Below are 43,033 nucleotides of genomic sequence, written 5' to 3'. Positions count from 1 at the left end.
AGGTGGCGCCGCAGAGCCGGTCGGCGGGTCGCACCAGCGTGGCCCGAGCCGACCTGGACTCGGCCGGAGCGGCGACCTACACCTTCGACATCGACGCGAACCGGCCCGGGAGGACCGCGCCGCACGGGCGTGCGCAACGCGCGGGATCTCCGTTGGCGTCCAGTACCGCGATCCGGCCGGGGACGGCCGAACCGTGCGTGGTGTCAGTGGCTCACCAGGCCCAAGCAGACGCACCGTGATGTCACCCGCCGATGCGTGCATGCGCGGTGTCGACATACCCACCTCCACGTTGCCGGGTTCGCCAAAGCCTCTGACGGATCAGGGGGCTTCCACGGCTTTGATGCGGGCCGGATCTCCGCAGCGAAGATTCGACCGGCAACGACCGTGAGACGGCACTCGTACGCCTCTTGGGGGGCGCGGCCTGGAACAGGTGCGCGGTGCCGGCGATCGCCGGGTCGGCCGGCGCGGCGGGATCGACGACGCTCGCGTACACCGCCACCGACGCGCCGCCCACGACGCCCCGTACCGGACTGAAGGGCTTGTACAGCACCGGGCCCGCGACCCCGGCCGCGAACTCCTTCGCGGCGGCCGGGTCGTTCGTGATCAGCGTGCGCGGGACCTTCAGGCCGCACTCGGCCGCCGCCCGGCCTGGAGGCGGCAGCCAACGACACGGCAGAGCGGCGAGGAGCCCGCCGAAGCCCAGGCGGGCCTCGCGCTCCGCCACCCGCCGCGCCGGAGGCGACATGCCGGCCGGGAAACGCGGCCGGGTCGGACGACGGTAGTACACCGAACGCACCGCGGCGAGGTCCAGCTCACGGCGATCGTTGCGCAGACTGCCGGTCGCCGTGCCGTCGAACGACGCGGCCAGGGACAACTCGAGCGGGAACTCGGCCAGGTCCGCGCGAAAGACCGGCACTGCGCGCCGGTTCAACTCCTCCACCACCAGATCCGCCGTCGGATCGAAACGACCCGACAGGACCAGCACTTGGCCCTCGCGGCGCAGCGGTGCGGGTGGGGCCGGGGACATGGGTGGGGCCGGCGGTGGGGCGCCTGGTTCAGTCGTCACTGGTGCCGGGGTCGTCCGGCGCGTCCATCTGGCCGCGCTCAGCGCGCCGGTCCTGTTCGCGGTCTGGTCCTTCACCAGACGGGTCCACATGCTCACCGCTCCCTTGGGCCACCTCACTCGCTCCTACATCGTCTCCCGCAGCCGGGACGCCCAGTTGGCCTCGCACGCTCCCCGACGAGGATGGGAGCACACTCGAATGCGCTGGGGTTCCCACTGTCCGCAGGGTTCGGCAGACCGGCCGGCTCGAACGGCCGCGCGTCCGGCACCGGACCAGTGCAGGGGTCACGCGGACGACGGTAGGCCGGGGCCGCGGAACGTCGCCGGGTTGTCCGTTGCGACAACGGCGATCAGCGGCCGTTCGCGATCAGTCGGGCCGCCACGGCTCGGCCGTGGGCGAGCGGGTCCGTTTCCCACCCGCGCAACAGGCCGGCCATTGCGCCGTCGTACACGAGCAGTACATCCGCGGCCAGGGCGGTGGGGGCCGGGCCGCCGACCGCGTTCGCGAGCAGGGTCAGCCTGGTGCGGAGCAGCGCCGACTCCGCGGCGAGTACTGCATGGGCCGGGTGCTCCGGTGACGGGAGTTCGGTGGCCGTCGCGAGGAAGGCGCAGCCGCGTGCGGGGACGTGGCGGTTTCGGTAGGTGGCGACGGCGTCGAAGAGTGCCAGCAGCTTGCCGGTGGGGGTCTGCGCGGCGTTCACGGCCTCCTGCCAGATCCGGTCCCAGCGGTCCAGGCGGCGTTGCAGCGCGGCGGCGATCAGACCGTCCTTGCCGCCAAAGTGTGCGTAGAGCGTGCCGGGCGAGACGTGCGCCTGCTCCAGGACTCGGTCGACGCTCGTTCGAGCGATGCCGTCGCGGTAGAAGAGTTCGTCGGCGGCGTCGAGCAGTCGGGTTCTGGGGGGCGCATCGGGTTTCGGTGCGGGATCGAAGGCGGGGTCGGGCCGGGAGTCCTGTGCCATGCCTGTACCATAACGCTCGTTACACTGAAACGATCGTTACGGTGGCAGGGCGTCGATGTCGGGTCGGGTCGTCGCACCGGCCGAGGGGTGGATATGGCCGGCACCTCGGGAGCGTCAACAGGCGCGGGAGCAGGAGCCGGGTCGGGATCGGGAACGAGGAGGTCGGGGTCGGTGTCCGCTCGGCCGGGTCCGTTCGTCGGCGCCGTGTTGGTGCTCGTCAGCTGTCTGGGCGTGCAGACCTCGGCCGCGCTGTCGTCGGGGCTCTTCGGCGCGTTGAGCGTGCCGGCCGTGGCGGGACTGCGTCAGGCGACCGCCGCGCTCGTCCTGTGCGTGCTGGTGCGGCCGAGGGTGCGGCGGCGTGGTCGGGGCGAATGGGCGGGGATCCTCGCGTACGGATCGGCGATGGCCGGCATGAATGTGGCGTTCTACGGTGCGGTGGACCGGCTGCCGCTCGGCGTCGCGGCCGCCTTGTTGTTCCTGGGGCCGTTCGCGGTCGCGGTCGCGTCGGTCCGGACTCGGCGTGACGCGTTGTTTCCCCTGGTCGGCCTGGTGGGCGTCGTGCTGGTCACTCGGCCCGGCGGGGGTGTCGAGTGGCTCGGGATCGGTTTCGGGCTGCTCTCGGCACTCGCGTTGGCGCTCTACACCGTGTTCGCGCAGCGAGTCGGCCGGGCCGACACGGGATTGCACGGTCTCGGCCTGTCCGTAGCGGTTTCGGCGGTGTTGTTGTTGCCCTTCTCCGGGCCCGCTGTGCCGCGCGTGGAGGCAGGTCAGTGGGCCCTGGTCGGCCTGTCCGGCGTCCTCGGAGTGGCTCTGGCCTTCACTCTCGACTTCACCGCCGTCAGACTCGCCGGCGCCACGGTGGTGGCAGTCCTGTTCGCCCTCGATCCTGTGGCGGGGACCCTGGTGGGCGTCATAGCCCTCGGCGAGGGCCCGCCCCCGTCCGCGCTCGCCGGTATCACGTTGATCGTCGCGTCCGGTGCGGCGGTCACCTGGCGCGCGGGGACAGCGCCGTCGGCCGACGGGAACACTTGACGACGCCCTCTACAACCACCCAGTCCGCCGCATGGCGAGCGCCGCGACGTCGGGTCAGCGGTCTGTGGCGGGTCTGCACTGCGCCGGTCGGGTGCGGAGGGTTTCGGCGAACTCCTCGGCGCGGCCGAGTTGTGCGTCGAGCTTGTCGACCTGTGCGGTGGTGGCCTGCTCGTAGGTGCGTGCGCTGATGGCAGGTCTCCTCGCGCCGAGAGGGCGACTCGATCGCAAACACCGGCGGCGACAGCTGCCGCTCGGTGCCGCTCACGCAGACCAACGGCAGGCGCCACCAAGCCGATGGTGGTCGTGAGGGGCTGTCTGAGGAGCCCGTCGTACGCCACCTCGCCGGTGTCTCGGTGCGCCGCCCCGACCCGGACGAGACCGTGTTGCGGTTCCACGACCTGTGGCGCGCCGAACGCGACGCACCCCCGAGGGCCGGGTCCGGGTCGGTGGGGTCGGTGTCGGCAGGAGTGGGCGTGCCGCGGGGAGCGGTGGGGGCCGCCGCGGCGCGCAGGGCGTCCACCACGTCGGGATCGAGGCGGTGTCGGGCGGCCTCCTCGTCGGTGGGCGCCCAGCCGGCCGGTCTCTTGTGCCAGGGCACGCGCACGTTGACCTTCGCCCATGCCCGGCGCAGCCGTTCCTCGTGGTCCTCGGCGGCGATGCGTGCCCGGAACTCCTCGAGGAACCGGTGGTGTTCGGCGCTGCGGCGCCTCTCCTCGGCGCGGAACGCCGTGGCGCGGCGTGTGGCCTCCTCGCCGCCGAGCAGGGGTGGTGCCCGCGTACGGAGTCGCATACAGAGGCAGGAACAGGGTCACGTGCAGGCGTCGGCGCGAGCGAGGCCGTTTCCTTCATAACATTGGTTCGCTGGTCGTCGGCGAGTGCCCAGCGGGTGATCACCGAGCGACAGGTGATCGATCGGGACAGCCGGACCTGGCACCTGCCTTCTCCTGTTGTCAGCCCTGTCGGCGATCATGCCGTGGTGCCTCTGCCTCCCGATCTGCATCCGGTCCGTCTGTTCGTTCGTGAGCCTGGTCCCTACGCGCATCGTCCGCAGTTGCTTGAGGATGAGCTGTTCTGGTGGGGGCATCTGAGTGCGTGTCTGCAGGAAGGGGCGCCTCGGTCCTGGCTCGGGAAGCACGATCCCGCCGCCGAGCGGGAGTTCGGCCGCCGTCTGTGGGATGCGGGCGACCGGCCGGTGTTCACTGTGCCGTTGTCCGGCGGTGTGCGCCTGCACGTGGTCTACGAGAACGCCTACGAGGACGCGAGCGTGGACTACGTGGCCCACCACCCCGCCTGGGAGGAGGCCGAGTTCCTCGCCCGCGATTCCGGACACTGGCGAGGTCCGGGCCTGTCCTGGTCCGAGTTGACCGAAGCGGCCGACAACGCTCTGCCCGGCGGAACGACCACTGACCCCGACACCCGGCTTCTTCTGCTGCTGCCCGCACTGGGCGATGCCGACCTGCCCCAGGAGGCGGGGAAACGGCTGGCCGCGGTGCTGCGGGACCGTCTCGGCGCCGCGCAGCCCGGCCGACTTGCCGCCTTGATTCTCCGCCGCCAGGGGATGACGGGCCCTGCGCGATGGAGCACCGGCGCGGGCGGGGTGCGGGTCAACGATGGCCAGTATTCCTTCCGCAATCCGGACAACCGTGACGCGTTGCCCGACTGCCGCCTGGCTCAACTGTCTGGCGCCCTGAATCCGGCCGGCACTGGCGCGCCCGCTGGGTTGTGTGTCACCGACGGCCCGTCGGACGGCTGCCGGGCGGAGCCCCGTTCCGTCTCGGCCTGCCCTCGTCGGGACGAGTACACGAGATGGCTCGAGGCTCTGATGTCGGAATCCTCGCCCCCGTTCTGATCAAGGATGCCGTCGGTCGAGTGCGGCTCCGTGCACAGGACTTGCGGTTGGCGGCCCGGCCGGCCGGTTGCGGAATCACGGCCCTGCTCCCGCGTCGGCGGTGTCCGTCTCGGATCGCGTGGTCGGCTTGTCATGACGAGCACGCGGTGGTGGCGGCATGCGGCGGCCCGGGGCCGAACGCGGGTTAACGTGATGTGCCACTTGCTGCTGCGTCCGACCGTCATGGGCGGGGCAATCGCGATCACCCAGTGGCCTCCCCTGCGATCGCGATCAGCCGGTTCTTGAGCCGGTGGCTGGGGCCTACTCCTCGGCCAAGAACGTCACCGAGATGCGGTCGCGCACCGACAATGCGGACCTGTCCGTCCCCGCCGGATGCAGCGGCGCCGCCTACACCGTCGACCACCAACTCAAGATCGTCCGCGAGGACGGCACCGCCATCGGCGGCGAGGCCGGCGGCATGGGCTTCACCCCCTACCAGAGCCACTACTACGTCCAACACCCCAAACCCTCGTCCCCGTCCGGCGCGGACGACGTCGCCGCCCTGTCCCGGGCCGCCACAGACAAACTCCGCCTGGAGGAACTGGCCGCCCAATTCCACCGCCCCGTCCCGGTCAACGCCCCCTGGCCCGACGAAGCACCCCTGCACGACGGGCTCGCGACACCGTCCCCGCCCGGGATCGCGAGCCCTCGGCACACCAAAAAACAACCGGCCCGACGCCGTCGCGACGTTCGGCGCCCGGCCACGGGCACCGCCGTCGCCGAAACCGGCGGAGACGTCCTCGCGGGCGGCGCTCACGCGGCGAGTTCCTTGGCGAGTTCACGCATGACGACGGCGTGTTCGCAGGTGGGCGCGTAGTCGAGGAGGGCGGCCTCCTTGGGTTCCTTCACGGTCGGAGCCGACCCTTGTCGGTTGCCCGCCCGGGTTCGTGCCCCCGACCCGCTGTGGAGCCGGTACACGGAACGAATGCGGTGGCTCCGGACGGACACCCGGATCGGCCGACGGGACCCCGGACCACGCCGCGTGCACCGCTCGTGTCGCGCGGCAGGCCGCCGATCGGGTGGCCCGACCCGGCAATCGGGGCGGAGCACGGGCCGGTTCGGCGCCGAGGGACACATCGGCCGCCACACTGGCCGTGGGACCGTCACCGACCGAGCGGAGAACCGCGATGACCACCACCGACGCCACACCGACCGATCCCTCGCGCACCCCGCCCCGGGCGGCCCGGGCCGCCGCCGACGGGGACGCGAAGACGATCTCCGCCGCCCTCACCACGGGTCGGTGAAACTCCGAGGATCGCCGTCCGTGCGTCCCAGGCCCCGTCTCGGGGGCACCCGCCGGTCGTTGCGAGCCGGGCGCCGCCGCGGGCCGCAGGAGAGGTGGTGTCGTGCCGGAACGGTTGAGCCGCGAGGAGCGTGAGCGATTCCTGGCCGAGCCGCACGTCGCGACGCTGTCCGTGGAGGCGGGCGATCGGGGGCCGTTGGGTGTGCCGGTCTGGTACTTGTACGAACCCGGCGGAACGGTACGGGTGTTGATGAGCCCGCGCTCGCGCAAGGCCGGACTGATTCGCGCGGCGGGTCGCTTTTCCCTGCTGGTGCAACGCATGGAACCCACCCCCCGCTACGTCGGCGTCGAAGGCCCCGTCACCCACAGCGCAACTGCGGATCCGGAACACTTCCGCGACCTCGCGTCCCGCTATCTGCCCCCGGAACTCGTCGACGCCTGTGTGCGCATGAGCTACGCCCACGATCCCGGGCCGCGCGTCGTCTTCCACCTGACACCCAGACGCTGGGTGGGCGCCGACCTCGGCGGGATCCCACAGGTCTCGGAAGACGACGCGGACAGTGGCCCCGCGTCGAGACCGACCCGCCCCAGGTACCCGGACCATGCGGCCGACGGGTGAGGCCCCAAGCGCCGCAACGCCCGTCGAATATCGCGTCGGACAACCCCCTTCTCCTCCCGCCCGGACTCCCGGTTCGCGGGGGGGCGTCCGGCCGTGTGGCAGCCGGGCACCCCCGTTCGGGCACACCCGCGTCTCGTTCGGGGAACCTTGCACACCCGGGGCCGGATGGTGCCACCGCGGGCGGGTGTCGTCTCGGTCGCCGGTCCCACATCCACCGCGCGGCGGGTCGTGCGGGCCGTGCGTTCCCTGTTGGGGCTGCCGGTCGCCGGCTTCGTCGGGTCGTTGTGGGGGCAGGAGTCGGATGCCGCGTGTGTCGCTCCCGCGCGTTCGGTGACCGCGTGTGCCACTTCGCGAACGGGTACAGGTTCGCGGTCTCGGCGAGTTTGCGCATCGTGCGGTGCATCCCCACCCGCGCGTTCGCGATCACCGCAGCGCGGATATGGGGGCGCCAGGTGGGGCGTTCCAAGAACCCCGACGAACTCACGACACCTGGTTGGGCGACTTCACCAGCCGAGGCCGTATAGAGCGGATGGCCGAAAACGCCGAGGGCAACGACTCAACCTGCCCGCGACGTACGGTGCAGACGTGGCGCGTCCCAGCCCGAGTTGTCAGAACGGTGGTTCGGTGGAATGGGCGCCGTTCCAGGCGGGTGTGGTCGGTTTGCTGATCGGCTGCTGGAGGACTCGTACAGCGTCTTCGATGCGGCCGAGGTCGATGAGGCGCTCGGCACGGAGAGAGCCGTTGAGTTTCGGGTGCTGTTCGAGGACTGCGGCGGCTTCCTCGGTGCGGCCGGCTTCGGCGAGCACGTAGGACAGGGCCGCGGCCGCGTAGCAGGTGTCGCCCTCGGGGTGCGCCCGTGCCTGCTCGATCGCTTCATCGAGCAGGCCGCAGTCGGCCATGAGCGGAAGCCGCATTTGGAAGAGGTCCCAGTCCTCCCTGCCGCCGCTTCGCGCCTTGAGGGCATCCAGGAGGGCCAGGCCGTCCCGGGGCCGGCCGTGGTCGGCGTACAGGGTGCAAAGAGTGTGGACGATCCAGTCCTCCGTGCCGTGTTCGGTGAGCGCGCGCATCACCTCGATCGCCTCGTCACTCCGTCCGTGCCGGAGCAGGAGTTCGGACAGCGGTAGAGCCACACGCCACGCGGCGGACGGCGTGGCACCGAACGTGCGGTAGGCGGCGATCGCGCCTTCCACGTCGCCGCGTTCCTCCAGCACTTCGGCAAGGCGCTGCGCGGCGTGCCCGTGGTACTCGGACGCCGCGTACGCACGCAGTTCCGTCATCCGGTCGTGCCCGGCCAGCAGGTCGGCCAGCTGGTCACGGCCGTTGACCGAGGTGGTCTCGCTGATGTGCAGCAGGGTGATCGCCTCCTCGATCCGGCCCTGGCGTTCCCTGATCGTGGCGAGCAGGCCGACTGCGTTGGACGGTTCCATCCGGAGGTTGTTGCAGTCGGGTTCGTCGCAACGGGGGACCGCCCCTTCCACCCGGGCCTCCAAGAGGGCCGCCGCTTCATCGTCCATGCCCGCCGTCCCGGCGACCTCGACCAGGCACTCGGCGACGAACCGGTCCCGGATTCCGGCGCGCAGCAGCATGAATGCCTCGCGGCCGCGGTCGTGGCGGGCCAGCAGGCGCGCGAAGAAGACCAACGCCGTCCGGTCACCGGCCTCCGCGTACGGGCGGGACAACGCGATCGCCTCCTCCACCCGGCCCCAGCCCTCCAGCAGCTCCGCCCGGGCTCGGGCCGCCGGCCACCAGTTCGTAGCGATGTACGGAGCGAGCACCTCCAACGCCTGCGCGCGCCGGCCCCGATGCCCGAGCAGCCGTGCCCACTCCAGCGCGCAGAACCACTCCCCGCGGCCGGCTTGGAACTCCACTTCCCGCTCATGACCGAGTTCGAGAAGCCGCGCCACCAGCAGCGGAGGAATACAGCCCGTCAACGTTCGGGCCCGGTAGTCAAGATCGGCAGCGTCCACGACAGCGCACCGTAGCCCTCACCACCGACACGGCTCGCACGTCGGAGCCATCGCACGTGATCCGGGGCCATGACCACCCCCGCGGCAGCCGGCCGGGACGCCGCCATCCGCCGACACGTCCTCCGCATGCCCTACCCGTCGTCGCCGACGCGCTCGGCTGCCCCACAAGACCACCACGCGCCTGGCCTCCGAAACCGGCACCCCAAAGGGCGCGCGGCGGGTGAAGACGTGGTGTTCGGCGCGGGCGTCGAGGGCTGCGGCAGGCTCGTCCAGGACGAGGAGGGCGCCGTCACGTGGACGGCTTACCGCATTTGCGGTCGTCCCCTGCTTCTCTTGGCGCGGCCTGCTCCGACGACAAGAAGGAGGACACAGGCGCCAAGTCGTCGAGCGCTGGCGGCACCTCCGTCGGGACCGGCGCGGAGTCGGGCACGGGCGGCACGCCGGAGCATCCGGGACGCCAGGCGATTCCGGCGGATCTGGGGCTACGGGTGCCGCAGGGCAGACGGGGTCTCCCGGTTCGCCCCGACCTGGCGGTTCGAAGTCCTTCAAGGCCGGGCCGGGGACAGCACCGGTCCGGTGCTGACCTCTACGGTCGCCAAGAGCCAGGAGGTGGACCTCGGCGACGACAACGCCACATTCGTCGTCTCTTCCGACCTCGGCTTCACCGTGCGACCGACGGCTGCCCCCACCGGCGCAGTGATCGTGCGAGGCATGGCCCTGGGCAGTGACAAGGCGATACCGGAAGCGGCGGTCAAGGCCCAGGTAGACAAGGCAAGGGCGGCTCAGCGGCGCTGCCCCGCCCACACGGCGGTCGACGCCGGTCGATGGGCTTCATGGGGCGGTCATGGCGGCGGCGCTTTCAAGGAGTTCGTGCGTCGTGCCGGGGAAGTCCGGCAGCAACTTCACCGCGGCGACCCACGCGTCGGTGTGTTCGCCGAGGTGGCGGGCGGTCGGCTCGGTGAGTGCGGCGGACGCTTCCGCGCACAGGACTGGTCCGCCGGTCAGCAGCGTGGCCAGGGCGTACGCGGCGGGGGCGCCATGGGCGACGTAGTCTGCGGCCGGAAGGAGGCCGGCTCTGAGGGCGTCGAGCACGCGGGGTGCGGACGCCGAGGAGGTGCGCATCAGTTCGTCCAGCCCTGCCCGGTCGGCGGGGTCCGCAGGCTCGGCACGGCCGGACGTCGGCTTGCGGTCGCGCCGATCCACGGGGAGCAACTGCGGTGGACAACCGGGTTCCCGGGCGAAGAGAAACGCGAAGTGCCGTCGGGCGGACGGGGGAAGCCCTTCGGACAGGATGTCCCAGTCGAGTTCGTCGTCGCGGGGAGCGATCAGGAGCGAGTGCGCGTCTGTACTGGAGAGGTCCGCGTTCGCCAGTTGGTCCGCCAGGTACTCGGTGCTGCCCAGCCGGGCGAGCGCGTGGGCGAGGCGCCCTGGATCGGTGGGGTTCTCGAACGCCGAGTGCACTTCGGGCGGGACGTTTTCGCGCGGCGGCCGCAGTTGCAGGTCCGGGCGGATGCCCGCGATGTCGCGTACCGCATCCGGGCCGGACAGCCGCAGCAACTGCTGGTAGCCGCGGAGTATCGCCGCGAGCGCGCCTGGCGACCGGGTGTACGGCGCCAAGTACGTCAGTGCGGCCACGACTGTCCCGCAGTCGTCGGACTCGACCAACGGGTAGAGCCGGTACTCGATTCGCCCGCCCTGCCAACCGGCGAGCTCCTGCGGGCCGGGGAGCAGACTTGCGGGCGGCAGCATCGTCCGTACGCGGCGCTGGAGGCCGCGCGTCGTGGAATGGGACCGGTAGACGGCTGCCGTGAGTTCGGGATCGCCTTGGTCGAGGAACCGCTCGCGGATGCCGGTGCCGACCGAGGGATTGGCAACGATCGCCAGGTGTTGCCGGTGCGTCCCGTGCGCGACGACGCGGGCGACGAACGGGGCCGTGAGCGGTGACCGGCTGAGCAGCGTGTCCATGGCGTCCGAGGCGAGCCGGGACAGGACGTCCGCCGCGACGGCCGGTGACAGCTGCTCGAGCAGGAGGACCGCACCCGGAGGGATCACACACGCAACGCAAGCAGACCACGCGTCGACCTGTCCAGCCCGACCCGACCAGCTCAGCCCCGCCCGGTCCAGCCTCCCCGATCAGCCCACGGAGGCCCGCGGGGTGGTGACGGCCGCGGCGGTCGCCAGGAGTTTGAGCGTCGTGCCGGCGAAGCCGGGCAGCCGCCGCAGGCTGCGCAGGTCTTTGGAACGCAGCTCGGGCGGGCAGCCAGGCTCCCGAACGAGCACCGCCGCGTAGTTGTGCCGCGTGGTCGAACCTCGCCGGCTCGTTGAACAACCTGTCGGTCGATTACGGGGTGTTGGGTCGCCGGGACGAAGGCCTGGCCGCAATCGAAGACCGTCGAGGTCTACCGCCGCCTGGCCGCAGCCGATCCCGCCGCCCACGAACCGGACCTCGCCATGTCGGTGCACAACCTGTCGATCCGACTCGGGGAAGTGGGTCGGCAGGACGAGGGCCTGGCCGCGATCGAAGAAGCCATCGAGGTCTATCGCCCCATGGCCGTGGCGATACCCGAGGTGTTCGCCGGGCGTCTGCGGACCGCACAGGCGACTCGGGCGAGCCTTCGGTGAGACTCGTCGAGTGCCCACGCCCGACCCGCGCCGCTGATCCGCTCGGCCCTGCCGCGCGATCGGCGCGATATCGAAAATCGAATGGTGCGAAAGGAACAGGGCCACTAACGTCCGCATGTGGATCTTGAACCTGGAAAGACCGTGCCCACTGCTCCCGTTCCCCTCGACCCCGAACTTCGGGTCGCCTACGACGCCTACCTGGCGGAGGAACCGGACTCGGCGCCGATGAGCCTCGAAAAGCTCTCGGTCATCCGCGCGGAGGCCGACGCCGAAGTGGCGGCGCTCGAAGACCTCGGCCACGGCAGGCGCTTCACCGTCTCCCAGCCCTCGGCGCCCGGCCTGGACGGCGCTCCCGAGATCCCGCTGCTGGTGTGCACACCCCCCGGCGCGCCCGCATCGCGGCCGGCACTCTACTTCATACACGGCGGCGGCTTCTACGGTGGCGATCACCGCACCGGACTCGACCAAATACTCGAGACCGCCGAGCGGTTCGGGGCCACGCTGATCTCGGTCGGCTACCGGCTCGCGCCCGAACACCCCTACCCCGCCCAGATCAACGACGCCTACGCGGGTCTGCTGTGGGTCGCCGACCACGCAGACGAGCTCGGCATCGATTCGGAGCGCATCGTCGTCACGGGCTTCAGCGCCGGCGGCGGCCTCGGCGCCGCGCTCGCCTTGACCGTGCGCGACAAGGGCGGTCCCCGCCTCCTCGGCCAGCTGCTGACCGCCCCCCTGCTCGACGACCGCAACGACAGCGCCTCGGCCCTGCAGATGGACGATGTCGAACTCTACGACCGCAGCCGTAACGGATTCGCCTGGAGCTCGCTGCTCGGCGACGCCCAGGGCGGAGCGGACGTGCCGCAGTACGCTGCGCCCGCCCGCGCCACCGACCTGGCCGGCCTGCCGCCCACATTCCTGGACGTCGGCTCCGCCGAGTGTCTGCGCGACGAGATCCTCGCCTACGCCGACCGGATCTGGCAGGCCGGCGGCCAAGCCGAGCTGCACGTGTGGCCGGGCGGAATCCACGGTTTCGACCGGAAAGCCCCCGAGGCGCGGATCAGCAAGGCCGCCGTCGCGGCACGCCACAACTGGCTGGAGCACCTTCTCGCCACCAACTGACGGTCTCCTCCGGCGATGGAAACATCCCCGAATTCGACCGGCCGACGGCGGATCCGCTCCGCGCCGACCCGCTGAGCCCGGTCACGGGGCAGCGCATCGCGCTGAGCGCCCGGAACTGCGCATACCCCCACGCGCGGGCCGGGGCGCTCCCTCACAGCCCCGAGCGGGAGAAGCACCCGCGCCGCGGACGCGGGTGGCCCGCGGTGCGGGCGCCGGGTGACCCGCACCACCGCCGGACGCGGCGCCCCGGGGGACAAGCCGCTCCCCCGCGGCTCCCCCGCTTCCGGTCAGATGGTCGGGGCGATCCGGGCCCAGCACGGCCACTTCGGCCTGTCGGATGCCGCCCAGGACGCCCGCTACGGTGCACGTCACGTCCAGGCGCTCGAACGCGGCGGGGTGAGGAATCCGACCGAGTCCTTGGGCACGGCCGTCTGTATCCACCCGTCGAGGTCCTCTGTCGCCCTCACCTTGTCGCCGGGCCTTCATCCGCACCCCCATTCCGCGCACCCGCCAAACGGGCGCACCCGGATCGGGCCGGTCGGTATCGCCGGACGGTGCGACGATCACGACCGCCATACGTCACCGTACGGATACGACGGTCGTCGTCGAGGCTTCTCGCGGGCCCCTGCCGATTGGTTCGCCGCTCGTCGACGACGCGCGTTGAGAATTGCCGAAGCATTCGGTGCCGCGCGAGACGAGGGCGTCGGTCAGGAACCAGGTGAGCACGCCGACTGGAACGACCGACCGCCCCAGGGAGAGTCCGAGACGTTGGCGCCGGTCACCAGCGTGGTCGACACGAGGGCGGTCGACGCGAGCCCGGTGCGTGCCCAACGGAGCAGGCATCTGCCCGGGAGTTCGCGGTCGGTGGGTTCCTCCGGCGCCATGAGCGTCCATTCACCGTCGCCCGCATTGACGACATCCGGGGCGAACGCCCGGCGCATGTCGTCGAGGGCGCCGCCTCCTACGGCCGCGACGCCCTTCCACGCCCGCGCTCGGGCGGCGATGCCGACGCGACGCCGGCGAGTTCGGGGTCCGCGGTCGCGTCTCCGGTGCGCAAAACCCCCGGCGCCACGGCCCTTCGGCGCCACGGCCGCCCGCCGCTCGGCCGGGACGATGGCCGGGTGGGGCACGGGCGGGCGGGATGCCGTCACGGGGCTCGCCGGTGGGCGGGAGGTGGGGGCGGGGCGGCGGGCGAGGATCGCGCCCAGGTCGTCGGCGAGGTCCCAGCCCTGGTTGACCGTCAGGTCCAGATCGAGCCCGGCGAAGGTGGTGGCGTGGAACCGCACCCACCCCGGGCGCGCGGTTCGGGCCGGGGATCGCGGAAACGGTGTCGGGGGTGTGGGACATCACGGGCGGCCCGCCCTGATCCGAAACCGCCGAACCCAACGCGGACGCGGCCGAACCGGCTTACGTGTCAATGGTGTTGCGGCCCGGGTCGCCCTACGCGCACACCCCGCCCGCGCCGACGGTTCCGGCGGCTCCGGGTCGGTTGCGGATCGGCGCGCACTACGCGTGGACCGCGTCCGCCGCCACCGACTACGGCACGTTGGGGCGGACGCCGCCGGATCTGATCGACCCGCCGAAGGCGGTGGCCGCCTCGTTGGACGGGGACGACGCGCTCGCGGCCTCCGGGTTGCTCGCGCAATGCCGCACCACAGGTCAACACCCCCGCACACACGACCCCCGAAACCCCACACCGCGTCATCGACCCAACTCACAGATTCACACCACTCCCCCACACGAATTCTCAACTTGCCGCACCACAGCTCAAAGACCCCACCGACCAACGACCAACGACCCACAGCAACCCCACCGAGACGACACAACCGTCGTCGATACCGGTGCGGCCGCGTCCCGGACCCACTGATATTCGGAGAGCGTCTCCACGCGGGCGTGACCTATCGTGGAGACAAGATGGAAACGGGGTCGCGGGCAGGAAACGTCGTGGGACATTCCGGGATCGACTTCGAGGCGGTGTTCCAGGCTCTGCCGGGCGCGGTCGCGCTGCTCACCACCGAATTGAGGTTTCTCGCCGCGAACGAGACCTACCTGAGCGTTACGGGCCGTACCCGCGAGCAGGTGGTGGGTCGTTACCTGTTCGATGTTTTCCCCGACAATCCCAACGATCCCAACGCAACCGGTGCGCGCAATCTGGCGGCATCGCTGCGCCGGGTGGTCTCCACCGGGGAGCGCGACACGATGGCGCTGCAGCGCTACGACGTCGAGTACCGCGACCGGCCCGGCGAGTGGGAGGAGCGCTTCTGGAGCCCGGTCTGCAGCCCTGTGTTCGGCCCGGACGGCCGCGTGGCGTTGGTCGTGCTCAAGGTGGAGGAGATCACCGAGCTCATCCGCGCCCGCCGTCCGCAGGATCGCGGGGGTTGGGCGCAGGTGCTGGAAGCCGAGTTGTACACGCGCTCGAGGGAACTCCAGGAGGCCAACGAGCGGCTGCGGTGGGCGCACGCCCGTGACCGCGAGGTCGCCCTCGCCCTGCAAGCCGCGATGTTGCCCGCGCCCGCGGAGTTGGCCCGTCACCGCGCCGCGGTCCGCTATCGGCCCGCGGTCGGGGCGCTGAACGTGTGCGGCGACTGGTACGACCTGGCCGAGTTGCCCGGCAACCGCGTCGCCGTGGCCGTCGGCGACGTCGTGGGGCACGGGCTGCCCGCGGCCTGCGTCATGGGACAACTGCGCAGCGCGCTCAGCGCCGCGGTGCGGGCCGCCGGCGCGCCGTCGGCAGCCCTCGACGCGCTCGGCCTGTACGCCCGCTCGGTCGCCGGCGCCGAATCGAGCACCGCCGTGCAGATCGTCGTCGACTTCGACCGGCACACCCTCGCCTACAGCAGCGCCGGGCACCCGCCCGCGGCCCTGGTCCGCCCGGACGGCGCCGTCGGGTTCCTGGACGGGGCCACCGACCCGCCGCTGGGTGCCCGCCCCGAACACTTCCCGCGCCTCGAGGCCACCACCGGGTTCGTCGACGGCACCACCCTGGTCCTGTACACCGACGGACTGATCGAACGCCGCCACGAGGACATCGACGACGGCATGAAGCGGCTCGCCCGCTGCCTGACCCGTCACCGCGGCGCCGACCCCGAAGTCCTCGCCGACAACCTGCTGGCCGAACTGACCCCTTCCGGCGGGAACACCGACGACACCGCCCTGGTCGTCGTCCGCCTCTAGAGCCAGTGCTCTGACCGCATGGGTTCGCCGGGGTGGCGGCGTTGGTGTTCGGACCGGCTGGATGGGTGTGGGAAGAATTTGAGCGGTCGCGGAGCCGATCAAATTAGGCTCCCAGCATGTCTGGTCCGACGTTGGTGATCGAGTTGGCGGAGCCGCTCTCCCCGGCTGCGCTGCGGGAGTTCCGTGCGTTGATGGTGGGGCTGTCCTCCCACTTCGCCGAGAAGCGGCCCGGGTTCTTCGACGTCAATGTGCCCGCAGAGCGACTGGGCGTCGAGGACGGGCGAGAGAAGGACTGGCGAAAGCCGTTCCCGCTTCCCCTCCTCGGCAACACCATCGCGGAAGAGGAGCTCACAGCCCTGGTGGGATTCAATCCGCGGCGCGAGGACTGGCGTCGGCCCTTCCTGGTCTACTTGATGGGGCCGGGCGTCGGCGACGAGAGCACCTTCGAAGCCGAGCACGCGGACGAGCCCGAGGTGGAGGCCATCCTCGGCTTCAGACCGACCCATGCCGTCAATGTCAGCGCCTGCTGTAATCGCGAGATCGACCATGTGACCACGGCCCTGCTGACCGCCGCTGTCATGGACGTCATCGGAGGCGTGGCCAAAGCCGAACTGCTGGACGGACAGGCGTAGGTCGTCGCCGGCCTTCCGGGGGCGGTGGGGATCGCGGACGACGACTGGATGGCGCTGGGAACGTCGGAGTTCCTGCGGGCCTGGGTTGGGCACCCCGCCTTCCGGCTGGTCAAGTAGCCCGGACGGATCCGCGGGCGGAGGTCGTGCTGTGACCCGGAACATTCGCCAGGGTTGCCCGGTCATGCGGCGAGAGCGGGCCGGCCGCCCCAGCGGACGCCTTTCTCACTGCGGATACGGGCGCGTTCCCTGCGTTCGGCGACCAGGACGTCGCGGTGACGGGCGTTGATGTTGCGCCACCGGAGGTAGGCGTGCAGGGCCCGGGTCCGCACGGTGTGGTTGGGGTGTTTCGAATTGGCGATGGTGAACTGCCGCAGCGGTCCGAAGTGCGCTTCGATCGGGTTCGCCCACGAGGCGTAGGTCGGGCTGAAGCACAACTCGACCTTGTACTTCTCCGCCCAGCGACGGATGTCGGCGCCCTGGTGGGCGGACAAGTTGTCCGGGATCACGTAGATCGGGGCGCCGTCGGGCCGGGCGGCACGGATCGATTTCAACGCGGCCGGCGTGTTCACGGCTCCCTTCCTTCGCCGCTTCACACCCCACAGGCGATCGTCGCCCACCGAGTAGCAGCCGTGGAAGTACCGGACTCCGTGGGTGCGGTGGTAGGTGGCCGGCACCCGGTCGGGATGCTCCCGTTTCGCCCGGCCCGAGCCCGCGGTGGGCCGGATCCCCGGCGGGCCGAACTCGTCGAAGGCGAAGACCCGCGCCCTCGACGTTGCCGACGAGGCCATCGCCCAGCTCACGGTGCCGACGGGCTTCGACCAGGACCTCGCCGGCGAGGCTACCCGCACCAGCAACCGCATCCGCGGCCTCCTGACCCGGTTCCACCCCTCGCTCGAACGCGTCCTCGGCCCCCGCCTGGACCACCCGGCCGTCACCACCTCCTGGAGCGACACGGCTCGCCCGCCGCCCTGCGCAGGGCCGGCCGCCGCAGACTCGCGGCCCTGATACGCCCGAAGGCCCCGCGCATGGCCGAATGCCTGGTGAACGACGTCTTCGACGCGCTCGACGAACAGACCGTCGTCGTCCCCGGCACCACCACCCTCGACACGGTCGTCCCCTCCCTCGCACCTTCGCTCACCGCCGTCCAGGAGCAACGACGGAACGTGGGGGCGCAGATCGGCGAGTTCCCGGAGGCCCACCCTCTTTCCGAGGTCCTGATCCCGATGCCCGGAGTCGGCGTCAGGACCGCAGCCACCCTCCTGGTGACCATCGGCGACGCAACCTCGTTCCCCACCGCCGCCCACCCGGCCTCCTACGCGGGCCTGGCCCCCGCGACGAAATCCTCCGGGGCCTCCATCCACGGCGAGCACGCCCCCAGGACGGGCAACCGACTCCTGAAACGAGCGACGTTCCCTTCGGCGTTCGCGGTCCTGAACGACCCCGTCTCCCGCACCTACTACGACCGATGCAGAGCCCGCGGCAAGACCCGCACCCAGGCCCTCCTCCGCCTCGCACGCCGGCGCATCGGTGTCCTGTTCGCCATGCTCAGGGACGGCGCGTTCGACGAATACGCCCGGCCGAACCGGTCGCAGCACGACCCGCTCACGCTTGACGAATGACATGGAGGCACCCCCCGCGTCCGGGCGGCCGACTCGGGGGCGGCATGCGTGTGCGTCGAGTGCATCGGTCGCAACATCCGGCGGCCCTCGGGTCCCGAAGGGGACGAGGAGTCGCACCGACGGGGCTCCGGAACGACAAGAGACCAATCGCGACCGGGGGCCATTTTCGCACCCGGCGATGTCGGAAAATCTGTCATACCTGTAGTAGACATCGCGGGAGTCGGTGAGTATGTTTTCTCTCGTAGCCCAGCGAATCAGTGAGGCGCGACAGAGACGAACCGGCGCGCGTTGTTGAGGGTTCGACAGCAGAGTCCCGAGGCCGTGTGTTGTTCGGCGAAGGGTTTCGGAGGCTGGTTGTCGGGCCGAGGAGAAACTGAGGGCGGCCCACGGGGCCGCCGTGCAGGACGAGCGGTAACCCGGCAGTACCTGCAGTTCGGTTGTACCCGCAGTGGCAGTAGACGTTGCACAAGGCAGGAAAGGAAGGAGTGAACGCCATCCGGATCGCCCGCTCGGCGCGGTTGTTCGGCCGAGCGGGATCCGTCGAGAACACCGGTACGAAAGGTGGTCCGCGGTCACGCAATTGCGATCCCCGCAGCCCCGTCGCATAAGGCGGATGCGGAACAGGTAGCCGACACGTCGGTGTCGGTGGATGGTGTGGATTTCTTTCGGGGCCCTGGTGCCGTACGGCACCAGGGCCCCTCGACGCGTTTCCCGACGACTTTGACGAATGTGAACTCAAGAGAGGCGCCGATGGCCCCCGATTCCGGCTCGACCCCAGCCAAGCCCGACAGGCTCGACGACGACGACTACCCCGCCTACACCATGGGCCGCGCGGCCGAACTGATCGGCGCCTCCCAGGGCTTCCTGCGCGCGATCGGCGAGTACGGCCTGATCACCCCCCTGCGTTCCCAAGGCGGCCACCGCCGCTACTCCCGCTACCAGTTGCGCATCGCCCAGCGCGCCCGCGAACTCGTCGACCAGGGCACCGCCGTCGACGCCGCCTGCCGCATCGTCATCCTCGAGGACCAACTCGAAGAAGCCCTGCGCCTGAACGCCGAACTGCGCGACGCCAACGAGACCCGCCCACACGAAGGCCCCTGATCCGCCGAGGACACCGAGCGCGGCGCCGCCACGGGCACGCGCCCCCGGTGCGGATCGCCGCCGAAACCGCCGCTTCTCACCGAGAACCCACCGCGGTCCTCCTCACCGGCGGCAACCCCTGCCGGGAACGGGGCGGAGCCCGCGACGAGGACACCTACTCGGGCCGCGGGACCGGTCGACGATCGGAGACAGCGACGAAGGGCCCGGAGGCATGACCGCCCCGGCGAATCGACCGGTCGCGGCGGCGGAGCATTGCTCCCGGCCGTCGCTGTCATGGACGATCTCGGTCGGGACGACCGACTCGTACCACAAGTCTCACCTGCGCGACCTCGCGAGCTGCCTGACGAACAGCGCCACACGCCTCGCCGACCTCCACGGACCTACCGGCCGGCGGCTTCTCGACGACACGGTCGGACACGCACGCCGGCGCACACGACTACACGCGTGTGTCGGAACGCGAACCCGAGAACGAACCGTCGCAGGCGACCCCCGCCTCGGCGAGCCGGAGGCGGCGGGCTCGGGTGTCGTGACAGTCACGGAGGCCGTCTCTGTTACTTTCGGATGCTGCCCGGCGGCATCGGGTCGTCCGGCGTCGTCGTGATCGACCGTTGGAGACGCGGGTCTCGAATCAGGACAGGATGCCGTGTGAAGCCTCTTGCGAACGATGCGGTCACGACGGGTGGTCTGCTCCGGGCGAGTCGCCACGCGGTCCTGGAGGATCTCCCGGACCTGATCGCCGCGCACGCCCGACCGCTGGGTCTGACCCGCCCGCTGGTCTACCTCGTGGACGTGCAACAACAGCTGCTCCGTCTGGTCCCCGGCAGAAGGGAGCACGCGGGGGAAGCGGACGCGGTCCCCGAGGCGGAGCTTCGCGTCGATGCCACGCTGGCCGGCCGCGCCTTCCAGAGCGTCGAACCCGTCGAGTCGCCGGCGGGCGCGGACGACGTCGAGTCCGGCGAAGCGCCCACCAGGCGATTGTGGCTGCCCCTCGTGGACGGCGCCGAACGCCTGGGCGTCCTGGGCCTGGAAACCGACGACACCGACGACACCGTCCTCGACAGGGCGCTCGACCTCGCGCTCCTGGTGGGGCTGCTCCTGGTGAGCAAACGCGCCTACAGCGACACCTACGAACGCCTGGTCCGCACCCGTTCGATGGGCCTGGCCGCGGAGATGCAGTGGACCCTGATGCCGCCCGGTTCCTTCGCCGGCGCACAGGCCACCGTCAGCGCGGCCATGGAACCGGCGTACGAGATGGGCGGCGACGCGTACGAGTACGCCGTCGACGGGAACACCGCCCACCTGGCCGTCTTCGACGCCATGGGCCACGACACCTCCGCCGGCCTCACCGTCGCCCTCGCCCTGGCCGGCTGCCGCAGCAGCCGCCGCCACGGCGTGGGCCTGGTCGAAACCAGCGAGGCGATCGAGGCCGCGCTCGTGGAACAGTTCGGCCGCAGCCGCTACGCCACCGCGATCATCGCCGAACTCGACCTGCTCACCGGCGCCCTGACCTGGGTCAACCGCGGCCACCACCCACCGATCGTGATCCGCAACGGTCAATGGGTCGCCACCCTGGAACGCCCGCCCGCCCACCCGATGGGCACGGACATGGGCCTGCCCGTCAGGTTGTACGACGAGCAGCTCGAACCCGGCGACTGGCTCCTGCTCTACACCGACGGCGTGACCGACGCCCGCAATCCCCGGGGCGAGATCTTCGGACTGGACCGGTTCGTCGACTTCGTCATCCGCCACATAGCGGACGGCCTCCCCGCCCCCGAAACCCTGCGCCGGCTCATCCGAGCGATCCGCGAATACCACCACGACCGCCTCCAGGACGACGCCACCATCCTGCTCCTGCAATGGCACGGCGCCTGACCGCGGCGAGTCCGGGGACAGCCCGGTGTTCGTGCGGCATCAGGCCGCGGCGAAGGCGTGCACAAGCATCACGTGGGAACTCCCGCGCCGCATCCGCCGGATCCGCCGCGTCAGGGGTGTCGTGCCCGCGCGCACCGACGACCCGATCGCGCCGACCCGCCGCCACACCCACACCTGCGATCGAGGCGGTCGGGCTCCTCGGCGGGCCGCGGCCAAGCCCGCCAGTCCCGCCCGGCGTACGCGATGAAGGGCCGCACGGATCGAGGCGGCCCCGGATCGGGCGCGCACCGGCACCGGGACCACGGCTCTCGCCGGGGCGGGGCCGTCGATGTCGGCCCAGACGGTCTTGCCTGCCCGGCGCGCCCGAACGCCCCAGTCGGTGGTGAGCGTGTCGAGGATGTGCAGGCCGAAGCCGCCCTCGTGTTCGGAACCGGTGTCGCGGCGCGTCGGCATCCGGGGATCGGTGTCGGTGACCGACAACCGCGCCCCGCGCCCGGTCCGGCGCACGGCCAGGACCACGTCCCCGTCGGTGTGCAGTTGTGCGTTGGTCAACAGTTCCGACAGGACCAGGACGGCCGCGGCCACGCCGTCCCCGTCCCAACCCCAGTCGGCGAGGGCGGCCCCCACAGCCGTACGGGCCCGGGCGGAAGCCCCGATCCGTCGCGGCACGCGCCACCGGAGGAGGGAACGACGACGTCGATGCATGACCTTCCTCACGGGCACGTGGACGGACGGCGGACGGTATCGCGGGACAGCCTCGGCATACCGGCACGAACGATTCGCCCGCGTCGTCGTCCCGACGGTTCACCGGTGCGGGGGACCACGAATCCACCGCAGGGACTGTGACCAGCCCGTTCGTACACCATGGGCGGTCCTTCCCGGGCCGGCGACGCCGTGCCCGCACACCTGCCCGGCGTCCGGCGCCTTACGCGTCGTCCGATCGAGTGGATGGGCCCCCGGCCCCGAGAGCGCCGCATTTCGGAGGACGACCCCGGCGGGAGGAAGGACGCGTCACCGCCGTCGCGGAATCCTGCGAAATCCCGTCCCCGATCGGGTGTACTCCCCTCGGGGTGGGGCACAATGCTGCGGCCCACAGCCGAACCGAAACAGGAGGACGCCGACATGAACCACACCCCCGCGACCGCCTTCCTGGCCCCCGAAGCGACCGCGGCCGCCGCCGAAGGCGGCGCGCTCGCCGATCTGCCGATCGTCGACGACCCGGGCAGCGTCACGGCGACCGACGCGCGGGCGATGTCGAAGGTGCTGTTCGACCGGCTGCGGGTGCTCCAGGAGGGCACGCACGAATACCAGTACGTGCGCAACACCCTGATCGAACTGAACATCCCGCTCGTGCGGTTCGTCGCGGGCCGCTTCCGGTCGCGTCCGGAGACCTCCGAGGAGATGGTCCAGGTCGGCACGATCGGCCTGATCAAGGCCATCGACCGTTTCGACCCCGCCTTCGACGTCGAGTTCCCCACGTTCGCCGTGCCCACCATCTCCGGCGAGATCAAGCGCTTCTTCCGCGACACCTCCTGGGCCGTCCACGTCCCCCGACGCCTGCAGGAACTGCGCCTGGAGTTGGCCAGGGCCCGCGACGCGTTCACCGCGGCGCACGATCGCCGGCCCACCTCGGCCGAACTCGCCGACAAGCTCGGCCTCGCCGTCGAGGACGTCGTCGAGGGGCTCACCGCCGCCGCGGGCTATTCGGCCGCCTCCCTGGACGCTCCCGCCGGCGACGACGGCCCCGCCGAGGTCCCCTCGGGCCGTGCCTCGTTCGTCGACCCCGGCTACGAACTGGCCGAGAACCTGCACGCGCTCAGGCCCCTGATCGCAGCCCTGCCACAGCGCGACCGCGACATCCTGTCGATGCGCTTCGGTCGGGAACTCACCCAAGCCCAGATCGGCGAACACCTCGGCGTCTCCCAGATGCACGTCTCCCGCCTGCTCGCCCGCACCCTGACCAGGCTGCGGACCGAACTCCTCGCCGACTGAAACCCGATCGAGGAGTGTGGCTGCCCGGCGAACGACCGCGCCGCCTCGTTCGCCACCGCAGGTGGCGGACCTTGCCCGCGCACCGCATCGGCCGAGTCGTTGCGAAGAACACGGGCACCATCGCCCCGCTGCTGATCTGTCCGCGGATGACCGACGTGCTCGCCATCCCCATCGTCGGAAGGTGCCGCATGAGCACTCGGGAGAACACGGAACACGCCGACGGCACCGACGCGACGGCCCGGGGCGATATACCGGCCCGCAAACAGCGCCTGCGTCGGCGACTGGAGCGCCTGCTGGGCATGGCGGCCACCGAAGGCAACGAACTCGTACCCTTGCGCAACGGTGATGCGATCTTCCCCGCCATGCTCGACGCGATACGCGGCGCCGAGCACACCGTCGACATGATGACCTTCGTCTACTGGCGAGGTCGGATCGCCCGCGACTTCGCCGCCGCGCTCGCCGACCGGGCCAGGGCCGGCGTGCGGGTGAGGTTGCTCCTCGACGGCTTCGGCGCCAAGGAGATCGAGCGGGACCTCCTCGACGTCATGGACGACGCCGGTGTACAAGTGGCCTGGTTCCGCAAACCGTTGTGGCTGTCGCCGTTCAAACAGAACCATCGCTGCCACCGCAAGGCCCTCGTCGTCGACGAGCACACCGCCTTCACCGGCGGCGTCGGCATCGCCCAGGAATGGTGCGGCGACGCCCGCAACCCCGACGAGTGGCGCGACACCCACGTCAAGGTCCGGGGCCCGGCCGTGGACGGGATCGCCGCCGCGTTCGCACAGAACTGGGCCGAATGCCACGACGAACTCTTCGACGACCGCGACCGCTTCACCGGACACGACCAGGTCGGGACCTCGATCGTCCAGGTCGTGCGCGGTTCGGCCGGCGTCGGATGGCAGGACATGCAGACCCTCATCCGCGTCATGCTCACCTCCGCCGAACAACGTTTCCGCCTGGCCACCGCCTACTTCGCCCCGGACACCTACTTCGTCGACCTGCTGTGCGCCACCGCCCGCCGCGGCGTCACGGTGGAAATCCTGCTCCCCGGCCCCCACACCGACCAACGCGCCTGCCAACTCGCCGGACAGCACCACTACACCCGACTCCTCGAAGCGGGCGTATTCATCCGCCAGTACCAACCGACCATGATGCACGCCAAGATCATGACCGTGGACGGAGTGGCGTCGCTGATCGGCTCGACCAACTTCAACCGCCGCTCCATGGACCACGACGAGGAAGTCATGCTCGCCGTCCTGGACGAGACCTTCACCGCGGAACTGGACCGGGACTACGACGCGGACCTCGAACACAGCGTGACCATCGACCCGGACCGCTGGCGGCGTCGGGCCCCCGGGCAACGCCTGCGGGAAGCGGCGGTCGTCCCCATCAGACGGTTCCTGTAGCCACCCGAAACGATCGCCGGGGCCGCGGTACCGACTGCGCCGCATCGGCGTTCAGTGGCCACCACCTCAGGGCCGGCACAAAGAAACTGACACGCCCGGCGGCAGTGGTCGGAGGCGCCGGAGCGGGCGGCGAGGTCCTTAACGAAGCAGGGGCCGGGGGTCGGGGATCTGTGCGGTCAGCACACGTGCCGCCTCCGGGGGCAGGCGGTCGGCAAGGTCGACGCGTTCGTCGCCGGTCAACTGACACCCGAGCCCCGCGCGTACCAGGCGGGCGGCTTCGTCGGCCCGCTCGCGGGTGGGGTAGGCGCCTTCGTAGCGGACCTTCTCCAGCATCTGCTCGTACGCCGTCGAGTACGGCTGCCGGTGCTCAGGCGTACGCGCACGTCGGAGATCACTGCGGTGCATGCCTTTCACGGAGTCGTCAGGGAGCCGGGTACGGCACCCCGATGTTGGTCGGGTGGGCCCGGGGGCGACCGAGGAGGGCTGTCCATGGGGTGCGGAGGGCGGGGGGAGATCGGGTGTCCGTCCTCCGCACCGATCCGGCCGGTATCAGCCGGAGGTCTCCTTGCGGCCGGGGTCGACGCCGATGGAGATCTTGCGGGGCTTGGCGCGCTCGGCGATCGGGATGCGCAGGGTGAGCACGCCCGCGTTGTAGTCGGCCTGGATGCGCTCGGTGTCCAGGGTGTAGCGAGCACGATCTGGCGGGAGAAGACACCCAGCGGCCGCTCGGACAGCTCCACCTTCACGTCGTCGGCCTTCACAACCGGCCGGCGCTCGGCCTTGACGGTCAGCATGTTCCGCTCGACGTCGATGTCGATCGCCTCCGCGCTCACGCCAGGGAGGTCGAAGGCCACCACGTACTCTTCGCCCTCCCGGTAGGCGTCCATCGGCATCACCGACGGCTTCGACCAGGTGCCCGTTCCCATCAGCTGCTGCGCCATGCGGTCCAGCTCACGGAAGGTCGCCTCGCGGCGTGGTGTGCGGGCTGTGCCCCGTGACGGGGAGGGGAACGACTCCGACCGCACGCGCGGTCGGAGTCGTTCCGGTTCGTCGCGCGGATCATCGGGTGGTGCCGTGGTGACCGCGTCGAGTTCGCGGGACAGGCGCCGTTCCCTCGACGGCCACAAGGATGCGGTGGGCTGTCACGGTCTTCGGCCGGCGACGTGACCGCCGGGATCGTCGGCCAGTACGACGCACGCGCTGATCCGCTTGCCCACCGTTTCACGGTGCACCGCGAAGCTTCGACACAGCGCCATCACGATCTCCAGACCGTGCCGACCGAGCCGGTCCGGATCGTGCGGGAGGATCGTCGGCGGCGTCGGGTCGCCGTCCCACACGCTCACCTCGACCGCGCCGCCGCGCACCTCCAACGTCAACAGGCACGCGCCCGGCGCGTGTCTGCGGGCGTTCGTCACCAGCTCGCTCACCACCAACTGCACCGTGTCCCACACGCGTTCGGACACCGGCAGCCCGTGCTCGCCCTGCACGTCGCGAAGAAACCCGCGGACCAGACCGCGGGCGAGGGAGACGCTCTCACCCTCCCCGAACACCGCCGACGCCGAAACCACCACCCCCGACGACGACCGCCGACTCCCGCCGTCCCTGGTACGCCCCATGTCGCCCCGCCCCTCCGACACCCCCGATTCCTGGCCGATCGTCTACCCCGAAAACCCCGGGGCAGACGTGCAATTCGACACCGGGGCGGGCATACGGACGCGGCCGCACGGCGACGCGGACCGGGACACGAGTGGACACGCCCGCCGACACGCCACGTCGCCCGCGCCACCGGACGCTGCGGTCGACGGCCGCCCGATAGGGCCATGCCTCGCGAGCCGCCCCGTCCAGGACCAGCGGGCGCGACGCCGCCGGGCGCGTTGGTCGAGGGTCCGGCGTGGCATTCGGCGGATGGCCGCAGGACGTACGCCCGGGGATGTGGGCGAGCACGACCGGGAGCAGACGGGCGAAGCGGTCGACCGAGCAGATCAAGGACCGTGAGGCGCCTACCGGCACCTGGTCGGAGACTTCGAGCGGCCCTTCGTGCTCTGCGGGAGGCTGGAGAGGTCGTCGACCTGCGGATCGCGCAGATCGAACGGCTCAAGGACAAGGTCGCGGAGCTCAAAGAACGCCTGACCCAGCGGGACGCGACCGCAGCCGAGCTCGCCAAGTTCAAGGAACTCGCCGTCACGGGCTTGGCCGCACGGCACGACGGGATCGTATGTCGACGGGAACAGACCTGCGGCTCCCGGCCACGTCCGGCACGTGCCCACCGCCCGCCGCGAAACGGCCCGTACGGATCGTGCAGCTGAGCCTGACGTCTACCGACGTGTCTCGACACGGCGTGGGAGCCCGTCGACGTGGCCTGCCGCGCTTCCCCGCCGTCCGCACCGTGGGCGTTCTTCGCGAGAAGCGACGGCGCCGGGTTTTCGTCAGGCGGCTCAGCGGGTGAAGACGGTGCCGACCAGAACCACGTGGACGGCTGTGCCGCCGAGGATGCTCAGCGGTGCGTTGCGGCGCCACACGTGCAGGCCGATGGTCACGGCCAGGGCGGCCGACGGGCCCAGGGAGCGCGTGTGGGTGAGCGGGAGGTCGCGCAGGCAGTAGACGACCAGGATCAGCATGACGCCGGCGGGCATGCGGGTGCCGAGGTACTGGATGGTCGGGCTGTTGCGCAGGGGTGTGAGGGCGGCGAAGGGCAGGGCGCGCAGGGCCCAGGTGACGGCGGCGGAGACGAGGACGGCGGCGATGAGGTACGGGCTGTCAGGCATGGCGCGGCTTCCTGCGGGTGGTGAGGTGGCGCGCCAGGAGACCGGCGGTGAAGAGGGTGAAGGCGGCCGGGAGCATCTGGCTCGGAAAGAGGAGTCTCGCGGCGAGGGCGCCGAGCAGGGCCAGTACCGGGGTGGGTATGTCGTCGCGCAGGTTCCGTACGGCGTCGAGGGCGAGGACGGTGAACAGTGCGGTCAGGGCGAAGTCCAGGCCGGTGACGCTCTCCGGGAGCAGGGCGCCGAGCAGGGCGCCGGCGGTGGAGCTGCCGACCCAGTACAGGTGCAGGAAGAGCTGGAGCCACAGGATGCGGCGGCCGGACCAGGAGCGCGCCTGCTCGCCGGTGGTCAGCGCGTATGCCTCGTCGCACAGGGCGTACGTGCTGTACGCCCTGCCGAGGCGGCCGTGCACGCGGTGCAGGGGGAAGGACAGCGCGTAGAAGACATGCCGGACGTTCACCATGAACGCGGACAGCGCAATGGCCGCCAGTGGGGCGGCGGCGGTGACCAGTCCGATGAGCAGAAACTCGAACGATCCGCCGAAAGCGAGCGCGGCGGACAGCCCGGCCCACCACCACGGCAGGTCCGCCTGCGTCACCAGCGCGCCGAAGGCGAGCCCGAGCGGAAGGAACGCCAGGCCCACACCGAGGGAGTCCTTGAACGCCGCACGCGCGTGGGACGTCGTCGCGGACTCGAGGGCGGGTGGCGCGGACCGAAGGCGGCCACCGGCAACGACAGAATCTATTCCCATGTATGTAATTGTAGGAAAGTCTCGACCTAATATGGTTGCCAATTATGGCACTATGATTTCCATATGAGCAATGAACTGCACCTCGATGCCGTTGATCGCGACATTTTGTTTCACCTGCGCCGGGACGGGCGGCTGACCAACGTCGAGCTGGCCAAGCGGGTCGGTCTGACCGCGCCGCCCTGCCTGCGCCGGGTCAAGCGGCTGGAAGAGGTCGGCGTCATCACCGGCTACCGGGCCCTCATCAACCCCGAGGCCCTGGGCCGTGGCCTGGAGGTGCTCCTCGACGTGGAAATCTACGCCCAGGACCGCAAGAGCTTCGAGGAGTTCGAGGACACCGTTGCCTCCTACGAGGAGGTCGTCGAGTTCCGTCGCATGTACGGGCGCCCCGACTACTTCATCCGCGTGGCCGTTGCCGACCACGCCGCCTACGAAGCCTTCCTCACCGGCAAGCTCAGCGGCCTACCCGCCGTCCGGCGGATCGAGTCCCACCTGACCATGAAGGAAATCAAGACCGACCGCTAGCCACCCGGCAACATGTTCACCGCGTCGTCCTTGACGGCCGGCGCTTCTCGATCGACGGCCGATCGTCTCGGTCACGCGACCAGGGTCCGGCGGGTAGGAGCCGTCCAGGTGGCGCTGATCCCGGCATGACCCCGAGCGCGTCGTTCGGGACCGTGCAACCGTGGGCTCGGAAAAGTATCGGCGTGATGGCTTCGGTCGTCATGAACCGTTCCCCTACGCCCTCGATTGCGTCAAAGGACCCGAAGTAGATGACCGGCGTCCTCGAGGATCGTCGCCACGCCCTGGACAAGGCGATGCGGACGCGCGGCGCGTGGTCCGAGGACACCCCGTGGGTGCGCGCCGCGTTCGAGGCGCTGCCCCGGCACGCGTTCGCGCCCGAGCGCCTGTGGGCGCCTGTGGACGGGTGACCAGCGTGGAGACCTCGGCGGAACTCGCCGACACGGCGGCCGGGAGGCTGGGGCGTGCCCGGGTTCGCGTCGACGTCGCGGTCGGCAACGGCGACCTCAGCCGGCCCGCAACGGCCCCCTACGACCGGATGATCGCCACCTACGCCGTCGACCACGTCCCCTGGGCCTGGATCGAACAGACCGTCCCCGGCGGCGACCTGCTCTTCCCTCTCGGGCGCACGGGCCACTTCGCCGTCACCGTCGCCGACGACCACCGCAGCACCCGGGGCTGGATGCACGGCTTGGCCCAATTCATGAACGCACGCGACACACCGGCGCCCGCCGCCACCGTCCGCTCCTATACGCAGGTCCGCGCCGGCCGCGCGCCCGACGACAAGCGGGGCGTCGACCGCGACATCACTCCCCTGCACACCGACGTGAACCTGCTCTGGGCGCTGTGCATGGCCCTGCTCGACATCGTCTACACCACCGACACCGACCAGGACGGCGTCAACGCCTGGATCCACGACGGCACCTCCTCCTGGGCCGTCGCCACCACCGGGCCCGACGGCAGCGCCCGCACCGAACAAGGCGGACCCCGCCGCCTGTTCGACGCGGTCGAAACCGCCTGGGACGCATGGACCACACACGGACAGGTCAACCGCCGGGACCACGGCATCACCATCACCGAGCGCGGGCGTGCTCCAGGACGCTCGGCACGTACAGGGCGGGGAGGCCCTCGGCTACGGCCTCGACGGCGGCGTACGCGTCGGCGGAGAACATCGGGCGGTCGTCGGCGATGGAGCTGTGGGTGATACTCATGCTTTCCTCGCATGTGGCCCGGAGCCGGCGTCGACGGCCCCGGGCTTCATGCTGTCGACACGGAACCGGACGACACGGGGAAGCAGCGAAACGCCGCGCCGACCGGCAGCCGTCATATTCCCGGATTTGCGGAGGTATGAATGGTGATCGAAGTCGACCCATGGGGATTGCCGGGCGTATATGGGGGGCCACCGGAGTACGCCCGAAACCTGCATCCGAGGGTGGGAAGGGCGGTGTCTTCTGCCGCTGGGCGTGCGGGTGGGGCGCGGATGGTGTCAGCCGGACCTGGGACCGCCGCCGAGCACGCCTAACCGCAATGCCGTTGACATATGCCGACCCGCCTTCGTCGAGATCTGCAAATCCGCCCGATTTTAGGGTGATTTGCAGATCTCGACGGTGGGCACGGCCACGCAACGCGCGTATGTCAACGGCATTGCGCCTAACCGGGGGCTGCTCCCGACCGTAGCGAGCGGCGTCGTCGTCAGCGGGGGGTGGTGCGTCGGGCGGCTGGGTCACGTTCCGCGACGTGTCGGGCGACGGCGTCGACACCGGGGCGGGCGTACCGCTCCAGGGAGCGTACGGAGGCGTGCCGGGAGCGGGCGAGGAGCATAGGGGTGGATGTGCCGTCTTCGGCGTCGTGGGTGAGCGCGCTGTGGCGGAGCTGGTGCAGCGTCCACCCCTCCAACTCTGCGACGTCTTCGGGGCGGGCGAGCGGGTTGGCGAGGATCCGGGTGGCTTCCTCGAAGATCTCGGCGGCGCGCCGGTAGGACAACCGCGCGCGGCCGGTTACCGGGCAGGTGTCCAGCGTGGGGGTGCGTGCTGGGGCTTTGCGGGTGGTGAGGAACAGTGGGCCGTGGGTGCGGCCGGCGATCAGGCGTGGTAGGAGTTGCGCGGTTCCGGACTGCCAGTGGATCCACTCGGTGGCGTCGCCTTTGGCGGTGGTGCGGCCGCGTTTGTCGCCGGGCAGCAGGTCTTCGACGTTGAGGCACAGGGCTTCGTCGGCGCGGGCGGCGCTCTCGTAGAGCAGCTTCCACAGCGTCTTGTCGCGCAGCGGGACGTCGAGCCGCCACAGCGCGGCCATCTGGGAGCGCGCCAGTGCGCGGGTGCGGTCGGCGGGGGCGGGGCGGCGTTCGATGCCGAGTGCGGGGTCGCTGGTGATCCAGCCGTGGACCTGCCACCAGCCGATCGCCTTGCGGGCGATGGACAGTTCGCGGTTGACGGTGTCGGCGTCGAGGGCGTCCGCGCGGGCGGCCGCGAGCTCGGCGAGGACCGGAGGCAGGCCGGGGTCGTCGAGGGCGGCGAGGTCGAACGGGTCGGGTCGGGCGCCGCGGCGCGCGGGCCCGAGGGGCGCGGGTTCGCCGCGCAGAAGCCATCCCCAGGTGGTGAGCGCGATGCGGTAGATCCGCGCGGAGGACTTGGCGATGCTGGCGCCGGTTAGGTACCGCTCGACCGCGGCCTCGTACGTCGGCGGCGGCGGCGAGAGCGGCACCACGTGTCCGCGCGGCGCCGGGACGGTGTGGCCGTTTTGCGGTGCTGCCGCCGCCTGTTCGAGCGCCATGCCCGTTCCTTTGCTTCTGCCGCAGCAAATGCGTACACCTCGCCTCGCGGCCGCAGGCGCGGACGCGCAGGTCGCAGGGATCAGGCTAGGTGGTCTGCCGCAGTAAATCCGGTGTTTACTGCGGCAGTTCCGGGACGGGTGCACGCGCAGCCGGTCCATGCGCGCTGACGACACCGCGGGTGCCCGCGGCGGTGCCCGCGCCGCGCATCGTCGTTCGCCGGCGGCCGCCTCGCCGCGGCCGCCGAGCCCCGCCCTCGCCGGGCTCGGTGCCTCGATGCCCTGGACGCCACCACACTCCAGGCGCTGCTTGCGCCCCGCCTGTAGGTCTGGGACAGTCACGAAATCACTAATGAAATTAGCAATCCTGTGAGGTTCTCATGTCGCCACCCAAGCTCCCGGATCACGCCGGATCCCCGCTGCGTGTCCTGCGTGCGCGTCCGCGGGCGCTTGCTGCCACGGTGCTGCTCCTGACGCTGGCGTTCGTCGGTGCCGTGTTCGCGCTCGGTCCCGCGGAGGCGAACACCGCCGGTGCGGACCGGGCGAATCTGCCTGCGTCCTCGCAGTCGGGCAAGGTCGCGGACATCGTCGACGGGCTGGGCAGCGGCGGCCGGACTCCGGTGCTCGTCGTCTACAGCCGTACCGACGGCGCCGCACTCACCGAGGCCGACCGGGCGGCGGTGGCCGGCCGGGCCGCGCCGCTCGGCGCCACCGGCCTCGACGGCGTCCCGTCCGAGGTGATGTTCGACCCCACGGGCACGGTCGCCACGGTGCAGGTGCCGGTCTCGGACACGCTGGAGGGCAAGGACAACGACAAGGCCGTCGAGCGTGTGCGCGAGGTGGCGTCCGACGGCGTGGACGAGCCGCTGCGTGCCCAGGTCACCGGTGGCCCGGCGGTGTCCGCGGACCTGAACAAGGTGTTCGACGGTGCGGACGTCACCCTGTTGCTGGTGACCGCGCTGGTGGTCGCCGTGCTGTTGCTGGTGACGTACCGCAGTCCGGTGCTGTGGCTGGTGCCGCTGATCGTCGTGGCGATCGGCGACCGCCTGGCCACCGTGGTGGTGGGCGCGCTCGCGCCGAAGGTCGATGTGGCGGTGGACAGTTCGGCCGCGGGCATCTTGTCGGTGCTGGTGTTCGGGGCCGGTACCAACTACGCCCTGCTGCTGGTCTCCCGCTACCGCGACGACCTGCGGGTGGAGGCGGACCGGTTCACCGCGATGCGACGCGCGCTGCGCGGTGTCGCCCCCGCCGTGCTGGCGAGCGGCAGCACTGTGGTGCTGAGTCTGCTCACGCTCCTGGCCGCTGAGCTGACGGTCAACCGCGGGCTCGGGTTCGCAGGTGCGTGCGGGATCGTCATCGCGATGTTCTTCGGACTCGTCGTGCTGCCCGCGGCGCTGGTGCTGCCCGGCCGCTGGCTGTTCTGGCCGCTGATCCCCCGGGTCGGCGACCCGGTCGCCGCGGACCGGGACGGAGTATGGACGAAGCTGGGCCGGGTCGTCTCGGCGCGTCCGGTCCTGGTGTCCGTGGGCGCGACGGCGGTTCTCGCGGCACTGGCGTGCGGACTGTTCGGCACGTCCGTGGGCCTGTCGCAGAACGAGCTGTTCCGCGAGACGCCCGAGAGCGTCCAAGGCGCGAAGACATTGGAATCGGTACTGCCGGCCGGGGCCACCCAACCGCTGACCGTGGTGTCCTCGGCCGCCGCCGGGACGCAGGTCGCGACGACGGCCGAGGGAGTCGAGGGCGTCTCCTCGGTCGCACCGGGCACCGCGTCGGAGCGGTACGCGGTCACCGACGTGGTCCTGGACTCCGCCCCCGGGAGCAGCCGGTCCGACGCCACGATCGTGCGGCTGCGCCAGGCTCTCGCCGAAGTCCCGGGCGCCGATGCGCTGGTCGGCGGAACGACTGCGGGCGAGTACGACGTGGCCAAGGCGACCAGCCGCGACACCCGCGTTGTTGTGCCGCTGGTCCTGGCCATCGTGTTCGTCGTCCTGGTGCTGCTGCTCCGGGCCGTGGTGGCGCCGGTGCTGCTCGTGCTGACGGTGGTGGCGACGTACTTCTCCGCCTTGGGGGCGGCCGAGGTGGTGTTCAGTACCGTCTACGACTTCCCGGCGCTGGACGACAACGTGCCGCTGCTGTCGTTCCTGTTCCTGGTCGCGCTCGGCGTCGACTACAACATCTTCCTGATCGCCCGCACCCGCGAGGACACCGTCGCCGGGCACGACACTCGGGCAGCGGTCCTGCGGGCCCTGGCGTCCACCGGGGGCGTCATCACCAGCGCGGGCATCCTGCTGGCCGCGGTGTTCGCGGTCCTGGGCGTGCTGCCGCTGATCACCCTGACGCAGATCGGCGTCATCGTGGGCGCGGGCGTCCTGCTCGACACCTTGATCGTCCGTACCGTGCTGGTCCCCGCGCTCGTCGTGATGACCGGCAAGCGCTTCTGGTGGCCGGGACGACCGGAAGAGTCGGCCGGCACCAGGAAGGGCGAGGCGCCCGAGCCGACACACGTGGCCCACAGCGTGGGCTGACACCCGAGGACGTCGCACCAGCACGGGACCGGCGGTTCCCGCTGCGCAGATCAAGAAGTCCTCACAGGTCACGGGGGTGACGCTTGGGGTTCGCGGAACGGCCTGGTGTCCGGGCTCCGGCGGTGGTCGCGGAGCCCGGACACCAGGCCGGAGTCGGAACGGGATCAGACGGCCGACTTCTCCAACAGCTCTTCGCGGGCCACATGCTGCTCATCCTCCGGCCGCCCCTTCTTGGGCAGCAGGAAGGTGGCGGCGAGGAACGCCAGGAGGACGCACACCTGGGCGATCAGCGCGTGCTGGGCGCCCGGGACGAAGTCCCCGTGGTCGGCGCGGGCGAAGAACAGCGAGCCGAACACCGCCACGCCGATGGACCCGCCGATCGACTGGACCGCCGACAGCACGCCGGACGCGGAGCCGATCTCGTGGTCGTCGACCGCCGCCAGGATGAAGCTGAACAGTGCGGCGATCACCATGCCGGCACCGATTCCGGAGACGACGACGCCGGGGGCGATGTCCCAGATGGAGAAGGAACTTCCGAGGCTGTCGAGCTCCCACCACAGCAGACCCGCGCCGGCGAGCTGGATCAGCGGGCCGACCTGGATGACCACCCGGCCGATCCTGTCGGCCAGGAAGGCGCCGCTGACCGCGCCGCCGACGGCGGTGCCCAGGGCCAGCGGAAGGTTGCCCAGCCCGGCTTCACCGGCGGTGAAGTGCTGTCCGATCTGCAGGAACAGGGTGAGCACGAGCTGCGTGCCGACCAGGCCGCTGAAGAACAACGCGATGCCGCCCAGCCCGACCGTGAAGGCGGGCTTGCGCAACAAGGCAGGGGCGACCAGAGGTTCACGGCCCTGTGCGGCCGCGCGGCGCTGCCGGCGCGCGAAGAGGACGAATCCGAGCGCGGAACCGGCGATCGACAGCCAGGTCCACAGCGGCCAGCCGTCCTCCTGGCCCTGGTTGAGCGGAAGGACCAGCAGGGCGCAGGACGCCACGACCAGCGCCGCGCCGACCAGGTCGATGCCGACCGCGCGGTCGCCCGGCTTCCTGGGGATGACCTTGGCGGCGACGACCAGCGCGGCGATGCCGACGGGCAGGTTGACCAGGAAGACCAGGCGCCAGCCCAGGCCGAAGAAGTCGGCGGAGATCAGCCCGCCGCCCAGGACCGGACCGATGATGCCGCCGAGCCCGAGGACCGGGCCGAAGATCCCGAAGACCTTGGCGAGTTCCGCCCCCGAGAAGTTCTCCCGGAGCAGCCCCAGGCCCTGCGGCAGCAGCAGCGCGCCGGAGGTGCCCTGCAACAGCCGGAAGGCGATCAGCAGTTCGATGCTCGGCGCGACCGCGCAGAGCAGCGAAGTCAGTGTGAAGGCGGCCAACCCGACGAGGAACGTCAGCCGGCGGCCGTAGCGGTCGCCGAGCCGTCCGCCCAGGATCAGCCCGGCCCCCAGGGTCAGCGCGTAGCCGCCGATCACCCACTGGAGTCCGACCGATCCGGCACCGAGGGACTCCTCCAGCTCGGGCCCGGCGACGTTGACGATCGACGCGTCGAGAAGGTCCATCAGCTCGGCGACCAGCATCACCACCAGGATCAGCCACCGCCACTTGTACGGCGGAGCGCCGGTCCGGTCGGGTTCCATAGAATCTCACTCCATTGGTTACCAATATCATTAGCAATATCGAGAGTATCCTGGTGCCCATGGATGTCAAACGGGCCGACGCCGGCCGAGCCGCGAAGGACCAGCAGACGCAACCGGCGCGCAGGAACCCCGCGCGTGCACGCCGGAGCGCGGGCAGCCACGGGGACATCCGCGACCAGCTGCGCACCCTGACGCTGCGCCAGCAGCGCTTCGAGCGCTACCTGGGCCGCGAGATGCGGGTGGACGCCGCCGGACTCGCCGTCATGGACCACCTCATCGCGCACGGGCCGGCCACCCCGACCGAGCTGGCCCGCCGCCTGGACGCCTCGACCGCGGCGACCACCCTGGTCATCGACCGGCTGGTGGCGGGCGGGCACGCCAGCCGGGCACCGCACCCGACCGACCGCCGCAAGGTGGTCGTCTCCCCCGCCGAGGACTGGGAGGCGTCCGCCTTCGAGCACGTCGCGCCGATCGTCCACGGCGTGAACGCGGCCGTCGAAGCCCTCACCGACAAGGACCGGGCGACGGTGAAGGCATTCCTGGACCGGGTCCTCAAGGCATACGACGACGCGATCAAGCCCTGAACCCCAGCGTCGCCCCCAGCGGCCGGTCGGCGAGCTCGGCGTAGTCGCGGCGCTCCCACCGGTAAGCGCCGCCCGAAATCCCCACACGACCGCCCACAACGCCGAACCGTCGCAGGCCCGTTCGCCTCCCTTCGGGACGAGGTGCCGCATGGGACGCACGACCCACACCCCCGGCCGCCCTGCTGGAACGAACCCGACCGAACGCCTGACAGGCCGCCGCGGCAACTGCTGCCACGCTGGACCACGTCCGGTGTGCCGCGTTTCGGACCCGGGGACCAAGCCTGTGGCGGGCCGTACCTCTGGGCTCTCGGGCCGACGGCACACCGGTGCGTTGCCCGCCGCGTTCGGCCGGCTGCGCCCGCGCCGACCGTACGGCACCGAGCCGAACAACGGCGCGTCCTTCGTTCACACCCGCCCGGTGGGGAACAGTGCGCTGGGGACCAGGTCGAGCCGGGTGTCGGGTTCCTCGTCGGGCGGGGTCAGATCGAGGGCGAAGTCGCCGAAGCGGCGGATGGTGTGGGTGATGTACGGCGAGACGGTGGCCAGGTCGTCCAAGTCGACGGGGTGCCCCTCGGCGGCCAGCGCGTTCGCCGCCGCCGTGATGTCGCAGGCGTTGGAATAGATCACGCAGTTCGCGAGCAGCTCGTTGAACTTGATGATCTTCTCCTGGTGCTCGGGGTCGTTGCTGCCGATGAGCTTCCCGCCGAACATCAGCCAGTCGGAGAAGCCGTGGAACGCCTCGGCCCGGTTGGTGATCGCGGTGATCTGCTCTCGCAACGAGGGATCCGAGAGGTACCTCGACAACGTGATCGTGCGAATGACCCGGCCCAGTTCCCGGAACGCCCGGTACAAGCGGTTCTTCCGCGAGTTGTTGCCCAGCCGACGCAGCAGCGTCACCGACGACAAACGCCCCTCGCGGATCGAGATCGCTGTGCGCAACAGGTCTGACCAGTGCGTTTCGATCAGCCGCCAGTCGATGACGTTGTCGCCGAACAGCGAGTCGATGTGCTCGTACCGCGCGTCCGCGCCGGGCCGGTAGAAGTTCAGGTCCTTCCAGTTGCGGATACGCGGAAGAAGGTCGAACCCGAGCAGGGCCGCCAATCCAAAGACCGGCAGGGACTGGCCTTGCGTATCGGCGTGGATCGTATCCGGGGCGATGTCCGAGTCGTTCTGCAGGAGTCCCTCGATGATGTAGACGGCCTCCCACACGCCGCACGGGATGAAGTGGCTGAACAAGGCGATATACGTGTCGGAGATGTGCCGGTACGCGATCCCGCCGTACCCGCCGGACCGGATGTGGGATTCGGCGAGGAGGTTGTTCTCCCACGTCTCGATCTGCGTGCCGTCTGCGGCGACCACGTTCCCGTCGCCCCACATCCCGGCCACGTCCAGCCGGGCGAACGCGTTGATCACGTCCACCGACGCGGCGTGGATCCGGTTCGGCGCCGCGTGCTTGTTTCCCGTCGTCGCCAGCTCGTGCACGGACACCTGCCCGCGCATGTGCCTCGCCACCTGCGCCGCACCCAGCAGCGTCCCGTTCGCGAACACGGTCAGCAGCGGCGCAGCGCGTCGCGGATCTTGCGGTCGGACCCCGACGCCGGGCCGAAGTGCCGGTGCCAGTTCAGCAGATACGCCGTGCGGATCAAGATGTCCAGCAGCGCCCGCTCGGGCAGCCGCTCGTGCACGGCCGTCTCCAACACCAGCGCGGACGGCCGCCGGTCCACCCCCTTGCGGCGTTTGAGCTGCGGGCGCCCGCCCTCCAAGACGAGGTCGGTGTTGCCCGGATAGCCCGCGTCCACCTGGGCCGCAGCGGTCGTGAGCTGGTCGCGGTAGAACGCCACGACCGCGGCCGCCTCGACGGGGATGCCTGCCTGCCCGCAGTACCGGTCCACCAGTGGCGCGCACTCCTTCCACGACATCAGCTGCGCGTGCAGGTTGGCGTACGAGTCCGACCCGGTCACCGCGATGTCCCCGGACCGCAACTCGGCGGCGAGGTAGGAGAACACGCACACCTCCAAGTGCCGCCGCACCAGTCGCCCCGGATGCCGTGCGTCCCGCAGGATCCGCCGCCAGCCCTCACCTGCAAAGCCCTCGTCCAAGGTCAGCACGACAGGACGCCCGTCCTTCTCGACGGTGACCTGCTCGTCGACGAACTCGCCGGTCCGCGTCCGGTTCGCGCGGATGAACTCCACCGCGTCCAACACCGCCCGGTCCGCGCTGGTCGCCTCCAGCTCCACCGTGTCCAGCAGCGTGAACAACGCCGAGCGGCTGCTGCGGTAGTGCCCCTCCAACAGCGGTAGGTAGTTGTTGCCATGGTGCGCGGACACCGCCTCGTGCGTCCGGGACAGCGCGTCCAACCCGCCCGCCCCCGCCAACGTCTTGAGCACCAGCCGCCCGGCCCGCTCGCTGACCTCCCCCTCGGGCGGGTCCGGCGTGCCCGCGCCCACCCCGGCCGCCGGCTCCTCGGCCTCCGGCGCCGCGAGCGCCTCGCGGACCGCCGACAGCACATCGCCGAACACCGCCGTCAGCCGCTCGGTCTCCGCACGGTGCGCCTCGCGCAACCCCTCCAACTGCTCGCGGCCCTTGCGGTGGATGGTCGCCATCCGCTTGCAGAACATCGTCGCGACCTCGTCGCGGGCCGCGGCCCGGCAGACGTGGATCAGACTCGCCAGCATCGTGAGCCGCTTGGCCTCGCCGACCTTGCGCAGGTCGCCCACATCGGCCACCCGCGCCTCACCCGCAAAATGCGCGACCTTCGCGGCCGGCACCCCCGCCAGCCACCGGTCCGTCGGGCCCAGAGCGTCCAGGCCCTGCAGATATCCCAGCCGTGCCTTGAACTTGCCCAGCGACGGCGCCTTCGCCACCGCCTTGAGCCCGTCGAAGTCACTGCGCCGGGTGGTCGGATCAACCAGCAGCAGGCGGCCCAGCCGGGCGCGGTCCGCGTGGTCCAGACGGCCCGCGACCGCGGCGAACAGACCAGTGTTGAACTCGGTCCGGACCGCGGTCACCATGCGGTCCAGTGTGCTGAAGCCGGGCAGCTCGCAGCGCGCCCGGACCAGTTCCTCCAACGCCACGTTGATCAGGTCGGCGGGGTTGTCCTTGGTGGCCACCGCCTTGCGGACCGCCTCCTCGGCGATCGCCGCCACCTTGGCCGGCTCGTACGTCACGCCCAGGAACTCCCGGACCAGCTCGCGGTGCCGCGACAGCGTCCGCTCCGCGTCATGTCCCGCCAGCACCTCGGCGCCCAGGCCCAGCACACCCCGCACATGGTCAACCACTACCGGCGGCACGTCGGGCAGCTTGGGGAAGTACCCCAACCGCTGGTAGCTCTTCAACAGCACCAGCAGCGACAGCCCGTTCGCCTGGGTCTGCGTACGCGCATCAGCCCACGAGACCTCTTCGGCAGTCGGAGTGAACGCCTCCGCCAACTCCCGGGCTGGCACCACCCGCTTGAACCGCGGGTATGCGGTGCGATCGATCGACGCCACCCGCCACCCCCGCAGCAGCCACTACCCGGACACCACGCACGCTATCCAGCACGCGAACCCCCGCCCCACCCGGGTCGCTTACCCGGCCTGCCCACCCTCGGATGCAGGTTTCGGGCGTATTCCGGTGGCCCCCCTATATCGACCGGAAAGCCCTGGGGGCCTCCCGGCGGCGCGAGACCGGGCAGGTCCGCTCAGCCTTGAGGCCCCCACGGCGCGCAGGCCGCTTCAGCTCCCGAAGCTCGGCCGGGTGCGGTTACAGATGCGCGGCCAGGAACGGCAGGACGACGTCGGCCATCTCGTCGGGCACTTCCTCCGCGAGGTCGTGGCCGGCGTCGAATACGTGTCCGGTGACGTCGTGGGCCATGAGCCGCATCTGGGACTCGTTGCGGTCGCCGATGAACGCGGATCCGCCGAGCGCCAGGACCGGGATGTCCAGCTTCTTCTGCGCGGCCCGCCGGTTCTGTTCGGCGTCGACGAGCATCGCCCGGTAGATCGAGAGCATCGCGCGGATTCCGCCGGGCATGGAGTAGCAGCGCACGTATTCGTCGACCGCGTCGGAGCCGGCGCTGTCGGGATGGCTGCGCTCGAACTTGATCATGTAGGTGATCAACTCACGCTCGTGTCCGGCGATCAGCATTTCGGGTACGTCCGGCTGGAAGTAGAAGCCCAGATGCCACAGGTGCATGCCACCGGCGACATTCTCTGGAGTGAGGGCCGTGTGGTCCTCGAAGCCGAATCCGGGGAACAGTGCCTCGGTGAACACGAGGGCGGTGACGTGGTCGCGGTGGCGGGCGGCGAGTTGGTAGCCGATCACCGCTCCCCAGTCCTCGCCCGCCACGGCGTACGTCTCGTGTCCGAGGTGGGTCATCAACTCGGCGACGTCGTCGCTCATCGTCGCGGAGTCGTAGCCGTCCGCGGGACGGGCGGAGTCGCCGAGGCCGCGTAGGTCCGGTACAACAACGGTGTAATGGGGCGCCAGCTTCGGGACCAGGTGGCGCCAGTGGTAGCCGGTCTTGGGCACACCGTGCAACAGCACCACCGCTGGGCCGGACCCGGCCGTCCGGTAATGCAGACTCGTTCCGTTGACGATGGCACGGCCCGTGCGGACGGGCATTCCGTCGTGGTCGAACATCATGTTCTCCAACCTTTCTGTCGCACTTCGCGATACGGGTGTCAGTGGGCTTGCGGAGGGTCGACGACGGTCACCAGGCGACTCGGTCCGGTGCCGTCCGTGGTTGTCCGGGCAGCGAACGGGCCGGCGGAGCGCAGAGTGACGTTCTCCGGGTAGAGCCGACCGAGCAGGGCCGGCAGCACGAGGTCGTCCTGGCCGGTGGCGTCCAGGGTGACGTCGCCTGCTTGCGTCCACACCAACCCCGGTGCGCGCAGTGCGAACCACACAGCCGCGGTGCAAGGCGCGGCATCCGTGTGCGCGTCGTCCGCGGCGGGGTCCGGCCGGTGGGCGAAGCGGTGGCCGCGCAGGGCCTGGCCGAGGTCGACGTGGGCGGTGGGCGTTCCAGCGGCTACCGCCCAGAGTCGGCGTGCTCGGGATGGGTGCGGGGGGGCACGCGTCCTCCGAAGTTTTCGATTGAAGCAGGGCGGGGTCGCCGGATCCCGTGTTCGGGCGGGCGCAGGCGGCTTTTCTGGATCATCTGATACAGATTGCGATCATGAAAAAGGGCTCTGTCTCCGGAAGCGTGAATGATCTTCGAGTCGCGGGATCAGACGGGGTGAACCGGGCCTGGAACAGCGCCGATTCCTCGCCGCCGTCGCCAAGCAGCCGCGGCGGCCCGGGAATTCACGCCGGCGGAAACGGAGACTGAAAAAATCAGTCGAGGGCGGCCAGCGCGACCTCCACGAGGGGTTCGAGGGCGTGAGCGTCCGGGGTGATCTTCGCGGAGACCAGCAGTCCGTTGAGGAAGGTGACGAGGAAGGCAGCGAGGGTGTGCGGGTCGCGTCGCGTCGCGATCTCGCCCCGCTCCGCCGCGACCCGCAGCACCTCGGCAAGCGCGTCCCGACTGGCGTCCTGCATGTCCCGCACGGTGCGCCGGATCGCCGCATCCTTCGGCAGGCGCTCACAGGCGGCGTTGACCACCAGGCAGCCCCGGCCGTCGTCTTCCACCGCGATCCGGACCCGCTCGACCAGCATCGTGCGGATCGCCGACCGGGCGTCCGTCCCCTCCTCCAGGCTGCGCAGGGCGGCCGCCGCGAGGGTGGTGCGGTAGTGCTCCAGAGCCGCCCGGTACAGGCCCTCCTTGTCGCCGAACGCGGCATACAAGGATCCCTGCCCGATCCCCAACTGCTGGGTCAGGTCGCGTACCGAAGTCGCCTCGAAGCCACGCCTCCAAAACAGTTCCATCGCGCGGCTCACCGCCGCCTCGGTGTCGAACTCCCGGGTCCTTGCCATGACCCCACCGTAACTTATCTGGATCGATTGCTCAAGAAAAGGGATCGCGTCCTGACCACGCGCCGCTGCACAGGCCATACGCCCGCTCCGGCGTCGGCTCGGTCGCCCGACACGAGGGGTGGCACGGCCTTCCTCCCGGGCCGTTCGCAGCCGGCGCTGCACGGTCCGCGGTGATCCTCGGGCGGCGGCTGCCGCGAGTCGCAGGTATCCGGGCGTCAACACGCCTCGGCCCTCCAACTCCCGGAGGCGGGCGACCACTTGCTCCCGAAACGCGGCCGCCGGCACCACGCCGGTTGCCCACCCGTGGTCCTCGGGCGTCCCGGTCACCATCGCTCCCCGATTCCCTCCCGGCCGGGCCCGGGGCGCCTAGCGACCCGGCCATCGAAACACCGGCTTCCTCCGGAGAGCCGGAAACCGCGTCACCGTGACCCCGAAAACGGCAGCGTCGCTCTCGTCCTCGGGTTCGCAGGCGGGCGCAGAGACCCGCCTTCACGGGCGTCCGGTCCGCAATGGACCGTTTGCAACCATTTGAGAAATGGTTCATAATGGTTCAAGGATCTGAACCGTATAGGTCGATCCTCATGGTTCTCGATCGACCTGATGCGTCGTTACGGCACGGGACCTCGGGGTGTCGACGGGATCAAGCTCGGGACCTGCCGGAAGCCGATCGAATGGCATACCGAAAACCTGAAAACGGTTTCGGATCCTAGGCAGCGTCCTGTGGGGGTCACGGTCTGGAGGTTCCTCCCATGAACACCCGTCTTGCCACCCGCCCGGCACCCGCTCCGCGCGACGGGCGTCTGGTGATGATCCCGCTCGCTGCGGGCTTGGGTTCCGTGCCGTATGCACGTCGGCGCGCCGTGGAGGTGGCACGGTGCTGGGACCTGGCCGACGACGATGTCGAGGCCGTTCGCCTCGTGGTTTCCGAACTCGTCGGGAACGCGGTCCGGCACACGTGCGAGTGCGACGGCCGCGATCGAGAAGAACGGTCCGGCAGGAGTTCGCCGGCCATCCGTCTCTCCATGTGGACCATCGACGGGCTTTTGATCGTGCAGGTCGGCGACGACAGCCCGAGGCCGCCCATGGTCGGCCTCGGAGCACAGGACGATGAGCACGGGCGTGGGCTCTTCCTGGTCGCCGCGGAGGCCGAACAAGTCGGCTACCACCGGACTCCGGGGGGCGGCAAGGTCGTGTGGGCGGCGCGCGCGGTGTGTATGGGCGCGGTCGCGGCAGGCTGCTCGTGACGGGAGTGTCCCGGGTCCTCAGCGCGGATGAGCTCAGGTCTGCACTCCCCTCAC

32 protein-coding genes and 7 pseudogenes are annotated in these 43,033 nt (G+C 70.7%); 20 read left to right on the top strand and 19 right to left on the bottom strand.

Features of this window, described 5'->3' with window-relative positions:
• Window positions 1-241: 241 nt before the first annotated feature.
• Window positions 242-1,027, bottom strand: coding sequence for an MvdC/MvdD family ATP grasp protein (locus tag ABZ374_RS41355; RefSeq protein ID WP_360322353.1), 786 nt, complete (start codon window positions 1,025-1,027; stop codon window positions 242-244).
• Between ABZ374_RS41355 and ABZ374_RS41350 the strand changes: the two are divergent.
• Window positions 1,026-1,199: pseudogene (locus ABZ374_RS41350) on the top strand (respiratory nitrate reductase subunit gamma); the annotation flags it as partial. The gene ABZ374_RS41355 and the pseudogene ABZ374_RS41350 overlap by 2 nt on opposite strands.
• Window positions 1,200-1,413: 214 nt before the next feature.
• Here ABZ374_RS41350 and ABZ374_RS41345 read toward each other — a convergent pair.
• The gene (locus tag ABZ374_RS41345) at window positions 1,414-2,022 is read right to left on the bottom strand and encodes a TetR/AcrR family transcriptional regulator (protein ID WP_360322350.1); all 609 of its coding nucleotides are present in this window, start codon (window positions 2,020-2,022) and stop codon (window positions 1,414-1,416) included.
• A 171-nt stretch (window positions 2,023-2,193) separates the two neighbouring features.
• On the opposite strand from ABZ374_RS41345, the gene ABZ374_RS41340 reads away from it, so the two are divergent.
• From ABZ374_RS41340 to ABZ374_RS41325, 4 genes and pseudogenes are all read left to right on the top strand, one after another.
• Entirely contained in the window at window positions 2,194-3,054 is an 861-nt protein-coding gene (locus ABZ374_RS41340; protein WP_360322347.1) for an EamA family transporter, read from the top strand.
• A gap of 886 nt (window positions 3,055-3,940) precedes the next feature.
• Window positions 3,941-4,903 (top strand): hypothetical protein, encoded by a 963-nt coding sequence (locus ABZ374_RS41335; protein WP_360322344.1) that lies wholly within the window; start codon window positions 3,941-3,943, stop codon window positions 4,901-4,903.
• 289 nt (window positions 4,904-5,192) lie between these two features.
• Complete coding sequence (locus ABZ374_RS41330; RefSeq protein ID WP_360322341.1) at window positions 5,193-5,759, top strand: hypothetical protein; 567 nt, start codon at window positions 5,193-5,195, stop codon at window positions 5,757-5,759.
• Window positions 5,760-6,300: 541 nt separating this feature from the next.
• Window positions 6,301-6,717: pseudogene (locus ABZ374_RS41325) on the top strand (pyridoxamine 5'-phosphate oxidase family protein); the annotation flags it as partial.
• 695 nt (window positions 6,718-7,412) lie between these two features.
• On the opposite strand, the gene ABZ374_RS41320 reads toward ABZ374_RS41325, so the two are convergent.
• The 3 genes from ABZ374_RS41320 to ABZ374_RS41310 form a co-directional block, all read right to left on the bottom strand.
• The gene (locus ABZ374_RS41320) at window positions 7,413-8,771 is read right to left on the bottom strand and encodes a hypothetical protein (RefSeq protein WP_360322338.1); all 1,359 of its coding nucleotides are present in this window, start codon (window positions 8,769-8,771) and stop codon (window positions 7,413-7,415) included.
• A gap of 831 nt (window positions 8,772-9,602) precedes the next feature.
• Entirely contained in the window at window positions 9,603-10,823 is a 1,221-nt protein-coding gene (locus tag ABZ374_RS41315) for a hypothetical protein (RefSeq protein WP_360322335.1), read from the bottom strand.
• Window positions 10,824-10,904: 81 nt separating this feature from the next.
• The gene (locus tag ABZ374_RS41310) at window positions 10,905-11,051 is read right to left on the bottom strand and encodes a hypothetical protein (RefSeq protein WP_360322332.1); all 147 of its coding nucleotides are present in this window, start codon (window positions 11,049-11,051) and stop codon (window positions 10,905-10,907) included.
• A gap of 171 nt (window positions 11,052-11,222) precedes the next feature.
• Between ABZ374_RS41310 and ABZ374_RS41305 the strand changes: the two genes are divergently transcribed.
• The 4 genes and pseudogenes from ABZ374_RS41305 to ABZ374_RS41290 all read left to right on the top strand — a co-directional run bounded on the left by ABZ374_RS41305 (window position 11,223) and on the right by ABZ374_RS41290 (window position 16,435).
• A complete protein-coding gene (locus ABZ374_RS41305) occupies window positions 11,223-11,393 on the top strand; it encodes a hypothetical protein (RefSeq protein ID WP_360322329.1) in 171 nt (56 codons plus the stop codon).
• A 141-nt stretch (window positions 11,394-11,534) separates the two neighbouring features.
• Window positions 11,535-12,512: an alpha/beta hydrolase gene (locus ABZ374_RS41300; RefSeq protein WP_360322326.1), complete on the top strand. Its 978-nt coding sequence runs from the start codon at window positions 11,535-11,537 to the stop codon at window positions 12,510-12,512.
• A gap of 1,914 nt (window positions 12,513-14,426) precedes the next feature.
• Entirely contained in the window at window positions 14,427-15,686 is a 1,260-nt protein-coding gene (locus ABZ374_RS41295) for a SpoIIE family protein phosphatase (RefSeq protein ID WP_360322323.1), read from the top strand.
• A 116-nt stretch (window positions 15,687-15,802) separates the two neighbouring features.
• Window positions 15,803-16,435: pseudogene (locus tag ABZ374_RS41290) on the top strand (DUF6368 family protein).
• A gap of 62 nt (window positions 16,436-16,497) precedes the next feature.
• Here the strand turns inward: ABZ374_RS41290 and ABZ374_RS41285 are convergent.
• A pseudogene (locus ABZ374_RS41285) lies at window positions 16,498-17,079 on the bottom strand (transposase); the annotation flags it as partial.
• Here ABZ374_RS41285 and ABZ374_RS41280 point away from each other — a divergent pair.
• The 3 genes and pseudogenes from ABZ374_RS41280 to ABZ374_RS41270 all read left to right on the top strand — a co-directional run.
• A pseudogene (locus ABZ374_RS41280) lies at window positions 17,078-17,937 on the top strand (transposase); the annotation flags it as partial. The pseudogenes ABZ374_RS41285 and ABZ374_RS41280 overlap by 2 nt on opposite strands.
• 750 nt (window positions 17,938-18,687) lie before the next feature.
• On the top strand, window positions 18,688-19,038 hold the full coding sequence (locus ABZ374_RS41275; protein ID WP_360322320.1) for a MerR family transcriptional regulator: 351 nt from the start codon (window positions 18,688-18,690) through the stop codon (window positions 19,036-19,038).
• A gap of 645 nt (window positions 19,039-19,683) precedes the next feature.
• Window positions 19,684-20,910 (top strand): PP2C family protein-serine/threonine phosphatase, encoded by a 1,227-nt coding sequence (locus ABZ374_RS41270; RefSeq protein ID WP_360322317.1) that lies wholly within the window; start codon window positions 19,684-19,686, stop codon window positions 20,908-20,910.
• 39 nt (window positions 20,911-20,949) lie between these two features.
• Here the strand turns inward: ABZ374_RS41270 and ABZ374_RS41265 are convergent, their stop codons facing one another.
• The gene (locus tag ABZ374_RS41265; RefSeq protein WP_360322314.1) at window positions 20,950-21,615 is read right to left on the bottom strand and encodes an ATP-binding protein; all 666 of its coding nucleotides are present in this window, start codon (window positions 21,613-21,615) and stop codon (window positions 20,950-20,952) included.
• Window positions 21,616-22,032: 417 nt separating this feature from the next.
• Between ABZ374_RS41265 and ABZ374_RS41260 the strand changes: the two genes are divergently transcribed.
• Together ABZ374_RS41260 and ABZ374_RS41255 are read left to right on the top strand one after the other, a co-directional pair.
• A complete protein-coding gene (locus tag ABZ374_RS41260) occupies window positions 22,033-22,902 on the top strand; it encodes a SigB/SigF/SigG family RNA polymerase sigma factor (RefSeq protein WP_360322311.1) in 870 nt (289 codons plus the stop codon).
• Between the two features lie 188 nt (window positions 22,903-23,090).
• Window positions 23,091-24,308 carry a phospholipase D-like domain-containing protein gene (locus tag ABZ374_RS41255; protein ID WP_360322308.1) on the top strand — a complete coding sequence of 406 codons (1,218 nt, stop codon included), beginning with the start codon at window positions 23,091-23,093 and terminating at the stop codon, window positions 24,306-24,308.
• 110 nt (window positions 24,309-24,418) lie between these two features.
• Here the strand turns inward: ABZ374_RS41255 and ABZ374_RS41250 are convergent.
• The 5 genes and pseudogenes from ABZ374_RS41250 to ABZ374_RS41230 form a co-directional block, all read right to left on the bottom strand.
• Window positions 24,419-24,713, bottom strand: a pseudogene (locus tag ABZ374_RS41250) (DUF2267 domain-containing protein); the annotation flags it as partial.
• 144 nt (window positions 24,714-24,857) lie between these two features.
• A pseudogene (locus ABZ374_RS41245) lies at window positions 24,858-25,249 on the bottom strand (Hsp20/alpha crystallin family protein).
• A gap of 201 nt (window positions 25,250-25,450) precedes the next feature.
• Window positions 25,451-25,924, bottom strand: a complete 474-nt coding sequence (locus ABZ374_RS41240; RefSeq protein WP_360322305.1) for an ATP-binding protein — start codon at window positions 25,922-25,924, stop codon at window positions 25,451-25,453.
• 819 nt (window positions 25,925-26,743) lie between these two features.
• Window positions 26,744-27,073, bottom strand: a complete 330-nt coding sequence (locus ABZ374_RS41235) for an AzlD domain-containing protein (protein WP_360322302.1) — start codon at window positions 27,071-27,073, stop codon at window positions 26,744-26,746.
• Complete coding sequence (locus ABZ374_RS41230; protein ID WP_360322299.1) at window positions 27,066-27,818, bottom strand: AzlC family ABC transporter permease; 753 nt, start codon at window positions 27,816-27,818, stop codon at window positions 27,066-27,068. The genes ABZ374_RS41235 and ABZ374_RS41230 overlap by 8 nt, the downstream gene beginning before the upstream one ends.
• A gap of 63 nt (window positions 27,819-27,881) precedes the next feature.
• Here ABZ374_RS41230 and ABZ374_RS41225 point away from each other — a divergent pair, with 63 nt between their 5' ends.
• The 3 genes from ABZ374_RS41225 to ABZ374_RS41215 all read left to right on the top strand — a co-directional run bounded on the left by ABZ374_RS41225 (window position 27,882) and on the right by ABZ374_RS41215 (window position 29,541).
• Complete coding sequence (locus ABZ374_RS41225; protein ID WP_360322296.1) at window positions 27,882-28,340, top strand: Lrp/AsnC family transcriptional regulator; 459 nt, start codon at window positions 27,882-27,884, stop codon at window positions 28,338-28,340.
• Between the two features lie 248 nt (window positions 28,341-28,588).
• Window positions 28,589-28,747: a hypothetical protein gene (locus ABZ374_RS41220; protein WP_360322293.1), complete on the top strand. Its 159-nt coding sequence runs from the start codon at window positions 28,589-28,591 to the stop codon at window positions 28,745-28,747.
• Window positions 28,744-29,541: a hypothetical protein gene (locus ABZ374_RS41215; protein WP_360322290.1), complete on the top strand. Its 798-nt coding sequence runs from the start codon at window positions 28,744-28,746 to the stop codon at window positions 29,539-29,541. The genes ABZ374_RS41220 and ABZ374_RS41215 overlap by 4 nt, the downstream gene beginning before the upstream one ends.
• Window positions 29,542-30,029: 488 nt before the next feature.
• Here ABZ374_RS41215 and ABZ374_RS41210 read toward each other — a convergent pair whose 3' ends face one another.
• Entirely contained in the window at window positions 30,030-31,106 is a 1,077-nt protein-coding gene (locus tag ABZ374_RS41210) for a site-specific integrase (protein ID WP_360322287.1), read from the bottom strand.
• Between the two features lie 377 nt (window positions 31,107-31,483).
• On the opposite strand from ABZ374_RS41210, the gene ABZ374_RS41205 reads away from it, so the two are divergent.
• Window positions 31,484-33,628 carry an MMPL family transporter gene (locus ABZ374_RS41205; RefSeq protein WP_360322284.1) on the top strand — a complete coding sequence of 715 codons (2,145 nt, stop codon included), beginning with the start codon at window positions 31,484-31,486 and terminating at the stop codon, window positions 33,626-33,628.
• A 164-nt stretch (window positions 33,629-33,792) separates the two neighbouring features.
• Here ABZ374_RS41205 and ABZ374_RS41200 read toward each other — a convergent pair whose 3' ends face one another.
• Window positions 33,793-35,259, bottom strand: coding sequence for an MFS transporter (locus tag ABZ374_RS41200; RefSeq protein ID WP_360322281.1), 1,467 nt, complete (start codon window positions 35,257-35,259; stop codon window positions 33,793-33,795).
• A gap of 59 nt (window positions 35,260-35,318) precedes the next feature.
• Here ABZ374_RS41200 and ABZ374_RS41195 point away from each other — a divergent pair, with 59 nt between their 5' ends.
• A complete protein-coding gene (locus ABZ374_RS41195) occupies window positions 35,319-35,843 on the top strand; it encodes a MarR family transcriptional regulator (protein ID WP_360322278.1) in 525 nt (174 codons plus the stop codon).
• Window positions 35,844-36,248: 405 nt separating this feature from the next.
• Here ABZ374_RS41195 and ABZ374_RS41190 read toward each other — a convergent pair whose 3' ends face one another.
• The 5 genes from ABZ374_RS41190 to ABZ374_RS41170 all read right to left on the bottom strand — a co-directional run bounded on the left by ABZ374_RS41190 (window position 36,249) and on the right by ABZ374_RS41170 (window position 41,735).
• Complete coding sequence (locus tag ABZ374_RS41190) at window positions 36,249-37,391, bottom strand: transposase (protein WP_360322275.1); 1,143 nt, start codon at window positions 37,389-37,391, stop codon at window positions 36,249-36,251.
• A 2-nt stretch (window positions 37,392-37,393) separates the two neighbouring features.
• The gene (locus tag ABZ374_RS41185; protein ID WP_360322273.1) at window positions 37,394-39,331 is read right to left on the bottom strand and encodes a DUF4158 domain-containing protein; all 1,938 of its coding nucleotides are present in this window, start codon (window positions 39,329-39,331) and stop codon (window positions 37,394-37,396) included.
• Window positions 39,332-39,584: 253 nt separating this feature from the next.
• Window positions 39,585-40,466 (bottom strand): alpha/beta hydrolase, encoded by an 882-nt coding sequence (locus ABZ374_RS41180; protein WP_360322270.1) that lies wholly within the window; start codon window positions 40,464-40,466, stop codon window positions 39,585-39,587.
• Window positions 40,467-40,504: 38 nt separating this feature from the next.
• The gene (locus ABZ374_RS41175) at window positions 40,505-40,699 is read right to left on the bottom strand and encodes a hypothetical protein (protein WP_360322267.1); all 195 of its coding nucleotides are present in this window, start codon (window positions 40,697-40,699) and stop codon (window positions 40,505-40,507) included.
• Window positions 40,700-41,156: 457 nt separating this feature from the next.
• Window positions 41,157-41,735: a helix-turn-helix domain-containing protein gene (locus tag ABZ374_RS41170; protein WP_360322265.1), complete on the bottom strand. Its 579-nt coding sequence runs from the start codon at window positions 41,733-41,735 to the stop codon at window positions 41,157-41,159.
• Window positions 41,736-42,484: 749 nt separating this feature from the next.
• On the opposite strand from ABZ374_RS41170, the gene ABZ374_RS41165 reads away from it, so the two are divergent.
• Window positions 42,485-42,979 carry an ATP-binding protein gene (locus ABZ374_RS41165; protein ID WP_360322262.1) on the top strand — a complete coding sequence of 165 codons (495 nt, stop codon included), beginning with the start codon at window positions 42,485-42,487 and terminating at the stop codon, window positions 42,977-42,979.
• Window positions 42,980-43,033 lie beyond the last annotated feature (54 nt).

Origin of the sequence: Embleya sp. NPDC005971, from assembly GCF_040629175.1 — a bacterium.
In the GTDB taxonomy this organism is placed as follows: Bacteria; Actinomycetota; Actinomycetes; order Streptomycetales; family Streptomycetaceae; genus Embleya.
This window is presented reverse-complemented; position numbering and strand designations above follow the sequence as displayed.

What these genes read in the sequence shown, in the direction of transcription:
- ABZ374_RS41275 (WP_360322320.1), top strand. Translation starts at nt 18,688, where the DNA reads ATGGCCCCCGATTCCGGCTCGACCCCAGCCAAGCCCGACAGGCTCGAC.
- ABZ374_RS41295 (WP_360322323.1), top strand. Translation starts at nt 14,427, where the DNA reads ATGGAAACGGGGTCGCGGGCAGGAAACGTCGTGGGACATTCCGGGATC.
- ABZ374_RS41220 (WP_360322293.1), top strand. Translation starts at nt 28,589, where the DNA reads ATGACCGGCGTCCTCGAGGATCGTCGCCACGCCCTGGACAAGGCGATG.
- ABZ374_RS41180 (WP_360322270.1), bottom strand. Translation starts at nt 40,466, where the DNA reads ATGATGTTCGACCACGACGGAATGCCCGTCCGCACGGGCCGTGCCATC.
- ABZ374_RS41165 (WP_360322262.1), top strand. Translation starts at nt 42,485, where the DNA reads ATGAACACCCGTCTTGCCACCCGCCCGGCACCCGCTCCGCGCGACGGG.
- ABZ374_RS41205 (WP_360322284.1), top strand. Translation starts at nt 31,484, where the DNA reads ATGTCGCCACCCAAGCTCCCGGATCACGCCGGATCCCCGCTGCGTGTC.
- ABZ374_RS41200 (WP_360322281.1), bottom strand. Translation starts at nt 35,259, where the DNA reads ATGGAACCCGACCGGACCGGCGCTCCGCCGTACAAGTGGCGGTGGCTG.
- ABZ374_RS41305 (WP_360322329.1), top strand. Translation starts at nt 11,223, where the DNA reads ATGTCGGTGCACAACCTGTCGATCCGACTCGGGGAAGTGGGTCGGCAG.
- ABZ374_RS41345 (WP_360322350.1), bottom strand. Translation starts at nt 2,022, where the DNA reads ATGGCACAGGACTCCCGGCCCGACCCCGCCTTCGATCCCGCACCGAAA.
- ABZ374_RS41210 (WP_360322287.1), bottom strand. Translation starts at nt 31,106, where the DNA reads ATGGCGCTCGAACAGGCGGCGGCAGCACCGCAAAACGGCCACACCGTC.
- ABZ374_RS41225 (WP_360322296.1), top strand. Translation starts at nt 27,882, where the DNA reads ATGAGCAATGAACTGCACCTCGATGCCGTTGATCGCGACATTTTGTTT.
- ABZ374_RS41235 (WP_360322302.1), bottom strand. Translation starts at nt 27,073, where the DNA reads ATGCCTGACAGCCCGTACCTCATCGCCGCCGTCCTCGTCTCCGCCGCC.
- ABZ374_RS41230 (WP_360322299.1), bottom strand. Translation starts at nt 27,818, where the DNA reads ATGGGAATAGATTCTGTCGTTGCCGGTGGCCGCCTTCGGTCCGCGCCA.
- ABZ374_RS41260 (WP_360322311.1), top strand. Translation starts at nt 22,033, where the DNA reads ATGAACCACACCCCCGCGACCGCCTTCCTGGCCCCCGAAGCGACCGCG.
- ABZ374_RS41265 (WP_360322314.1), bottom strand. Translation starts at nt 21,615, where the DNA reads ATGCATCGACGTCGTCGTTCCCTCCTCCGGTGGCGCGTGCCGCGACGG.
- ABZ374_RS41195 (WP_360322278.1), top strand. Translation starts at nt 35,319, where the DNA reads ATGGATGTCAAACGGGCCGACGCCGGCCGAGCCGCGAAGGACCAGCAG.
- ABZ374_RS41170 (WP_360322265.1), bottom strand. Translation starts at nt 41,735, where the DNA reads ATGGCAAGGACCCGGGAGTTCGACACCGAGGCGGCGGTGAGCCGCGCG.
- ABZ374_RS41255 (WP_360322308.1), top strand. Translation starts at nt 23,091, where the DNA reads ATGAGCACTCGGGAGAACACGGAACACGCCGACGGCACCGACGCGACG.
- ABZ374_RS41355 (WP_360322353.1), bottom strand. Translation starts at nt 1,027, where the DNA reads ATGTCCCCGGCCCCACCCGCACCGCTGCGCCGCGAGGGCCAAGTGCTG.
- ABZ374_RS41240 (WP_360322305.1), bottom strand. Translation starts at nt 25,924, where the DNA reads ATGGGGCGTACCAGGGACGGCGGGAGTCGGCGGTCGTCGTCGGGGGTG.